At 74.8% G+C, this 55,569-nt stretch carries 58 protein-coding genes (1 of these 58 only partly in view); 26 read left to right on the plus strand and 32 right to left on the minus strand.

Annotation, left to right across the window (positions count from 1 at the left end):
• Nucleotides 1-142 precede the first annotated feature (142 nt).
• The 5 genes from PH191_RS28045 to PH191_RS28065 form a co-directional block, all read right to left on the minus strand.
• Nucleotides 143-2,626 (minus strand): winged helix-turn-helix domain-containing protein, encoded by a 2,484-nt coding sequence (locus PH191_RS28045; protein ID WP_274197926.1) that lies wholly within the window; start codon nucleotides 2,624-2,626, stop codon nucleotides 143-145.
• Between the two features lie 48 nt (nucleotides 2,627-2,674).
• Nucleotides 2,675-2,992, minus strand: coding sequence for an SHOCT domain-containing protein (locus PH191_RS28050; protein ID WP_274197927.1), 318 nt, complete (start codon nucleotides 2,990-2,992; stop codon nucleotides 2,675-2,677).
• A gap of 34 nt (nucleotides 2,993-3,026) precedes the next feature.
• Nucleotides 3,027-3,467, minus strand: coding sequence for a DUF6325 family protein (locus PH191_RS28055; protein ID WP_274197928.1), 441 nt, complete (start codon nucleotides 3,465-3,467; stop codon nucleotides 3,027-3,029).
• A 78-nt stretch (nucleotides 3,468-3,545) separates the two neighbouring features.
• Nucleotides 3,546-6,212, minus strand: a complete 2,667-nt coding sequence (locus tag PH191_RS28060; protein WP_274197929.1) for a helix-turn-helix transcriptional regulator — start codon at nucleotides 6,210-6,212, stop codon at nucleotides 3,546-3,548.
• 138 nt (nucleotides 6,213-6,350) lie between these two features.
• Entirely contained in the window at nucleotides 6,351-8,999 is a 2,649-nt protein-coding gene (locus PH191_RS28065) for a helix-turn-helix transcriptional regulator (protein ID WP_274197930.1), read from the minus strand.
• A 265-nt stretch (nucleotides 9,000-9,264) separates the two neighbouring features.
• Here PH191_RS28065 and PH191_RS28070 point away from each other — a divergent pair, with 265 nt between their 5' ends.
• Both PH191_RS28070 and PH191_RS28075 read left to right on the plus strand, forming a co-directional pair.
• Entirely contained in the window at nucleotides 9,265-9,936 is a 672-nt protein-coding gene (locus PH191_RS28070; RefSeq protein WP_274197931.1) for a GAP family protein, read from the plus strand.
• Between the two features lie 30 nt (nucleotides 9,937-9,966).
• Nucleotides 9,967-10,653 carry a potassium channel family protein gene (locus PH191_RS28075; protein ID WP_274197932.1) on the plus strand — a complete coding sequence of 229 codons (687 nt, stop codon included), beginning with the start codon at nucleotides 9,967-9,969 and terminating at the stop codon, nucleotides 10,651-10,653.
• A 6-nt stretch (nucleotides 10,654-10,659) separates the two neighbouring features.
• Here PH191_RS28075 and PH191_RS28080 read toward each other — a convergent pair whose 3' ends face one another.
• The 3 genes from PH191_RS28080 to PH191_RS28090 form a co-directional block, all read right to left on the minus strand.
• Nucleotides 10,660-10,866, minus strand: a complete 207-nt coding sequence (locus PH191_RS28080) for a hypothetical protein (protein WP_274197933.1) — start codon at nucleotides 10,864-10,866, stop codon at nucleotides 10,660-10,662.
• 1 nt (nucleotide 10,867) lies between these two features.
• Nucleotides 10,868-11,158, minus strand: a complete 291-nt coding sequence (locus PH191_RS28085; protein ID WP_274197934.1) for a lipopolysaccharide assembly protein LapA domain-containing protein — start codon at nucleotides 11,156-11,158, stop codon at nucleotides 10,868-10,870.
• 112 nt (nucleotides 11,159-11,270) lie between these two features.
• Nucleotides 11,271-11,546 (minus strand): hypothetical protein, encoded by a 276-nt coding sequence (locus tag PH191_RS28090; protein WP_274197935.1) that lies wholly within the window; start codon nucleotides 11,544-11,546, stop codon nucleotides 11,271-11,273.
• Between the two features lie 144 nt (nucleotides 11,547-11,690).
• On the opposite strand from PH191_RS28090, the gene PH191_RS28095 reads away from it, so the two are divergent.
• Nucleotides 11,691-11,930, plus strand: coding sequence for a hypothetical protein (locus PH191_RS28095; protein WP_274197936.1), 240 nt, complete (start codon nucleotides 11,691-11,693; stop codon nucleotides 11,928-11,930).
• A 52-nt stretch (nucleotides 11,931-11,982) separates the two neighbouring features.
• Nucleotides 11,983-17,697: an ATP-binding protein gene (locus PH191_RS28100; protein WP_274197937.1), complete on the plus strand. Its 5,715-nt coding sequence runs from the start codon at nucleotides 11,983-11,985 to the stop codon at nucleotides 17,695-17,697.
• Between the two features lie 141 nt (nucleotides 17,698-17,838).
• Here PH191_RS28100 and PH191_RS28105 read toward each other — a convergent pair whose 3' ends face one another.
• On the minus strand, nucleotides 17,839-18,093 hold the full coding sequence (locus PH191_RS28105; protein ID WP_274197938.1) for a hypothetical protein: 255 nt from the start codon (nucleotides 18,091-18,093) through the stop codon (nucleotides 17,839-17,841).
• 203 nt (nucleotides 18,094-18,296) lie between these two features.
• On the opposite strand from PH191_RS28105, the gene PH191_RS28110 reads away from it, so the two are divergent.
• Nucleotides 18,297-19,163 carry an enoyl-CoA hydratase-related protein gene (locus PH191_RS28110; RefSeq protein WP_274197939.1) on the plus strand — a complete coding sequence of 289 codons (867 nt, stop codon included), beginning with the start codon at nucleotides 18,297-18,299 and terminating at the stop codon, nucleotides 19,161-19,163.
• Nucleotides 19,164-19,176: 13 nt separating this feature from the next.
• Here the strand turns inward: PH191_RS28110 and PH191_RS28115 are convergent, their stop codons facing one another.
• The 7 genes from PH191_RS28115 to PH191_RS28145 form a co-directional block, all read right to left on the minus strand.
• Entirely contained in the window at nucleotides 19,177-19,848 is a 672-nt protein-coding gene (locus PH191_RS28115) for a winged helix-turn-helix transcriptional regulator (RefSeq protein ID WP_274197940.1), read from the minus strand.
• 292 nt (nucleotides 19,849-20,140) lie between these two features.
• Complete coding sequence (locus PH191_RS28120; protein ID WP_274197941.1) at nucleotides 20,141-20,542, minus strand: VOC family protein; 402 nt, start codon at nucleotides 20,540-20,542, stop codon at nucleotides 20,141-20,143.
• A 93-nt stretch (nucleotides 20,543-20,635) separates the two neighbouring features.
• The gene (locus tag PH191_RS28125) at nucleotides 20,636-21,448 is read right to left on the minus strand and encodes an enoyl-CoA hydratase (protein ID WP_274197942.1); all 813 of its coding nucleotides are present in this window, start codon (nucleotides 21,446-21,448) and stop codon (nucleotides 20,636-20,638) included.
• A 92-nt stretch (nucleotides 21,449-21,540) separates the two neighbouring features.
• On the minus strand, nucleotides 21,541-22,275 hold the full coding sequence (locus PH191_RS28130) for a DUF4383 domain-containing protein (RefSeq protein WP_274197943.1): 735 nt from the start codon (nucleotides 22,273-22,275) through the stop codon (nucleotides 21,541-21,543).
• Nucleotides 22,272-22,565: a hypothetical protein gene (locus PH191_RS28135; protein ID WP_274197944.1), complete on the minus strand. Its 294-nt coding sequence runs from the start codon at nucleotides 22,563-22,565 to the stop codon at nucleotides 22,272-22,274. The genes PH191_RS28130 and PH191_RS28135 overlap by 4 nt, the downstream gene beginning before the upstream one ends.
• Before the next feature lie 111 nt (nucleotides 22,566-22,676).
• Nucleotides 22,677-23,426 (minus strand): histidine phosphatase family protein, encoded by a 750-nt coding sequence (locus tag PH191_RS28140; RefSeq protein ID WP_274197945.1) that lies wholly within the window; start codon nucleotides 23,424-23,426, stop codon nucleotides 22,677-22,679.
• Nucleotides 23,427-23,445: 19 nt separating this feature from the next.
• A complete protein-coding gene (locus PH191_RS28145) occupies nucleotides 23,446-24,738 on the minus strand; it encodes an alpha-hydroxy-acid oxidizing protein (protein ID WP_274197946.1) in 1,293 nt (430 codons plus the stop codon).
• Between the two features lie 93 nt (nucleotides 24,739-24,831).
• Here PH191_RS28145 and PH191_RS28150 point away from each other — a divergent pair, with 93 nt between their 5' ends.
• A complete protein-coding gene (locus tag PH191_RS28150; protein WP_274197947.1) occupies nucleotides 24,832-25,293 on the plus strand; it encodes a nuclear transport factor 2 family protein in 462 nt (153 codons plus the stop codon).
• Nucleotides 25,294-25,351: 58 nt separating this feature from the next.
• Here PH191_RS28150 and PH191_RS28155 read toward each other — a convergent pair whose 3' ends face one another.
• The 10 genes from PH191_RS28155 to PH191_RS28200 all read right to left on the minus strand — a co-directional run bounded on the left by PH191_RS28155 (nucleotide 25,352) and on the right by PH191_RS28200 (nucleotide 32,785).
• Complete coding sequence (locus tag PH191_RS28155; protein ID WP_274197948.1) at nucleotides 25,352-26,020, minus strand: alpha/beta hydrolase family protein; 669 nt, start codon at nucleotides 26,018-26,020, stop codon at nucleotides 25,352-25,354.
• A gap of 4 nt (nucleotides 26,021-26,024) precedes the next feature.
• Nucleotides 26,025-26,471 carry a RidA family protein gene (locus PH191_RS28160; protein WP_274197949.1) on the minus strand — a complete coding sequence of 149 codons (447 nt, stop codon included), beginning with the start codon at nucleotides 26,469-26,471 and terminating at the stop codon, nucleotides 26,025-26,027.
• Nucleotides 26,468-27,178 (minus strand): HAD-IA family hydrolase, encoded by a 711-nt coding sequence (locus PH191_RS28165; protein WP_274197950.1) that lies wholly within the window; start codon nucleotides 27,176-27,178, stop codon nucleotides 26,468-26,470. The genes PH191_RS28160 and PH191_RS28165 overlap by 4 nt, the downstream gene beginning before the upstream one ends.
• On the minus strand, nucleotides 27,175-28,998 hold the full coding sequence (locus tag PH191_RS28170) for a PEP-utilizing enzyme (RefSeq protein WP_274197951.1): 1,824 nt from the start codon (nucleotides 28,996-28,998) through the stop codon (nucleotides 27,175-27,177). Before PH191_RS28170 ends, PH191_RS28165 begins: the two co-directional genes overlap by 4 nt.
• Nucleotides 28,988-30,061: a PEP/pyruvate-binding domain-containing protein gene (locus PH191_RS28175; protein WP_274197952.1), complete on the minus strand. Its 1,074-nt coding sequence runs from the start codon at nucleotides 30,059-30,061 to the stop codon at nucleotides 28,988-28,990. Before PH191_RS28175 ends, PH191_RS28170 begins: the two co-directional genes overlap by 11 nt.
• Nucleotides 30,062-30,128: 67 nt before the next feature.
• Complete coding sequence (locus PH191_RS28180) at nucleotides 30,129-30,374, minus strand: EutN/CcmL family microcompartment protein (protein ID WP_274197953.1); 246 nt, start codon at nucleotides 30,372-30,374, stop codon at nucleotides 30,129-30,131.
• Nucleotides 30,371-30,691 (minus strand): BMC domain-containing protein, encoded by a 321-nt coding sequence (locus PH191_RS28185; protein WP_274187106.1) that lies wholly within the window; start codon nucleotides 30,689-30,691, stop codon nucleotides 30,371-30,373. Before PH191_RS28185 ends, PH191_RS28180 begins: the two co-directional genes overlap by 4 nt.
• 2 nt (nucleotides 30,692-30,693) lie before the next feature.
• Complete coding sequence (locus PH191_RS28190; RefSeq protein WP_274187107.1) at nucleotides 30,694-30,984, minus strand: BMC domain-containing protein; 291 nt, start codon at nucleotides 30,982-30,984, stop codon at nucleotides 30,694-30,696.
• The gene (locus tag PH191_RS28195) at nucleotides 30,984-31,808 is read right to left on the minus strand and encodes a DODA-type extradiol aromatic ring-opening family dioxygenase (RefSeq protein ID WP_274197954.1); all 825 of its coding nucleotides are present in this window, start codon (nucleotides 31,806-31,808) and stop codon (nucleotides 30,984-30,986) included. The genes PH191_RS28190 and PH191_RS28195 overlap by 1 nt, the downstream gene beginning before the upstream one ends.
• Nucleotides 31,805-32,785, minus strand: coding sequence for a DODA-type extradiol aromatic ring-opening family dioxygenase (locus tag PH191_RS28200; RefSeq protein ID WP_274197955.1), 981 nt, complete (start codon nucleotides 32,783-32,785; stop codon nucleotides 31,805-31,807). The genes PH191_RS28195 and PH191_RS28200 overlap by 4 nt, the downstream gene beginning before the upstream one ends.
• A 108-nt stretch (nucleotides 32,786-32,893) precedes the next feature.
• On the opposite strand from PH191_RS28200, the gene PH191_RS28205 reads away from it, so the two are divergent.
• The 9 genes from PH191_RS28205 (at nucleotide 32,894) to PH191_RS28245 (ending at nucleotide 41,100) form a co-directional block, all read left to right on the plus strand.
• Nucleotides 32,894-33,727 (plus strand): IclR family transcriptional regulator, encoded by an 834-nt coding sequence (locus tag PH191_RS28205; protein ID WP_274197956.1) that lies wholly within the window; start codon nucleotides 32,894-32,896, stop codon nucleotides 33,725-33,727.
• Between the two features lie 31 nt (nucleotides 33,728-33,758).
• Nucleotides 33,759-34,667 carry an acetaldehyde dehydrogenase (acetylating) gene (locus tag PH191_RS28210; RefSeq protein ID WP_274197957.1) on the plus strand — a complete coding sequence of 303 codons (909 nt, stop codon included), beginning with the start codon at nucleotides 33,759-33,761 and terminating at the stop codon, nucleotides 34,665-34,667.
• A complete protein-coding gene (gene dmpG, locus PH191_RS28215; protein WP_274197958.1) occupies nucleotides 34,664-35,713 on the plus strand; it encodes a 4-hydroxy-2-oxovalerate aldolase in 1,050 nt (349 codons plus the stop codon). Before PH191_RS28210 ends, dmpG begins: the two co-directional genes overlap by 4 nt.
• Nucleotides 35,714-35,715: 2 nt before the next feature.
• Complete coding sequence (locus PH191_RS28220; RefSeq protein WP_274197959.1) at nucleotides 35,716-36,117, plus strand: tautomerase family protein; 402 nt, start codon at nucleotides 35,716-35,718, stop codon at nucleotides 36,115-36,117.
• Nucleotides 36,114-37,787 (plus strand): LuxR family transcriptional regulator, encoded by a 1,674-nt coding sequence (locus PH191_RS28225; RefSeq protein ID WP_274197960.1) that lies wholly within the window; start codon nucleotides 36,114-36,116, stop codon nucleotides 37,785-37,787. Before PH191_RS28220 ends, PH191_RS28225 begins: the two co-directional genes overlap by 4 nt.
• 122 nt (nucleotides 37,788-37,909) lie before the next feature.
• A complete protein-coding gene (locus PH191_RS28230) occupies nucleotides 37,910-39,337 on the plus strand; it encodes an FAD-binding oxidoreductase (protein ID WP_274197961.1) in 1,428 nt (475 codons plus the stop codon).
• A 47-nt stretch (nucleotides 39,338-39,384) separates the two neighbouring features.
• Nucleotides 39,385-39,735, plus strand: a complete 351-nt coding sequence (locus tag PH191_RS28235; RefSeq protein ID WP_274197962.1) for an ArsR/SmtB family transcription factor — start codon at nucleotides 39,385-39,387, stop codon at nucleotides 39,733-39,735.
• Nucleotides 39,732-40,244 (plus strand): SRPBCC domain-containing protein, encoded by a 513-nt coding sequence (locus tag PH191_RS28240; RefSeq protein ID WP_274197963.1) that lies wholly within the window; start codon nucleotides 39,732-39,734, stop codon nucleotides 40,242-40,244. The genes PH191_RS28235 and PH191_RS28240 overlap by 4 nt, the downstream gene beginning before the upstream one ends.
• A 130-nt stretch (nucleotides 40,245-40,374) precedes the next feature.
• Complete coding sequence (locus tag PH191_RS28245) at nucleotides 40,375-41,100, plus strand: pentapeptide repeat-containing protein (protein WP_274197964.1); 726 nt, start codon at nucleotides 40,375-40,377, stop codon at nucleotides 41,098-41,100.
• Between the two features lie 4 nt (nucleotides 41,101-41,104).
• On the opposite strand, the gene PH191_RS28250 is transcribed toward PH191_RS28245, so the two are convergent.
• A complete protein-coding gene (locus tag PH191_RS28250) occupies nucleotides 41,105-42,010 on the minus strand; it encodes a methionyl-tRNA formyltransferase (protein WP_274197965.1) in 906 nt (301 codons plus the stop codon).
• Nucleotides 42,011-42,101: 91 nt separating this feature from the next.
• Here PH191_RS28250 and PH191_RS28255 point away from each other — a divergent pair, with 91 nt between their 5' ends.
• The gene (locus PH191_RS28255; protein ID WP_274197966.1) at nucleotides 42,102-42,920 is read left to right on the plus strand and encodes an alpha/beta hydrolase; all 819 of its coding nucleotides are present in this window, start codon (nucleotides 42,102-42,104) and stop codon (nucleotides 42,918-42,920) included.
• Nucleotides 42,921-42,945: 25 nt separating this feature from the next.
• Here PH191_RS28255 and PH191_RS28260 read toward each other — a convergent pair whose 3' ends face one another.
• Nucleotides 42,946-43,707: an SDR family oxidoreductase gene (locus PH191_RS28260; RefSeq protein ID WP_274197967.1), complete on the minus strand. Its 762-nt coding sequence runs from the start codon at nucleotides 43,705-43,707 to the stop codon at nucleotides 42,946-42,948.
• 107 nt (nucleotides 43,708-43,814) lie between these two features.
• Here PH191_RS28260 and PH191_RS28265 point away from each other — a divergent pair, with 107 nt between their 5' ends.
• The 3 genes from PH191_RS28265 (at nucleotide 43,815) to PH191_RS28275 (ending at nucleotide 48,118) form a co-directional block, all read left to right on the plus strand.
• Nucleotides 43,815-45,635 (plus strand): PEP-utilizing enzyme, encoded by a 1,821-nt coding sequence (locus PH191_RS28265; RefSeq protein ID WP_274197968.1) that lies wholly within the window; start codon nucleotides 43,815-43,817, stop codon nucleotides 45,633-45,635.
• A gap of 20 nt (nucleotides 45,636-45,655) precedes the next feature.
• The gene (locus tag PH191_RS28270; protein ID WP_274197969.1) at nucleotides 45,656-46,789 is read left to right on the plus strand and encodes a PEP/pyruvate-binding domain-containing protein; all 1,134 of its coding nucleotides are present in this window, start codon (nucleotides 45,656-45,658) and stop codon (nucleotides 46,787-46,789) included.
• 111 nt (nucleotides 46,790-46,900) lie between these two features.
• Entirely contained in the window at nucleotides 46,901-48,118 is a 1,218-nt protein-coding gene (locus PH191_RS28275) for an MFS transporter (protein ID WP_274198012.1), read from the plus strand.
• Here the strand turns inward: PH191_RS28275 and PH191_RS28280 are convergent.
• The 3 genes from PH191_RS28280 to PH191_RS28290 are packed head-to-tail and all read right to left on the minus strand — an operon-like array spanning nucleotide 48,084 to nucleotide 50,683.
• Nucleotides 48,084-48,857, minus strand: a complete 774-nt coding sequence (locus PH191_RS28280; protein ID WP_274197970.1) for an IclR family transcriptional regulator — start codon at nucleotides 48,855-48,857, stop codon at nucleotides 48,084-48,086. The two genes, PH191_RS28275 and PH191_RS28280, sit on opposite strands and share 35 nt — an antisense overlap.
• Nucleotides 48,858-48,866: 9 nt before the next feature.
• Nucleotides 48,867-49,484: a carboxymuconolactone decarboxylase family protein gene (locus PH191_RS28285; protein WP_274197971.1), complete on the minus strand. Its 618-nt coding sequence runs from the start codon at nucleotides 49,482-49,484 to the stop codon at nucleotides 48,867-48,869.
• Nucleotides 49,481-50,683, minus strand: coding sequence for an MFS transporter (locus tag PH191_RS28290; RefSeq protein WP_274198013.1), 1,203 nt, complete (start codon nucleotides 50,681-50,683; stop codon nucleotides 49,481-49,483). Before PH191_RS28290 ends, PH191_RS28285 begins: the two co-directional genes overlap by 4 nt.
• A gap of 168 nt (nucleotides 50,684-50,851) precedes the next feature.
• On the opposite strand from PH191_RS28290, the gene PH191_RS28295 reads away from it, so the two are divergent.
• The 3 genes from PH191_RS28295 to PH191_RS28305 all read left to right on the plus strand — a co-directional run bounded on the left by PH191_RS28295 (nucleotide 50,852) and on the right by PH191_RS28305 (nucleotide 52,849).
• The gene (locus PH191_RS28295) at nucleotides 50,852-51,823 is read left to right on the plus strand and encodes a GlxA family transcriptional regulator (RefSeq protein WP_274197972.1); all 972 of its coding nucleotides are present in this window, start codon (nucleotides 50,852-50,854) and stop codon (nucleotides 51,821-51,823) included.
• Between the two features lie 97 nt (nucleotides 51,824-51,920).
• The gene (locus PH191_RS28300; protein ID WP_274197973.1) at nucleotides 51,921-52,481 is read left to right on the plus strand and encodes a TetR/AcrR family transcriptional regulator; all 561 of its coding nucleotides are present in this window, start codon (nucleotides 51,921-51,923) and stop codon (nucleotides 52,479-52,481) included.
• On the plus strand, nucleotides 52,478-52,849 hold the full coding sequence (locus PH191_RS28305) for a DUF6463 family protein (protein WP_274197974.1): 372 nt from the start codon (nucleotides 52,478-52,480) through the stop codon (nucleotides 52,847-52,849). Before PH191_RS28300 ends, PH191_RS28305 begins: the two co-directional genes overlap by 4 nt.
• On the opposite strand, the gene PH191_RS28310 is transcribed toward PH191_RS28305, so the two are convergent.
• Nucleotides 52,820-53,317 (minus strand): MarR family winged helix-turn-helix transcriptional regulator, encoded by a 498-nt coding sequence (locus tag PH191_RS28310; protein WP_274197975.1) that lies wholly within the window; start codon nucleotides 53,315-53,317, stop codon nucleotides 52,820-52,822. The two genes, PH191_RS28305 and PH191_RS28310, sit on opposite strands and share 30 nt — an antisense overlap.
• A gap of 108 nt (nucleotides 53,318-53,425) precedes the next feature.
• Here PH191_RS28310 and PH191_RS28315 point away from each other — a divergent pair, with 108 nt between their 5' ends.
• The 4 genes from PH191_RS28315 to PH191_RS28330 all read left to right on the plus strand — a co-directional run.
• Nucleotides 53,426-54,370 (plus strand): NADP-dependent oxidoreductase, encoded by a 945-nt coding sequence (locus PH191_RS28315; protein ID WP_274197976.1) that lies wholly within the window; start codon nucleotides 53,426-53,428, stop codon nucleotides 54,368-54,370.
• A gap of 236 nt (nucleotides 54,371-54,606) precedes the next feature.
• The gene (locus PH191_RS30165; RefSeq protein ID WP_420791860.1) at nucleotides 54,607-55,017 is read left to right on the plus strand and encodes a hypothetical protein; all 411 of its coding nucleotides are present in this window, start codon (nucleotides 54,607-54,609) and stop codon (nucleotides 55,015-55,017) included.
• Nucleotides 55,007-55,447, plus strand: a complete 441-nt coding sequence (locus tag PH191_RS28325; RefSeq protein WP_274197977.1) for an alpha/beta hydrolase — start codon at nucleotides 55,007-55,009, stop codon at nucleotides 55,445-55,447. The genes PH191_RS30165 and PH191_RS28325 overlap by 11 nt, the downstream gene beginning before the upstream one ends.
• A gap of 40 nt (nucleotides 55,448-55,487) precedes the next feature.
• Nucleotides 55,488-55,569: the 5' portion of an amidase gene (locus PH191_RS28330; RefSeq protein ID WP_274197978.1), read on the plus strand. 1,421 nt of this gene lie beyond the right edge of the window; the window shows 82 of its 1,503 coding nt (coding positions 1-82); its start codon is at nucleotides 55,488-55,490; the stop codon falls past the right edge of the window.

Raw genomic sequence — 55,569 nt, forward strand, 5'->3', positions numbered from 1 at the left:
CTCGGCAATCGCCTCGTGGGCATCCTGCACGGCTGCCTCAAGACCCGAACCCCCTACGACGAAACCACCGCCTGGGCCCACCGGCACGCCGCCGCCGCTTGACCCCCCAGCCCATGGGATGTCTGAGCGGGACCGCACGCGGTCAGAGGAGGCCCCGGGCCTGGGCCGTCTGCACCGCCGACCGCCGGCTCTGCACCCCGAGCTTGGTGTAGATCGTCTGCACGTGGGTCTTGACGGTGCTGCGGGACACGCTCAGCGCCGCCGCGATGTCGTCCGACGACATCAGGGACGGGAGGAGCTCGAGCACGGCGAGCTCACGGTCGGTCAGGCGCGCGTTCGCGAGGGGTTCGCCGGCAGTGCGGTGGGCGGCGCGGACACGCGCGGCGAAGGGCTCGTCCCCCTCCTGGTGCTCCGCCAGCAGCGCCCCCACCTCCTCGCCCGCCTGGACGAAGGGCCGGAGCAGGTCGAGTGGTCCCGCGGTGGCCAGCGCGGTCCGGAGGCAGCGGCGGGCGGCGGCGACGTCCGCCGCCCGGGCGTCGACCGTCGCCTGCACCAGCTGCGCCTCGACGACGACGTGGGGCAGGAGCGGCACCTGGGTGCCCGCCACGATCCCGGCGACACGGGCCGAGGCCGCGCCGGTGCGGTCACGGTCGAGCTCGGTCCAGGCGGCGAGGAGGGCGACCTCGGCCGACGTGTCGTCCCGCGCGGCGAGACCGCTCGCCCCGTCCAGGGTGCCCGCCGGGTGCCCGAGGCGCAGGGCCGCCCGGTGCTCGAGCAGGGCGGCGAGCGCCTCCAGGCGCGCCGGGAGCGGGTGTCCGGCGAGCTCGGTGCGCGCACGCCGGATCTCCGCCAGCCCGTCCGCGGGCTCGCCCGCGTCCGCCCGCGCCGCCCCGCCCAGCACCCGCAGGGCGAACCGCAGCGTCGGCGGCACGGTCTCGTCCGGGCGGCTCAGCGCGGCCTCCGTCGCCGACCGGGCGGTCTCCGGATCGGCCTGCTGGAGCGCGGCGTAGGCGTGCAGGACGTGGGCGAGGGTCACCCACGCCGACGGTTCCCACGGTGGCCGGGGAGCCGGCGCCACGGCGTCCTCCCCCAGCGCCTCGCCGCTGTGCGTCCGCGCCGCGACGTGGTCGCCCTGCACCGCGGCGACGTAGGCGAGCAGCGTCCGGCACTGCACGGCCGCGAAGTCGAAGCCGTGGCGGTCGGCGATCGCCCGTGCCTCCTCCAGCACGTCGCGGGCGCCGTCGAGATCGTCCGTCAGGAGGTCGCCGAGCCCCCGGCCGAGCGCGTCCAGCACGGCGAGGACCGGGGCGTCGGGGGAGCCCGCCGTGAGCACGTCCGCGACGGCCGCACCCAGCGCCCGGAGGTCCTCGGCGTCGAGGACGAGGGCGGCGCCCAGGGCGGTGGCCGCGCTCGTCGGCGTGCCCCCCGGCGGGCCGTCGCCCGGCGTCGACGCCAGGGCCCGGCGCAGCGGGGGGTGGTTCCCGGTCAGGGCGAGGCGCAGCGCGAAGCGGTCCAGCAGCTCGGCGAGCAGGGCGGGGTCGCTCCCGCGGCCGGCGTGCCCCAGGGCGGCGACGGGGACGTCCCGGCCGGCCCACCACCGCGCGGCGCGGCCGTGCAGCTCCGCGGCCAGGACGGGTCGGCGGCGGTGGAGCTCGGCGTCCAGGTAGGTCCGGAGCAGCTCCAGGATGCGGTGCTCGTGCTGGTCCCCGGCGAGCTCCTCCACGAGCGACGTCTCGCGCTCGAGCCGCTCGAGGACCTCGACCGCGTCCTCGCGACCCGTGAGCTCCACGGCCAGCGCCCCGGGCAGCGGGTCGGTGATGCTCGCGACGGTGAGGAACTCGCGGGTGGGCGCCGGGAGGGTGTCGAGCACCTCGCCCACCAGGTAGTCGGCGACCGAGCGGTCGTCGCCCGAGAACGCCGCCAGGAAGGCCTCCGGCGACTCGGCGTTCCGCATCGCCTGCACCGCGAGCCGGAGGCCGGCGGCCCACCCGCCCGTCCGCCTCTGCAGGCGCCGGGTCTCGTCGGCGGACAGGGTCAGGCCGGCGCGCTCGGTGAGGACGGCGGTCTCGGCGGGCGAGAAGGCGAGGCGATCCGCCCGCAGGTCCCACAGCCGGCCCTCGAGCCGCAGGCGCGGGAGCGACAGCGGAGGGTCGAATCGGCTCGACAGCAGGAGCCGCAGACCTCGGGGCCGGTACAGGACGAGCGACCGCAGCTCGCCCATCGCCGCCGCGTCACCGACCTCGTGGACGTCGTCGAGGACGAGGGTGATCGGCGGATCCGGGACGTCGAGCGCAGCGCAGAACCGGGCGAGGAAGTCCCGGTCGTCCGCTCCCCGCGGCGGAGCGAGCTCGCGCACCTCGGCGCCGGCCCCCGCGTCCCGGACCAGCGCCGCCAGGATCGCCGACCAGAGCAGGTGGGCATCGTCGTGACGGTCCAGCGACACCCAGGCGGTCGGGGCGTGGCCGGCGGCCCACCCGGCGAGCGCGAGGGTCTTCCCGTATCCGGCGGGCGCGCTCACGAGCCCGACGCCCGGCGCCCCCGCTGCGTCGAAGCCCGCGAAGAGCTCCGGGCGCGCCACGACGTCGGGGGGTACGCCCGGCACGGTCGTCTTGCCCCGAGGGATCACGCCGCCCGCTCCCCTCGTCCGCCTGGGACGAGGCTAGAGGGCGGGCGGTCACCCGCCCAGGATGCGGCGCTTCTGGGTCTCGAACTCCGCCTCGCTGAGCACACCCTGGGCCTTGAGGTCGCCGAGGTCCTTGAGCTGCGCGAGCACCTGGTCGTAGCCGCCACCGGCCGGCGGCGGGGCCTGCGGCGGCTGCTGGTACTCCTGCGGGGCGTACTGCTGCTGGTACTCCTGCGGGGGGTACTGCTGCTGCGGGTAGTCCTGCGCCGCCCACCGACCCGCCTGGCGTCGCGAGACGCGGTTGGAGACGGCGGTCGCGGTGCCCGCGACCATCGCGGTGCGGGCGAGGCCGCGGAGAAGACCGGGCATGGTGAGGGTCCTTTCGCTGGTGGGGTGGTGGCGGTCAGGCGACGTACTCGGTCGCGTCCAGGGCACCGACGAGCGCGTCGACCGTGATGCGACCACCCGCGACGACCTCGGCCCCGCTGCGGCGCAGGGCACCGACCAGCGGTGCGGCCCACGAGTTCTCGTAGACCACGAGGACGGCGACCCGCCCGTCCGCGAGGACCTGGCCGGCCTCGTCGATGTCGTCCTGGTCGACCAGCCCCGACCACGCGCCCTCGAACACCGTGAGGTCGAGGCCCTCCTCCGCGTCGATCTCGGCGATCGTCAGGGTGCTGACGACGCCGCCGGTCTTGCGGACGAAGACGAGGTCGAGGATGCGGATGATCCCGCGGTCGACCAGGTCGACCAGCAGCGGCAGGCTCTCGCCGGTCAGCCGGTCGCCGTCGAACTCCATCACCAGGAAGTCGATCGGGCCCATCTCGCTGGGTTCGTCGGTCATCGTGGTCCTCCCGGAGGCCGTGGGGCCCGCTGTGTGCGTGGTACCGGGAACGATCCACGGGATGCGTGCCGCGCAGCATCACCCGGACCGGAGGAGGTCGGTCCGGCCCGGACCCTCGATCTCGGAGAGCAGGCCGGCGTCGTAGGCCGCGACGACGGCGGCGCGCCGGTCGTTCACCCCGAGCTTGCTGTAGATCGCCCCGACCTGGGTCTTGATCGTGTTCGGTGAGACGCGCAGGTCCTCGGCGATCTCGGTGGTGGTCGACAACGAGGGCAGCAGCCGCAGGATCGTCCACTCCCGGTCGCTGAGGGTGGACGCGCCGGCCGACCGGCCCCGCACACCGGCGGCCAGCGCCCTGCGGGCGAACCCGTCGGCGGCGCCGAAGCTCCCGACCTGGTGCGCCAGGAGCCCCCGCACCGTCCCGGAGGCGTGCGTGAACGGGCGCACCAGCTCGAGCGGAGCGGCACGGTCGAGGGCGTCGATCAGGAGGCGACGGGCGCGGGCACGGTCCTGCGCCAGCTCCGCCTCACCGGCGGCGAGGAGCAGCGCCTCGACGGCCGCCTCGGGGAGCAGGGTCGGCACGGCACCGTCGAGCACCGGACGGAGCCCACGATCCGAGGACACGGTTCCCCGTTCCGCGACGACCTCGCGGGCGGCCATGAGGGCCACCTCGCCGGTGGGGCCGAGGCGCGCGGCGAGCCAACGCCGCACGGCCCGGGCGTGCGCGGGGCGCTCCAGCACGACCGCGGTCTCGTGCTCGAGGATCGCCGCCATGGCGGCCTGCGGGTCCGCCAGCTCCCGGTCCGCGAACGCCGTACGCGCCCCCTGCATCTCCTCGAGGCCGAGGGCGAACCGTCCCTCGTCCACGTCGGCGGCGCCGTGGACGACGTGCATGAGCAGCGTCTCGGCCGGGTGCAGGCCGTCGCCGGCCCGGGCGAGGAGATCGGCCGCGTGGTGGCGGGCCTCGTCCGGCCGTCCGCGCAGGAGCGAGCCGTAGGCCAGCGAGGACAGGGCGGAGACCGACCAGACCGAGCCGTCCCGTCCGCACGGGTCGCTCGCCGCGAGGGCGGCGGTGGTCGCCGGCGTCGCCGCGATCGCCCTCCTGCCGTGCCGGACCATCCCGGACGCGTCGCCGTCCAGGACGGCCGCTGTCGCGAGCAGAGCGGCGCACTGCTGGGCGAGACGGTGGTGCCCGAGCTCGGCGGCCCGCGCCGACGCCGCCACCAGCGTGGCGACCGCCCCGCGGTCGTCCCGGAGGACGAAGAGCCGGGTCGCGCCGTCGAGCGCCTCGGCCAGCGCCCCCTGCGCGGCGGCACGGGCGCGTCGTGCCCGCTCGTCGCCGGGTGTCCGCGCTCCCGACGGGTCCGCGGGCTCGGAGGTGGCCGCCGCGAGGTCGGCGACGGCGCGGAGCGCACGGAGCTCGGCCGCGTCCTCCGTCGGGGAGCCGCGCAGTGCCACCGCGGTCGCCTCCCCCACGCCGCCGTCCAGGGCCGGCAGCACGAGGCGCAGCCCCGGGTCGGCGTCCACGGCGGCAGGCGTCAGCGCCGCGCAGGCACGGCGCAGCGGCTCGCGGTCGCCGGTGAGGACGAGCGGGACGGCCCAGCCGCGGACCAGCCGGGCCAGGAGCGCATCGTCGCCGGCCGCCCGGGCGTGCTCGAGGGCCTCCACGGGGAGATCGTTCGCCGCGGACCACTCGGCCGCCCGGACATGGAGCCGGGCCCGGTGGGCCGGCCGCCGGTCGAGCTCGCCGTGGAGCCACGCACGCAGCAGCGTCGGCATCGCGTGGTGGCCGTCCCGGGGGTCGACGGTGACGAGCGAGGTCTCGCGCTCGAGCCGCTCGAGGGTCGGGAGGGCGTCGTCGCGGCCGCTGAGCTCGGCGGCGAGCGACGGCGCGACGCCCGTCGCCACGCTGAGGTCCTCGAGGAACGTCCGGTCGTCGTCGGGGAGCCCGGCCAGGACCTCGTCACGCAGGTAGGCCGCGGTGGCGCGCTCGCCCCGCGGGAACGCGGCGAGGAGGCCGGTCACCTCGACGGACCGTCGGGCGGCGGCCGCGACGAGGCCGAGCCCGGCGGCCCACCCGCCGGTCAGGACGTGCGCCCTCTCCACCTGGCTCGACGACATCCGCGCCCCGCCCCGCGACAGGAGCGACGCCGCCTCCGGGACGGAGAGGTGCAACCGCTCGCCGGGCAGGTCGACGACGCCGCCCACCAGCCGCAGGCGGGCCAGGGAGACCGGCGGCGGAGTCCGCCCGGACAGGACCAGGCGGAGGTGGGCCGGCCGGTAGCGGATCATCGTCTCGAGCTCGTCGAGCACCGCCGGGTCGGTGAGCACCTGGACGTCGTCGAGGACGAGCCGGACCTCGACCGGGAGCGTGTCGAGCACGCCGAGCAGATGCCCGGTGGTCAGCGGGTCGACGGGGCCGTCCGGTGAGGGATCGACCAGGGCGCCGGCGAGAGCGGGCACGCAGGCGGCGACGGCGTGGGCCACCGCGGCGGGGAGGCGCCCCGGCCGGTCGTCGGTCGGGTCGAGGGACACCCACGCCGTCGCGACGGGGGACGTCCGGGCCCAGTCGGCGAGGAGCAGCGTCTTGCCGGCGCCGGCGTGGGCGCGCAGCGTGGTCACCGGCGCCGCCGCGGCCGCCGCCTCCACCAGGGCGCTCAGGTGGTCCCGGGGGACGAACCCGGTCGGCAGCGCCGGTGGACCGACCTTCGCCGCGGGGACGCCCCGACCGGCGTCGGAGACCATGCCGACCTCCACACCCGTTCCGCGAGCTCTCTCCCGGGGGTGGAAGAGACGTCTGTCAGAGTCCGGTGCGCAGGGTGAGACGGGCTCATTCTCGGAGCATGAAATGAGATCGGGAATGACCGGTCGATCAGGGGTGGATCAGAGGAGCCGGAGCTCCCTCGCGCGGCGTACGGCCTCGCGCCGGCCGCCGACACCGAGCTTTCGGTAGACCGTCTGCTGGTGCGTCTTCACCGTATTGATGGAGACACTCAATTCCGCCGCGATTTCCGAGTTGCCGAGCGTGCTCGAGAGGTAACGCAGGATGACGGTTTCCCGCGGGGTGAGCGCGGCAGGGGGCGGGGCTGCGGGCTCCCGCCCCGGGTCGAGCTGATGGCTCAGGCGTGTCATCAGTTCGACGGCGAAGGCGGCGGCGCCCGTGCCGCGCTCGATCCGCCGGCTCAGCAGCCGGCGCAGACCGTCGGCGCGGAGCGTGAAGGGCCGGCGCAGGCGGTGGGGTGCGGCGGCGCGCAGCGCACGGTCGAGGGCACGCAGAGCCGGCTCGTCGTCGCCGCGGGCCACCGCCGTGAGGGCCCACAGCAGGTCGGTGGTGACCTGGATACGCACGCTCGACGGCTCGCCGTCGAGCGCCGCGAGGTGCTGCTCGGCGCCGTCGGGATCGCCCTCGAGCAGGAGGATGCCGACGGTGGCGGTGACGGCCTCCGGGGAGGTGGGCACGTGCAGTCCCGCCAGCGCGGCCCTCCCCCGCACCGGGTCGTGGAGCTGTTCCGCGAGCTCGGCCTGGGCGAGCAGGCTGCGGTCGCGGAGTCGCGCCGGCGCGACGGAGGCGGCGAGCGCCCGGGTCCGGGTCTGCAGCGCGAGCAGCGCGGCCTCCGGGTCGGCCTCGGCCCGCCGCCGCGCCCGCAGGACGGCCGCGGTGAGCTGCACGTGCGGCTCGGGCGCCGCGGCCTCGACCTCGTCGGCGCTCCGCAGCCACGGGTCCGCCTCCGGGAGCTCCCCGCTGTCGATGTGGGCCCACGCCAGGGCGAGGTAGGCCGACACCATCTGCGCGGTCGACGTCGAGCCGGTCGCGGTGGCGCGGGCCACGACCTCGCGGGCCTCGGTCCGTGCCGCCGTCAGGTGCCCGCGTTCGCACTCCAGCAGGGCCAGCTGGGCCTGGGCGTTCAGCCGAGGGAGCAGGACGCCCGCCGCGGGCTCCGCGTCCATCGCGGTCCGCAGGTGGACCTCGGCGGCGGCGAGCTCGCCCAGCCACAGCTCCGCCGTGCCCTGGTTGCTGAGGGTCAGGACGCGGACGAGGTCCCAGCCGGCCAGACCCAGCTCCGCGAGCTCGGCGGGGTCGAGGGGGATGCGCCGGCACGCCGCCGCGAGTCCGTCCAGGTCACCGCGCAGACGCGCATCGGCGAGGGCGATCAGGTCCAGCACCAGGCGGACCCGGCGCGCGCGGAGGGCCGGGAGCGCACCGAGCCGTGCCTCGCCCGCGGCGATCAGGTCCGCGAGCTCCTCGTCGTGTCCGTGCACCATCCGGGCGGCCGCCAGCCCCACGGCGAGCTCGGGGTGGGTGAGCAACCCGTCGCGGGGCACCGCGGAGAGCAGCGTGTCGAGCTCGCGCCCCCGGCCCCGCAGCACGAGCCCGATGACGTGGACGCCGACGAGCTCGGCGGCCAGCGGCAGCAGGCCACCGGCGAGTGCGAGCCGGATGGCCGCATCGGGCAGCGACCGGCGCCGGTACCACTCCGCGGCCCGTCGGTGCAGGTCACGACGCGCTCGCGGCTCGACCATCCGGCTGCGCAGGACGTCGGACACGAACCCCGGGAGGCGGAACCACCGTCCGCCCTCCCCCACGGACTGCAGGAACAGGTTCGACGACGACAGCTCGGCCAGCATCGCGGCGCCGTCCTGGTCGCCGGTCACCGCGTCGGCCAGCTCGGCGCAGACCAGGTCGAGGACGCAGATCTTCTCGAGGAACCGCAGCACGCGCTCCGGCTGCGGTGCGAGGACCTCGCTCTGCAGGTAGGCCGTCACCGTGCGGTCGTCACCGGAGAAGGACGCGAGGAAGCCCGCGACGTCCGCGCCGGGGGCCCGGAGCGGCAACGCGGCCAGCCGCAGACCGGCCGCCCAGCCGTCGGTCCGGGCCACCAGGAGGTCGAGCTGGTCGGGCGTGAGCTCCACGCCGACGAGGGCGAACAGCTCCCGGGCCTCGGGCGGCACGAACGCGAGGTCGGCGGCGCGCACCTCGGCGAGCAGTCCGGCGAGCCGCAGCCGGTGCAGCGGCCAGGGCGGGTCGCGGCGGGTGAGCACCACCAGGCGCAGCCCCCCGGGCGGTGCCGTGACCAGTCGTTGCAGCCCGGCCCACACCCGGGGCGAGGTGACCCGGTGGACGTCGTCGAGCACGAGGACGGCCGGCCCGACGACGTGGCGCACGGCGTCGGCCACACGGTCGGCCGGGTCCGGGCCCGACCCCCGGTCGTCGGCGACGCGGCGCAGGAGGGCGTCCGCCGGCGCGCCCACGACCGCCGCCAGGGACGTCGCGACGGCCCGCCAGAACGTGTCGGGGGTGTCGTCCCCGGGGCCGACCGTCAGCCAGGCGGGACGCTCCACCGCCCGCGCGGTGAGCCAGGAGCCGACGAGCACCGTCTTGCCCCACCCCGCGGAGGCGGACAGGAGCGTGACGGGTGATTCCCCGGCGATGTCGAGGAGGTCGTACAGACGAGGGCGGTCGACGACGTGCAACGCGACGGGAACGGCGTACTTCACGTCGTCGTGGGCGTCACCATGGTCCGCGGCGGGCATTGCCACCCCCGGCCTCGGAACGCCTCTCATCCTCGGGGCGAGAGTATCATTCTCCCGGGGTGAGCCGGGAAAACCGGAATGTCGTACATCATTGAACAGGTTTTCCCGGATCCTCGGGTGCCACGGTTCGGCGCAGAAATGCGCGCGGGACACCGCGACGATTCCGGAGGGTGCCCGGACGATTCCTGTCGGTGGCCCGGGCGGGTCGGCGCGCCACCCTCCCGGGGTGATGCCGTGGGGCGCGGGTGGTGCGAGGGTCCGCCCCGTGAGCGCCGACGTCCTCGTCCTGGGCCTCGCGAGCGTGGTCCGCCCGACGTCCGTGGCCGCGGTGTACGCGTTCCTCGCGGCCCGGTCCCCGACGCCCCTGCTGCTGGCCTACATCCTCGCGGGCCTCGCGCTGAGCCTGACGGTCGGCGTCGCCGCGGTGACGATCGTCCACGTCAGCCCCCCGCCGCCGTCGGTGACCAGCACGGGCCGCGCCCTCGCCTACCTCGTGCTCGGGGCGGCGTCGGTGGGGATGGCGCTGTACTACGCGTTCCGGGATCCGCCCGACCGCCCGGCGGCGCAGCGGCCGGCCCGCCCGCCGGGCGCGTTGCGGAGACGCCTCGCCCAGCCGACCGTCACGAACGCCGCGGTGGCCGGGGTGGCCACCCACCTGCCGGGCGTGTTCTACCTCGGGGCGCTCGCCGCGATCGTGGCCGACCGGCCCGGCCTCGTCAGCGGCCTGCTCCAGGTCGGTGTCTACAACCTGCTCTGGTACGCGGTGCCGCTGGCCGCCCTGGCGTCCTGGACCTGGCACCCGGAGACCACCCGCGACAGCGCGGCGCGCCTCACCGCCTGGGTCCAGACCCACAAGAAGCACCTGATCGTCACGGTGTTCGTCCTCGTCGGGGTGTACCTCGTGGTCGTCGGCGTCGTCGACCTGGCCACCGGGTGAGAGGGTGCCCCTCGTGCGTGGGGGGATCGGGTGACCGGGGACGTCCAGGAGCCGGCTGCGGCCGGCGGGGGCCACTACGGGCTCGTCCTCGCCCTGCTCGTGGCCGGGTACCTGGTGGGCGCGCTGGCGACCGACACCTGGGTGAGCCTCCTGACGGTGCTGCTCTACCTCGGCGCCCTGGTCCTGGCCATCCGGGCGGCGCGGCTGGGCCGGCCCCTGGTGTGGGGGCTGCGGGTCGGGGCGACGCTCGGCTCGGTAGGGGCGCTGGCCGTGCTGCTCTCGAACCCCGGGGACGGGTTCCGCGGGGCGGCCGCGCTGTGGCTCGCCCTGATCCTCGGCGCCACCGTGGTGCTCGTCGTCCGGCACATCCTGCGGCACCGCGTCGTGACGCTCCAGACGATCGCGGGGGCGCTGAGCGCCTACCTGCTCATCGGGCTGATGTTCGCCGAGATCTACACGGGGATGTCGCGGCTCGGGGCGGCGCCGTTCTTCGCGAACGGCCAGGCCCCCGACACCGCCACGGTGCAGTACTTCAGCTTCACGACCCTCACCACGCTCGGGTACGGCGACTTCACCGCCGCCCGCGACGCCGGACGGGCCGTCGCCGTGCTCGAGGCCCTGCTCGGCCAGGTCTTCCTGGTCACCCTCGTCGCCCGTCTCGTGTCCAACTTCGGCAACGCGACGGCCCGCGCGAGCCGGACGCCCGAGGACGACTGAGGGGTCCTACGGCACCACGCGGTGGAACGACGTCACCTCGAGCCCGAGGGAGCGGCACAGCGCGAGGAGCCCGTGCAGCCCGGACTCGTCGACCTCGTCGGTGGAGATGACGGTCTCGGCGGGCACGACGTCGATGGTCGTGTCGGGGAACGCGTCACGCGCCCGCTCCGAGAGTCGTCCCGCGACCCTCAGCTCGTACCGGTGCCCGCTCACCTCAGTCCCGCCGCTCGGCCCGGCGGTCGGTGCGGCGCCGGTGACGGCGCATCACACCGAGCCCGAACCAGATCAGCGCCCCGACGAGCGCCGTCACCACCGTGAACAGCCACAGCGGCCAGGTGAAGCTCCAGAACAGGAACGTCAGCGTGATGCGGTCGGTGTTCTGGATCATGAAGATGGCGAGCAGGACCACCCCGACGAGCGAGGCGATCGCGCCGGCGCCGAGCCGGACTCCCCCTCCCCCGGCTCCCGCGGAACCGCCCGCGGCTCCGGAACGCTGCTGGACCATGGGACGTCCTCCGGGCCGGCCGTGACGATGGGGTCCCCCGGAGCGTGGCGCGGTCACCGGGGCCCTGGCATCACCCCACCGGGATGACGTCGGCGCATTCCCGCCCACGCCCTCACGCCATGGCCCGGCGTCGCCGGTAGGCGCCGCCGCCGGCGTAGCTCGAGAGGTCGACGGCCAGCGCCAGCGCCAGGAACAGGAAGTCGAGGCCGACGACACCGCCGGAGGCCACGAGGAAGTAGGTCAGCGTCGTCCAGGGCAGGAAGAGGAAGCCGAGGACCGGCACCAGGAAGGAGCCGAAGACGGCACTCCACTGCAGCGGCGAGACCAATGCCCACACGAGGATGACCGCTCGCGGCCCGATGAGCAGCAGGATGATGAACAGGCACATGCCGTCTTCGTAGACAGTCGCGCCGCGTGCGTCCCCACCCCCCGGGGATGAGATGTGCAGGACGACTCCCCCGGGTGAACGCACCCGCCCGATCGTGGGCGAGCCGGGACCGCTCGACCCGGTGCGCCACTAGCGTCGCCCGCGATGGACACCCCGATCTTCGCCGAGGTCGCCCGCCGCGGGACGGACACCGGGCCGGGCGCCGCGACGGGCGCCGTCACGAGAGCTCGGGGCGCGCACGAGGCGGGCCGTGACGGAGGTACCTCGGTGACCGATCTCCTGCGCCGCCAGGCCGACAACGCCCGGACGGACGCAGGGCGGTCGGCCGTCGCGGTGTACGTCGGCCACGTCCCGGGCCTGATGAGTTTCCGCCTGCCGGCCTAGAGGCCGTCGCGAGGGCCGCACAGCACCCCCGGTCGCGGTTAGGGTCCGGACCGTGAGCGCGCCACCTCGTCCGTTCCAACGCCTCGCGATCGTCAATCGTGGCGAGCCCGCGATGCGATTGATCAACGCGGTCCGGGAGTGGAACGCCGAGCACGACGGCGACCTGCCCCCGATCCGGACGATCGCCGTCCACACGGCCGTGGATCGCCACGCGATGGCGGTGCGCGAGGCCGACGAGGCCGTGCTCATCGGCCCCGACGACCCCGACGACATGGGCCCCGTGCCCTACCTCGACCTCGCCGAGCTCGAGCGCGTGCTGGTCGCCCGCCGGGCCGACGCCGTGTGGCCCGGCTGGGGCTTCGTCTCGGAGCGCGCCGAGTTCGCCGCCCTCTGCGAGCGCCTCGGGATCACGTTCGTGGGCCCGGGCTCCGAGACGATGCAGCGGCTCGGGGACAAGATCGAGTCCAAGCGGATCGCCGAGAGCGTGGGCGTCCCGATGGCGCCCTGGAGCGGCGGGCCCGTCCCCGACGCCGAGGCCGCGAAGGAGGCCGCCGAGAAGATCGGCTTCCCGCTCATGGTCAAGGCCACCGCCGGCGGCGGGGGCCGCGGCATCCGGTACGTGGCCCGCGCCGAGGACCTCGAGGACTCCTTCGCGCGCGCCTCCGCCGAGGGCGAGCGCACCGCCGGGGACGGCACCGTCTTCCTCGAGGGCGCGGTGAGCGGCGGGCGCCACGTCGAGGTGCAGGTCGTCGCCGACGCGCACGGCGGCGTCGTCACGCTCGGGGTCCGCGACTGCAGCGTGCAGCGGCGCAACCAGAAGGTCCTCGAGGAGTCCTCCTCCACCGCGCTCGACGCCGAGCAGGACCGGCTGCTGCGCCGCAGCGCCGCCGACCTCGCGCGCGCCGCGGGCTACGTCAACGCGGGCACCGTGGAGTTCCTCTACGACCCCGCGCAGGACGTCCTGTCGTTCATGGAGGTCAACACCCGGCTCCAGGTCGAGCACCCCGTCACCGAGGCCGTCACCGGCGTCGACGTCGTCAAGCTCCAGCTGCACGTGGCCATGGGCGGGGCGCTCGGCGACGTGCTCGGCGACGAGGTCATGGCGGACCCGATCAACCCGCCCGCCTCGGGCCACGCCATCGAGGCCCGCCTCACCGCCGAGGACCCCGAGCACGGCTTCGCCCCGGCGCCCGGCGCCATCCGCCACCTCGTGCTGCCTGCGGGGCCCGGCATCCGCGTCGACACGGGCGTGGCCACCGGCGACGTCATCCCGCCGCAGTACGACTCCATGATCGCGAAGGTCATCTCGTGGGGACGCACCCGCGACGAGGCCCGGGCCCGGCTGGCGCGCGCGATCCGCCAGACCGCCGTGGTCGTCGAGGGCGGCACCACCAACAAGGCGTTCCTGCTCGACCTGCTCTCGCGCCCGGAGGTCACGCAGGGCACCGCGGACACCACGTGGCTCGACAGGATGATGGCCGAGGGCTACACGCCGCCGCGCCGCGTCGACATCGCGCTGTTGGCCGCCGCGGTCGAGGCGCACGGCGCCCACGAGTTCCGCCAGCAGGGCCGGCTGTTCCTCTCCGCCGAGCGCGGGCGCCCCGAGGTCGGCCACGAGGTGTGGCACCAGGTCGACGTGCGCGTCGTCGGTGAGTCCTACCGGCTGCGAGTGGCCCGCACACGCCCGTCGCACTACCGCGTGGTGCTCGACGGCGACGGCCCCGAGGGGGTCGACGTGGTCGTCGAGCGCTCCGGGCGCTTCGAGCGCCGCCTCACCGTCGGCGGCCGGACCTTCGGCGTCCTCTCGGTCACCCAGGGCTCGGACTACCTCGTCGAGGTCGACGGCGCCGTCCACCGCATCGCCGGCGGCGAGGCCGGGCTCGTGCGCGCGCCCGCCCCGGCCATGGTGGTGTCGATCCCCGTCTCCCCCGGCGACACGGTCGCCGAGGGCGACACCGTCGCCGTCGTCGAGAGCATGAAGCTCGAGACCGCGCTGCGGGCGCCGGTCTCCGGCCGGGTCGCCGAGGTCATCGTCGACGCCAACACCCAGGTCGAGGGCGGCACCCGGCTCGTCCGGCTCGAGCCCGACGCCGACGACACCGGCGGCGGCTCCGGCGCGGACCGCGTGAGCCTCGCCGCGCTCGCCCCGCCCGTCGCCGACGCCGACCGGGCCGACGCCCGCACGCGGGCCCACGACGCGCTGGACGCCCTCCACGCCCTCGTCCTCGGGTACGACGTCGACGAGCGCGAGGCCCGCCCGCTGCTCGCCGCCCTCGACCGCGCCCGCGACGAGCTCCCCGCGGACGACCCCGACGTGCTGCACGACGAGATCGACATCCTGCGCACCGTCGCCGACCTCTCGGCCCTCTCGCGCAACCGTCGCCTCGAGGGCGGCGGCGAGGTCGACGACACCGCCGTCGACGAGGAGTCCACCCGCAACCCGCAGGAGTACCTGTACGCCTACCTGCGCTCCCGCGACCCGGACGCCGAGGTGCTGCCCGAGTCGTTCCGCCTCAAGCTGCGGCGCGCCCTCGCGCACTACGGCGTCACCGACCTCGACAGCGCCCCGGAGCTGCTCGGCCCGGCGCTGTACCGCATGTTCCTGGCGCACCGCCGCGCCGGCGCCCTCCAGCCGGTGGTCGCGGCGCTGCTCGGGGCCCGGCTGCGGCACCCCGAGTCGGCGGCCCGCGAGGGCGAGGCCTACCGCACGGTGCTCGACCACCTGGTGGCCGCCACCCAGGTGCGGCACCCGCAGATCGGCGACCTCGCCCGCCAGGTGCGGTTCCGCTGCTTCGACGCCCCGCTGATCGAGTCCGAGCGTGCCCGCGTCCAGGCCCGGGTGCGCAGCGAGCTCGACGCGCTGTCCGACGACCCCGACGAGCGCGCCACCCAGATCGACGACATCGTCGCCTCCGGGGAGCCGATCCTCGGGGTGTTCGCCGAGCGCCACCACGCCGTGATGCTCGAGGTGATGACCCGGCGGTACTACGGGCTGATCCGCGACGTCGGCGACGTCCGCGTCGTCGAGCACGGCGGCCGCCCGGTGCTGACGGCCCGCTACACCCACGAGGGGCACTCCTACGTCGTCGTCGCCACCGTCGCGACCGTCGACGAGCCCGAGGGCGCCACCGCCCCGGCGACGGTGTCGACCGACCTGCACCAGCTCGTCGAGGCCCTGCCGGCCGGCGACCGGGTGCTCATCGACCTCTACGTCGCCTCCCCGCGGGGGCCGGAGGCCAGCGACGGTCCCGACGACCGCGCCGCCCGGATCCAGGACAAGATCGCGACGGTTCCCGCGTCGGTCGCCCGGGTGACGGTCGGGGTCCGGGGCACCGACGGCCAGGGCGACGGCGCGACGAGCTGGTTCACGTTCCGCCCCGACACCGCCGAGGGCGCCGGTCCCGGCAGCCAGCTCACGCCCGTCGAGGACCGGACCCTGCGCGGCCTGCACCCCATGGTCGCCGAGCGGCTCGGGCTGTGGCGGCTGCGCGACTTCACGCTCACGCGCCTGCCGTCGGCCACCGACGTCCACCTGTTCCACGCGCAGGGCCGCAACGTGCCCGAGGACCGGCGGCTGATCGTCACCGGCGACGTCCGCGACCTGACGGTGCTGCGCGACGACGACGGGAACGTGCGGGCGCTGCCGCAGGTGGAGGCCGTGCTCGACGCGGCGCTCGACAGCCTGCGCTCGGTCCGCGCCGCCGACTCCGACCTCGCCGGCCTGCGCTGGAACCGCGTCCTGCTCTACGTCTGGCCCGTCGTCGAGGTGCCCCTCACCGAGCTCGACGGCATCGTGCGCACGCTCGCCCCGCGCACCGACGCGCTCGGGATCGAGCAGGTCATGGTGCGGTTCCGGTCCCGCGACGGCGCCCCGGAGGACCCGTCGGCGCCGACGCACGACTACGTGCTGCGGATGACCCGCCCGCCGGGCGCCGGCCTGACGCTGCGGGTGACCGAGCCGCCGTCGCACCCGATGGGCGAGCTCGACGCCTACACGCAGAAGGTGATCAAGGCCGAGCGGCGCGGCGCGCTCTACCCCTACGAGCTCGTCCCGCTGGTCACGCGCAACCCCGACCTCGACGGACCGCCCGGCACGTTCACCGAGTACGACATCGATCCCGAGACCCTGCGCCCGGTGCCGGTCGACCGTCCCTACGGGGCGAACACCGCCAACATCGTGCTCGGCATGGTCACCACACCGACGCGGCGCCAGCCCGAGGGCCTGACCCGCGTGCTGCTGCTCGGCGACCCGACACGCGCGCTCGGGGCCATCGCCGAGCCGGAGTGCCGGCGCGTCCTCGCCGCGATCGACCTCGCCCGCGAGCACGGCGTGCCCGTCGAGTGGTACGCCGTCTCGGCCGGCGCCAAGATCGCGATGGACTCCGGCACCGAGAACATGGACTGGATCTCCCGGGTGCTCCGGGCGATCATCACGTTCACCCAGGACGGCGGCGAGATCAACGTCGTCGTCACGGGCATCAACGTCGGCGCCCAGCCGTACTGGAACGCCGAGGCGACGATGCTCATGCACACCCGCGGCATCCTGGTCATGACGCCGGACTCCGCGATGGTGCTCACCGGCAAGCAGTCGCTGGACTACTCCGGCGGCGTCTCGGCCGAGGACAACTACGGCATCGGCGGCTACGACCGCATCATGGGGCCGAACGGGCAGGCCCAGTACTGGGCGCCGGACCTCTCCGGCGCGGTGGAGGTGCTGCTGCGGCACTACGCGCACACCTACGTCGTGCCCGGCGAGCGCTTCCCGCGCACGGCGCCGAGCCGGGACCCGGTCGACCGCGACGTCCGCAGCGCGTCCCACCACGGCGACGGGTTCGCGACGCTCGGCGAGATCTTCGACCCCGCGAGCAACGCCGAGCGCAAGAAGCCGTTCGACATCCGCTCGCTGATGAAGGGCGTCGCGGACACCGACCACGCCACGCTCGAGCGCTGGGCCGACATGCACGCCGCGGAGTCCGTCGTCGTGCTCGACGCCCACCTCGGCGGCAACCCGGTGGAGCTCATCGGCATCGAGTCCAAGCCGCTCCCCCGCCGGGGTCCGCCGCCGGTCGACGGGCCGGGCCAGTGGACGGCGGGCACGCTGTTCCCCCGCTCGTCGAAGAAGACGGCGCGGGCGATCAACGCCGCCAGCGGCAACCGTCCGGTGGTCGTGCTGGCCAACCTCTCGGGCTTCGACGGCTCGCCGGAGTCACTGCGCGGCCTGCAGCTGGAGTACGGCGCGGAGATCGGCCGGGCGGTGGTCAACTTCGACGGCCCGATCGTGTTCTGCGTGGTCTCGCGCTACCACGGCGGCGCCTTCGTCGTGTTCTCCGGGACGCTCAACGACCAGATGGAGATCGCCGCGGTCGAGGGCTCGTACGCCTCGGTGATCGGCGGTGCCCCGGCGGCCGCGGTGGTCTTCGCGGGCGACGTGGCCAAGCGCGTCGCCGCCGACCCGCGCGTCGCCGAGCTCGAGGCCCGGATCAGCGAGCGGCTGGAGCGCGGCGAGGACGTCGCCGAGCTGCGCACGGAGCTGAACGCGATCCGCCCGGTCGTGCGCTCGGAGAAGCTCGGCGAGGTGGCCGACGAGTTCGACACCAAGCACTCGGTGGCCCGCGCCCAGGAGATGGGCTCGGTGCACCGGATCGTCGAGCCCGAGCGCCTGCGCCCCTACCTCGTCGACGCGGTGCGGCGCGGGATGGCGCGCACGCTGGAGTCCGGGTCGTCGTCGGGGTCCGGGTCGGAGGACTCGGTGGTCTCACAGACCTGAGCCTCGGCGGGCTCCCGCTGCCCGGGCAGCGGGAGCTGGTCGTCCCCGGCGCGCTGGGGCCGTCGGTAGTGGCTGACCACCCACCCCGACTCCCGCGCGTGACCCCGGACGAACGCCATGCGTCCAGGAAAGCACGTGTGGCTACCGCACGACGAGGACGAGGCCCTTGCTCTCGGCGCTCTCGCGGGCGCAGGTGAGCACGCGGGCGACGTCCGGGTCGGCGGCCCGGTCGCCCGCCTCGACCACGAGGGTCAGCGACGCCCCGGGGCCGGCGCCCGCGATGACGCCGTGGAGACGGCAGCTCAGGACCGCGGCGGCGCGGGGGCCGGCGGGTACGGCGAGCACGATCTCGCCGGTGTCGGGGGTCGTCGGGCGCTCGGGCATCACGGTCGTCACGGGTCCTCCTCGGGCGCCTGTGGCGCCGACGCGGGGATCGGGTGACCGCCACGCCGACCCGGCCTTCCCCGACTGTGGTACCCCGTCCGTGGCGCGTCCACGCTCTGCGACACGCGGGACCCGGTCGTCGCGTCGTGATCGCTCGTCCGGACCAGTACCGGTCATCGTTGACCGTTACCGCGACCTCCGAGAGGCTGCGGGGCGTGGAGTTCACCGAGATCGACTATTCGGTCGCCGCCGGGATCGCGACGATCGTGCTCGACCGCGAGGCGCGCATGAACGCGTTCACCGGCCGGATGTGCGACGAGCTGGTGGGTGCCTGCGACGCGATCGACGCCGACGACGCCGTGCGGGCGCTGGTGATCACCGGGCGGGGCCGCGCCTTCTGCGCGGGTGCCGATCTCGGCGGGGGCGGCAGCACGTTCGACGCCCGGGGCCGCGAGAAGGCCGAGCGCTACGGCGAGGTCGACGGCGTGGGCCGCGACCGCGGCGGCGTGGTGGCCCTGCGCTTCGCCGCCCTGACGGTGCCGGTGATCGCCGCGATCAACGGGCCCGCGGTCGGGGTCGGGGCGACGATGACGCTGCCCATGGACGTCCGCATCGCCGGGGCGTCGGCGCGCTTCGGGTTCGTCTTCGCGCGCCGGGGCATCGTGCCCGAGGCCGCGTCGAGCTGGTTCCTCCCGCGCGTCGTCGGCATCTCGCAGGCGATGGAGTGGGCGATGACGGGCCGGGTGTTCGGCGCCCGCGAGGCCCTCGAGGGCCGCCTCGTCTCGAAGGTCGTGCCCGACGAGGATCTCCTCGACACCGCCTACGCCCTGGCGCGCGAGGTCGCCGAGAACACCTCGGCGGTGTCGGTGGCGGTCACCCGGCAGATGATGTGGTCGATGCTCTCCGCGTCGTCGCCCTGGGAGGCGCACGCCCTGGACTCGCGGGCGATCGTCGAGCTCGGCCGCGACGGTGACGCCGCCGAGGGCGTCACGGCGTTCCTCGAGAAGCGGGCGCCGCAGTTCCCGCTGCGGCGCACGCGCGACCACACCGACCTCGTGCCGCGGTGGCCTCAGCGGCCCTGAACCGGGTCCTCGGTCAGGCGGGCTGGGACTCGGCGGGCAGGGGCTCGGGCATCCGGACGGCGCCGACGAGGCGCGCGATCACCGACGCGTCGCCGGTGTAGGACAGCGAGCCGTCGTCCTGCGCGTCCTGGAGCGGGCGGCCGCCGTAGACGATGCCGGCGAGCGTGATGGGCGCGCAGCGCACGGTGACGTCGGCGCCGGGCAGCTCGCCGCGCTCGATCTCGAGGGCGCCCCGGCCGAGGTGCACCCGGAACGGCTGCTCGTCGAGCACGAGCTGCATCGTCACCACGTCGTCCCCGGCCTGGTCGGGGGCGAACATGGTGCGCAGCGAGAGGATGAACGAGTCGACCTTGATGCTGTCGGACTCCGGGAGCGAGCGCGCGGCCCAGCGACCGAGCGACTGCAGCACCGGCTCGAGCTCCTGGCCCCACTCGGTGAGCTCGTAGACGGCGGACGCGGCGGGCGGGGGCAGGCGCCGCCTGCGGAGCACCCGGGCGTCCTCGAGCTCGCGCAGGCGCTGCGAGAGGACGTTGGGGCTGGCGTGCGGGAGGCCGACGCGCAGGTCGGTGAAACGCTTGGGCCCGAGCATCAGCTCGCGCACCACCAGCAACGCCCACCGCTCCCCCACCAGGTCGAGCGCGTGGGCGGCGCCGCAGCCGTCGAAGTAGTCCCGTCGTGCAGCCATACGGCCACCCTATCACCGGATACGTCTACCGACCTGCGCAGTTGCTTTGTAGGACCATCACGATCCGTGCTCGGCCGCCACCACTCCGTGCTCCCAGGCCCACGCGACGAGCCGCGGCGTCCGCTGATCGAGTGCCGCCTCGGCCCGCGTCCGCCGCGAGGAGCTCGCCGCCGCCTGGCCCTCGCCGCCCCTCGATGGAACGAACGCGCCGTTCGCTGCCTCTATCGCAGCGAACGTCCGGCTGAGCACGCCGATAGGGCGTTCGTGTCGTTCCGGGGTGCGCGAGCGCCGATCAGGTGCCGGGCGCGATGAAGAACTCGAGGGCGATGTTGTCGGGGTCGCGGAACGAGACGCCCGAGCCGTAGTGCGCCTTCTTGATCCCGCCGTGCTGGATCCCCAGCTCGTCGAGGCGGTCGCGCCACTTCTCGAGCTCGGAGGTGCCCGACAGGCCGAAGCTGATGTGGTCGAGGCCGGTGCGGCGCTCGTCGGCGCGGTCCTTGGCCTCCCGACCCATGTGCGTGTGCAGGCCGAAGAGCAGGCCGCCGTCGAGGGCGTAGACGACGTGGTGGAACTCGCCGCCCTCCTCGTCCTCGTCGAGCACCGGGTCCGCGCCGAAGAGCCGGGTGTACCACTGGGTGCTGGCGTCGAGGTCGGAGACGGTGATCGCGACGTGCTGCAGGCCGGGGAAGGCCATGGGATGAAGCTCCTTTGCTTCGCGGGTGTGGTGCCTCGCCGGAGTGGGACCGGCGGAGTGGGGCGGGCCGGGTGGACGGGCCGGGCGGAACGGTCAGTCGTGGTGCTGCCAGACCGGGTCCCGCTTCGCCAGGAAGGCGGACATGCCCTCCTGCGCGTCGCAGGTCATGGCGTTGGTCGCCATCGTCTCGCGCATCTGCTCGTAGGCGGCGTCCTCGGGCAGGTCGACCTGCCGGTAGAACGCCTCCTTCCCGATGCGCAGGGTGACCGCGCTGGCGTCGGCGACCTTCGCCGCCATCCGGGCGACCGCCCCGTCGAGTTCGTCGGGGGCGACGACCTGGTTCACCAGCCCCCACTCGGCGGCCGTGGCGGCGTCGATGACCTCGCCGGTGAGCAGCAGCTGCATCGCCCGCTTGCGTCCGATCGCGCGGGTGACCGCGACCATCGGCGTCGAGCAGAACAGCCCGATCTTGACCCCGGGGGTGCCGAAGACGGCGTTGTCGGCGGCGACGGCGAGGTCGCACGAGGCCACGAGCTGGCACCCGGCGGCCACCGCCACGCCCTGCACGGCGGCGATCACGGGCTGGGGCACGGCGTGCACCGCGCTCATGAGGTCGGTGCAGACGGAGAAGACCTCGCGCTCCTCCTCGAGCGTCCGGTCGATCATCTCGGAGAGGTCGTGACCGGCGGAGAACGCCGGTCCCTCGGCGCGCAGGACGATGACGCGCACACCGTCGCGACCGGAGACGTCGGTGATCGCGGCGAGCAGCTCGCGCATGGTCGCGACCGACAGGGCGTTGCGGCGACGCGGGTTGTCGAGCGTCAGCACGGCCGTCGGCCCGTCCACCTCGATCCGCACGGCGGAGTCGGCCGTCGTGGCCTCGGCCCGGGACGCAGTCACGCTCATGCGTCCACGTCTATCAGTCTCGCGGCCTGCGGACCAGGTCGGAGCAGGCCGATCGGCCCCCTCCGACAGGAGGGGCGACCTCAGGCCCGACCTCAGGCCATGGCGCGGCCGTGGGACGTCGTGTCCCCGCCGCCCGAGGAGTCGAAGCGCATCCAGATCGCGCGACGGTCCTCGTGGGAGCGGGCCTCGTCCAGCGCGGCGAGGCGCCGCCGCTGCTCGTCGTCGGCGGTGCCCTGCGCCAGGGCACGGGCGGCCTCGGCCATCGCGGCGTCCGCGTCGGCCTCGGCCGGTGACGACGGATAGGACTGCCGGTGGGCGTCCTCGGGCTCGTCGTCGTCCTCCCCGCGCTCCTGGCGGTACGGGTTGTCCGGCGGCAGCTTCGAGGAGATGCGCCCGTAGGAGCCCAGGAAGAGCAGCACGAGGCCCGCGCCGATCGAGAAGAAGACGTTGGGCAGCCGGAACGCCAGCAGGTTGTACGGGGTGCCCATGACCGCGAGGTTGCCGAACGCCGAGACGAGGAAGAGCGTGCCGATCACGATCATGACCGTCGACGCGAGCTTGCCGCCGCGGATGGCGGCGGCGAGCAGGATCGCCGCCGTGACCACCGAGATGGTGGACAGCGCCCCGTTGGTCGACAGCCCACCGAACGTCGTCGCGCCCTGGGTGTCGAAGAAGCCGAGCCCGCCGATGAAGCCGAGCACGCCGATCGTCGCGATCACGAGCGCGACGACGACCGCCGCGACGCGGTGGATCCAGAGGACGGTGTGGCGCGGGCGTACGGCGTTGCCGACCCGTGAGCGGCCCCCGTCGCTCTCCCGGGCGGTCATCGTCGGCCCTTCTCGGCCTCGTGGCGGGCCTCGGCACCGGTCTCGCCGGCGTAGCCGAGGTCGCGGCCCGCGGCGCGCCCGACGAACTCGTCGGTCTCGCCGGTGCCCGTGACCGCGCCCTGGTCGCCCTCGTTCTCGGGATGCTCGCCCCCGGTCACACGGGAGGCGGCCGTGCGCGGGTCGTGACCGGCGTCGGACTCCGAGGGGTCGGACACCGGGGACGGCCCGACGGGACCGTGCTCCCCGGTCAGGCGCGCACGCCAGCGGGCGAGGGTGTCGGCGACGGACATGACGGTTGCTCCCGGGGCCGGGCGGTACGGACCCTGAGGCATAGGCACCGCGCGGGGGGCCGAAACGTCACGCTCCGGTCGCGGGCCGCACCCCGGGCACCGACCCGACGATCACCAGCGGTGCGCGGCGCGCTCCCCCCGGTCGAGATACGCCGGGTCCAGCCACGGCGGCACCTCGGCCGGGACGTCGACCTCGGCCTGCTCGTCGCGATAGGTGACGGTCGCGCGGTCCCCGTGGATCTCGACGTCGACGTGCTCGAGGTTGGCCGGCTCGCCGACGTCGTGGCCCAGGGCCGCGCTGGCGAAGGCCCGCAGGAGCGCCGAGTGCGAGCTGGCCAGCGCCACGGTGCCCGGTTCCTGCGCCCGGATCCCCGCCCAGGCGCGGTAGGCGATCACCTGGGGTGGCTCGAAGTGCAGGTCGGTCGACACCATCCAGCGGTCGATCGGCCCGCCGAGCTTGGAGCCCGCGCCGAAGTCGGTGTCGAAGCGGTCGAAGGCGCGCGCCCAGTCGGGGAGCTCGCCCTCGAGCCCGAGCCGGTGCTTCGCGACCCCGGACGACTCCCGCGCCTCGCCCCCGTAGAGGAACTGGAGGCTGTCGAAGCGCGCGTCGGGCGCCAGCTCGCCGACGGAGACGTCGGAGTCCGGGCCGAGCTCGGCGAGCAGCACCTCGCGCAGCGTCACCGCCGTCGCCGTGCCGCGTGCGGTCGGCGCGTGCGGCATCGTCACCCGCGCCCCGGCGGGCAGGACGGCGGCGAGCTCCTTGCCCTTGGCCCGCGCCTGCGCCTCGCCGTGGTCGGTGAGCCCGACGTCGTCGAAGTAGCCGTGGGTCTCGCCGTGGCGGATCAGCAGCACCCGACTCATGGGCTCCACCCTGTCGCGATCACCTCGACGTCGGCACCCCGGGTTCCGTGGTGGCGAACGGGGCGAGCTCGAGATCGGCCGGGGTCCGCGCGCCGGCGAGCGCGAGCGTGAGGTCGAGCTCGGCGAGCACGTCGCGGGTCACCTGCGCGACCCCGGCGGCCCCGGCCACCGCGAGGCCGTAGGCGAACGGGCGCCCGAGGCACGCCGCCGTCGCGCCGAGGGCGAGCGCGCGGGCGACGTCGGACCCGCTGCGCACCCCCGAGTCGAGCAGCACCGGCGCACGCCCGTCGACGGCCTCGACGACGCCGGGCAGGGCGTCGAGGCTGGCCACCGACCCGTCGACCTGGCGCCCGCCGTGATTGCTCACGAGCACCCCGTCGACGCCGGCGTCGAGCGCGCGCCGGGCGTCGTCGGGGTGCAGGACGCCCTTGAGCACGATCGGCAGCCGCGTGCGGGAGCGCAGCGTCGCGATGTCGTCCCAGCTCAGCGTCGGTCGCGAGTAGACCCGCAGGAACGTCTCCACCGCGGCGCGCGGCAGGGGCGAGCGCAGGTTGTCGGCGAAGCGCCCGGGATGGTTGCGGCTGATCTCCACCAGCGTGCGCACCGCGGCCGGGGTGGGGGGCGGGGTCGGGCGGCGCGGACCCGCGGCGGTCTCGCGGGTGAGGCTCGCGAACACCGGGTCCGACGTGTACTGCGCGATGCCCAGGCCGCGGGCGAACGGCAGGTGACCGAGGTCGAGGTCGCGGGGGCGCCAGCCGAGCACCGTCGTGTCGAGGGTGACGACGACCGCGCCCGCCCCGGCGGCCTCGGCGCGGGCGAGGAAGCTGTCGACGAGGTCGTCGGACGTCGACCAGTAGAGCTGGAACCACCAGCCCGCCCCGGCCCGGGCGCGCGGCCCGATCTCCTCCATCGGGAAGCCCGCCTGGTTCGAGACGATCATCGGGACGCCCGCGTTCGCGGCCCCCTCGGCGACGGCGAGGTCGGCCCGGCGGTGCACGAGGTCGAGCGCCCCGATCGGCGCGAGCAGCAGCGGGTGCGCGAGGCGCTGCCCGAACAGCTCCACGGAGGTGTCGCGCTCCCCCACCCCGCGCAGCATCCGCGGCACGACGCGCAGGCGCTCGAACGCGGCGCGGTTGGCGCGGACCGTCTCCTCGCTGCCGGCCCCGCCCGCGACGTAGGCGTACGCGCGGCGCGACATCGACCACCGCGCCCGCCGCTCCAGCGCCGGGAACGCGGTCGGCACCGCAGGCCGCCGCCCCGCGATCCCGCCCCGGTAGACCTCGTCCTGCCGCACCCGCCCGCTCGCCGCCACGCGGGCATCCTGGTGCAAGCCCTGCGTCCACGCTTGCACTCAACGACAGGAAATCCGCATCCTCGCCCCACACGGGTCCACGGAAGGAGCGCGGTGAGCGCAGCAGCAGGTTCGGTCGGCGACACCACGGCGGCAGCGCTGGAGGCGACGGTGCGGGGCTACATGGACGCCTGCACGGCCGGCGACGCCGACGGGATCGCCGGCTTCCTCTCGGGCAACGCGCGCCACTACTTCCCGCCGGACATGTACGACGGGCCGTGGAAGGGCGCCCGCGTGATCGCGCAGCGCTGGGCCACCGCGGTGCGGGAGCGGGGGTCGTCGTGGACCGTCGACGCGATCGTCGTCGACGAGCCCCGCCGTCAGGCGGTCTGCGAGTGGACCCACCACAAGGGCTCGCTCGGCGTGATCCTGCGCGGTGCCGAGTGGTACGAGTTCGACGACGACGGCCTCATCACCGAGATCCGCGCCTACTACGCCTCGCCCCAGGCGCCCGACCACACCCGCCTCGAGCTCGGCGGCTTCGACTACGCGGGCCGGGGCTATCCCCACGCGTAGTTCATGATCGACGCGGATTTCCTGGTGTTGAGTGCCAGCGAGGACGCAGGGCTTGCACTCAGCCCAGGAGATCGGTGATCTGCCCGAGCACGACGGGCCAGGTCGGGTGGGTCGGGTCGACGACGGTGAAGTGGTCGCCCGGCACCTCCACGAACACCGCGTCGTCGCCGGCCGCGCGGGCGGCGGCGACGTAGCGGCGGCTGACGGCGATCGGCACGCGGTCGTCGTCGGGGGCGTGCACGGCGCGCACGGGCACACCGAGCGGCAGGTGCGCGACGGGGTCGGCCTCGGCGTAGCGCTCGGGCACCGCGTCGGGCATCCCGCCCACGAGGTCGGGCACGGCCGTGCCGCCGACGCCGTCGCGCGCGGCGTCGGCCAGCGTCAGCACCCCCGCCAGCGACACCACGCCCGCCACCGGCACCCGGGACGCCACCCACGTCGCCAGGTGCCCGCCCGCGGAGTGGCCGACCACCACGTACGGCGCCTCGACCAGGCCCACCGCCGCCGCGACGTCGTCCAGCGTGGCGGGCCACCCGGCCTGCCCGACGCGCCGGTACTCGACGTTCCACACCGTGTGCCCGCGGGCGTGCAGGTCCGCCGCGACCGGCGCGATGTGGTCGAGCCCGACCCGGGCGCGCCAGAACCCGCCGTGCAGCAGCACCACGGTCCCGGCACCCGAGCCCCGGCTGACCTCCACGAACTGCGACGGGTCGTCCCCGTACGTCACGCGCTCAGCGGACACGGACCATCGCGTCCAGCTCGACCGCGAACCCCCGCGGCAGCGCCCGCACCCCGATGGCGGTGCGCGCGTGCTCCCCGCGCGCCCCGAACACCTCGGCGAGCAGGTCCGACGCCCCGTCGACGACGCCCGGCTGGTCGGTGAAGTCGTCGGTGCACGTGACGTACCCGCGCAGGACGAGCACCTGGGCGACGCGGTCGAGCGAGCCCAGCGCGTCGCGGGCCTGGGCCAGCAGGTTCAGCGCGCACCCCCGGGCCGCGGCGTAGCCCTCGGCGACCCCGAGATCCGCGCCCAGGCGCCCGACGTGCCCGTCGGCGCCCTGGCCGGCGAGGTGCAGCGTGTCCCCGGCCATCGTCCAGCCGCGGTAGCGCCCCGCCGGGCGGCGCAGGGGCGGCAGCTCCAGCCCCAGCTCGCCCAACCTCTCCTCCGGACTGCTCACGGCGACCACACCCTCCGACGCGCCGGCTCGTCCGCCGGCAGCCCGAGCGCCCGCGCGACCCGGGCCGTCGATCCTGCCGGGTCGGTCACCTCGAACAGCTCGGCGGCCATCCCGGCCCGGCGGGCGCCGTCGAGGTTGGCGGCGAGGTCGTCGACGAACAGGCAGCGGCGCGGGTCCTCGCCGAGGGCCGAGGCCGCCGCGAGGAAGGCGTCCGGCGAGGGCTTGAGCACCCCGAGCTTCGCCGCCTCGAGCACACCGTCGAACTCGGCGACCGCGGGGAACCGCCGTGGCCAGTCGTCGCCGAACCAGTGCGCCATGTCGTTGGTGAACGCGACGACCCGCACGCGCCCGGCCACCCGCGCGATCAGCCGCAGCACCTCGGCCCGCACGTAGGAGCAGTCGCGCCACAGCGACCCGATGTCGATGTCCGGGCGGCGCGCGGTGAGCTTGGCCCAGTAGTCACGCTCCTGGAGCTCACCCCGCTCGACCGCGCGATACTCGGCGTCGACGCCGATCGGGCCGGCCGGGAACCCGGGCACCGCCGTCGACTCGAACAGCGTCGGGATGACGACGCCGCCCATGTCCAGCAGCAGGGTGCCGCTCGCCCCGCGCGTGCGCCGCAGTGCCTGGCGACGGCGCGACCGGACCGCGTCGACGGGCGGCGCCGGGCCCGGCCGGTCGCCCGGCGGTGGCGCACAGGACGTCACGCCGGCTCCAGCACCGTCACCACTCCGGCGCTCCCGTCCACCCGCACCCGCTGCCCCGTGCGCAGGGTCGAGACGGCGTTGCCGGTGCCGACGACGGCCGGCAGCCCGTACTCGCGGCAGACGATCGCGGTGTGGCTCATGATCCCGCCGACGTCGGAGACCGTGGCCGCGACGCGACCGAACACCGGCGCCCACGACGGCGACGTCGCGGGGCAGACGAGGATGTCGCCGGGCTCGATCGACGGCAGCTCCGAGGGATGGGTGACGACGCGGACCGGGCCCTCGACGACGCCGGGCGAGCCCGCGGTCCCCCGCAGCACGCCCTCCTCGGAGTCCGAGCGCAGCCACTCGGCCACCGTCGACGTCGTGATCCCCCAGAGCATCACCGTGAACGGCTCGTCGATGGTCGTCGGCGGCGGGCCGAGCGCCGGCGGCGGCTCCCACGCCCGCAGGGCCGTGTAGATCTCGCGGCGCCGGGCGATGATCGGACGCCAGTAGTCCGCGCCGCGCGGCCGCGAGCCCACCGACCAGCCGGCGACGCAGTCGTAGATCGCCTCGGCGACCTCGTAGCGGCGCAGGAAGAACATGTCCTCGGGCTCGTCGAACTCGCCCATCGCGGCCAGCGCCCGCGAGAGCTCGTGGGACTTCGCCCAGAACGTCGCCCACATCCAGTGCTCGATGTAGAGCACGTGCTCCTCGATGTAGACGAACACCTGGCGGGCGAGCGCGAGGGTGTCGTCGAAGGTCGCGCGCTCGGCCTCGGGGAGCAGCTCGCGGTAGCCCGCGGTGATCCGGTCGCGCTCGGAGAGGACCTCCTCGGTCGGCCGGTCGATCGTGGTCCCGTCGGCGAGCCGGCGCAGGTACTCGCGCACCGAGGCCAGCGGGATGTTCGGGTCGTCGGCCCAGGTCGGGTACGTGTGGTACCCGCCGGGGTGGCCCGGGTCGGTGTTGATGAGGAACCACGGGTCGGCCGTGCGCTCCCAGTCGGCCACCCACTCGGTGCCCGCCGCGTCGGAGCGCAGGTCGGCGAACAGCGACGCCGCGTCCTCCGTGGCGTTGATGCGCTCGGCCAGCCCGAGGCGCACCGCCTCCTTCGCGAGCCGTTTGAGCTCGTCGTCGGGCCGGTAGAGGTCCACCCGCAGGCCGCCGACCATCCGCGAGATCGACTGGTCGGAGATGTCGGGGAACGCCGCCCGGCACATCCCGAAGAACGTCAGGTAGGCCGCGTAGCCGATGTTGAGCAGCTCGAAGTGGAACTGGTAGGTCTCGTACATCGTGAGCACGAGACGGTCGAAGTCCCGGATCATGCGGAACCCCGCGGAGTGCCCCGTGTGCTGGTAGACGGTCTCCTCGGGCTCGAGGTCGGGCAGCGGGTCGAAGCGCAGCGCGCGGATCTCCTCCAGCTTCGCCATGACCTTGGTGCGCCACTCGTCGTAGATCGCGTCCCAGCGCTCGTAGTAGTGCCCCGCGCGCTTCCCGAACTCCTCGGCGCGCGCCGCGATGTCCTCCGGCGGCGCCGGCACCGGGGTGACGTAGAGGCGCCCGTTGACGATCCGCTGGTCGACGCCGAACGCCGGCGGCATCGCGAAGACGCGCGTGTTGAACGCGCCGAGCGCCTGCCACCAGCACTCGCACTGGATCTCGTCGTAGGGGTGCAGGACGTCGGGGTGGTGCAGGCGGTCGGCGAACCAGAACCGCTGCTCGTCGAGCTCGCGGCGCTCCGGACCGAACAGGTGGTACCAGTCGTACATCGACTCCCAGCCCTCGGCGCCGTCCGGCGTCGGGACCTCGAACGGGCTGGGGAAACGGTCAGCCGCCATGGTCGGAGCCTTCCTGCCGGGTGGTGCGGGTGAGGGTGGCGAGGACGGCGGACAGCGCCGATCCGGCGCCCGTCCCGCCGGTCGCCGAGCGGGGCGCGCGGGTGCTCCACACCGTCTCGGGTCGGGTCTGGAGCAGGTGGATGTGCGACGGTCCGCCCGGGTCGGCGACGGCGAACTCGCCGTCCTGGGGCGTCCCGGCGTCGCGTTCGACGCGTCGAGCGACGGCGAGCAGCTCGGCGAGCTCGGCGTCGTCGAGGCAGGGACGGTCGCGGTCCTCGGGCGGGACGTCGACGACGACCGTGCCCGGCCGGCCGTCGGTGCGCGTCATCCGCGTCGGCTTGACGGCGATCTCCCGGCGCAGGATCTCCCCGCTGATCTTGTCCAGGACGAAGCGGTCCGGGGTCACCTCGCCGGAGACCAGCGGCTCACCGAGACCCCAGACGGCCTCGCAGACGACGGTCGACCGGTCGCCGTTGGCGGGGTTGAGCGTCATGAACACGCCGGCCGCCCGCGCCGTGACCATCTCCTGGACGACGACGGCCATGGCGCCCGCGTCCCCGCCCGCCCGCTGGCGGTAGGAGACCGCCCGGGCGGTGTAGAGGCTCGCCCAGCAGCGCGCCACCGCGTCGGCGACGGCGTCGGGGCCCCGGATCTCCAGGTAGGTGTCGTGCTCGCCGGCGAACGACGCACCCGCGGCGTCCTCGCCGACGGCCGAGGACCGCACCGCGACGCGCGTGTCCGGGCCGACGAGCGCGGTGTACGCCTCCCGCACGGCCTCGAGGACGAGACCGGACCGCGAGGCGTCGAGCAGGGCCGCCCGCGCTCGACCGGCGGCCTGCTCGAGGACGTCGACCGGGGTGTCGGGACCCACGTCGCGCAGCGAGGCCTCGAGGTCGTCGGCACCGTCGGTCGCCGCGGCGAACGCGGAGGTCGAGACGACGAAGCCCGTCGGCACGCGCGCGTCCAGGGCCACCAGGCGACGCAGCCCGGCGCCCTTCCCGCCGACGAGGGCGGCGTCCGCGGCGGCGGGGTCGTCGAGTCCGACGATCCACGGCGTGCTCATGGCCACCACCGCCGACGGCGACGCGGTGCGACGGAGGAGCACCCGCGGGGGCGGTCGTTGCGGGGGCTCATGGCTGATCCCACCCGGCGACGAGCGCGATCACGGCCGCGTCCACGCAGCTGCGCCCCGTCACGGCCGCGGCGGCCTCGTCGGTGGCGACCAGCACCGTCGAGCCCGTCCCGGCGTCGAGCAGGTCGACCGCGACCCGCCGCTCCCCGGACTCCGGCTCGCGCACCAGCACCATGCGCACACCACCGAGCCCGTCCACCGCGCGCTCGGACCAGACCCGTCCGACGACCTCCCCGAGGATCATGAGGACTCGATCGCGCGCGTGAGCCGGTCGGCGCTCCCGTTCTCGAGCAGCCCGACCGACACCCCGTGGGGCTTCGGGTACACCTGGGCCGCGCGCAGCTCGCCGTACTGCTCGACGGCGGCGGACCCGGCGTTCACGGCCTGGCGCACCGCGGCGAGCGAGCCGCGGACGGCGACCGCGAGGTAGCCGCTCGACACCCGGTCGACGGTCACGGTCTCGACGTCGGCGGTCTTCATCATCGCCTCGATCCCCGCCGCGAGCGCCACGACGCCGCGCGTCTCGAGGATCCCGATGGCACCACTTCCCCGTTCGGCCACGATCAGCTCCCCACCATCGCCATGTCACCCGCGAGCGCCTGCACCGGCAGGCACGGGCTCGCGAACACGATCGACTTCACGGCGCGCCCGGAGACCGCGCGGGCGACCTCCTCGCCGACCTCGACGGCCTCCTCGACCGTTGCGAGGTCGCCGGTGACGGCCACGGCCACCAGCCCGCCGCCGAGGCGCACGGCCCCGCGGACCTCGACCTCGGTCGCCTTGACCATGGCGTCGACGGCGTCGAACACCGGCACGAACCCCTCGGCCTCGATGAACCCCACTGCCCGTGCCATCAGGACTCCTTGTCGGTTGACTCGCCCCACCACACGACCGCCGCCCCCGTGCCCCACACCGGGCCGTAGGCCAGGACCTCGCCCGGGCCGTCGACCACCCCGGCACCGTCGAGGAACGCGAACGCGCGGAACTGGCTGTCGGCCTGCGCCGCCGCGGCGTACTGCGGGCTCATGGCGAGGACCTCGTCGCGGTCGCCGGCCCGGATCGCGTCCAGGACCTTGCGGTTCCAGCGGTCGTGGGCGTCCTCGACGCGGTCCTCCGCGGGGGTGATCCAGCGCCCCGTGAGCCCGGAGGACAGCCCGCTGACGGCGACGACGCCGAGCGTCCGGCCCAGGTCGCGCGCGGCCCGCACCCCGGCCGCCGCGACCTCCGCCATCGCCGAGGGCTCGGCGTAGAGGTTGCACGAGACCAGCGCCCAGCGGCCCTGCCCGTGCGGGTCGAGCAGCCGCGAGGCGACGATCGTGCCGGTGTCGACGGGGAAGCCCTCGTAGAGCGTGCGGCGGGCCTGCATGCCGGCGGCGTCGATCGCGTCGGCCCAGCGGTGGGCGAGGTCGGTGTCGATCGCCAGGTCGTGGTCGAGGTGCCCGTAGTCGTAGCGGTACCAGTTCTCGTCGGTCCGCCGTCCCCGCAGCCGGGCGTCGCACTGCACCTGGTGCCCGAGCACCGTGAACCACTGCGTCGAGAGCAGCAGGACGGTGTCGACGCCGGCGGCGCGCAGGCGGTCGCCGACGGTGCGGGTGGCGCGCGCCAGCTCGGCCCAGCTCGGGGCCGGGTCGCCGGCCAGCAGGTGGGGCATGGCGGGGACGAGCGCGGCGGGGGTCACGGGACCCACTCCACGACGGCGTTGCCGGTCGCGATCACGGTGCCGTAGGCCAGGACGTCGCCGGCGATGTCGGGCCAGCCCATGGCGGCGAGCAGCCACGTGAGGCTGCCGGCCTTGGTCTCCGACGACGTCGCCTCGATGTGCTTCGGGACGGCGTCCTTGAGCCGCGACGTCGGGCCCTCGCGGATGGTCTGCAGCAGCTCCATGTCGCCCGCGTACTGCGCATGGTTGAACGGGCGCTCGGCGCTCATGTCCTCGGGGAGCTCCGGCTCGGTGTCCCAGTGCAGGTGCGACAGCGAGTTCGACCCCAGCAGCACCGCGCGACGGCCGGTGCGCTCGATCGCGCGGCGGGTGGCGGCGCCGAGGGTCTCCATCTCGGCGAGGGAGGCGTCGGAGTAGTAGTACGGGTTGTTGTTGGCCGAGAGCGACACGACCGGCAGGTCCCACTCGGGGTTCGCCAGGTGCAGCGCGCCGATCGTCGCGTAGTCGACGCGGACGCCGTCCTCGCGCAGCGCGCTGGTCACGAGGCCGGCGCGGTCGCCCTCCTCGACGATCGCCTCGGCGAGCTCCACGTCGGTGCGGAAGTCGTAGTGGTACCGGAACAGGTGCGGGAAGATCGGCTCGACGGAGATCCCGCGCGGGTTCGGGACGCAGTTGACGTGGTGACCGACCATCGTGATCCAGTGCGGCGCGTGCACCACGAGCACGTCGGGGCGGTGGGCGCGCAGCCGCCGGCGCAGCTCCTCGTAGCCCCAGCGCAGGACCTCCCAGCCGCCCGTCGAGCGGGGCTCGTTCTGCGGCGGGTTCTCCGCGTACACGAGGTGCGGAGGGTGGGGCGCGAGGTAGCCCGCGACGATGCCGGCCTTCTGCTCGCCCGACGCAGGGGCCGGCGCGGGAGCCGGGACGGCCGGCGTCCCCGCCGCGCGCCGCGCACCGGACCGGCTGCTGCCGGCCGGGACCTGGAAGACGCGGGCCATGCCGGCGGACGCTAGGGCGGGCGGGCGACCCGGACCCAGCGTCGTGTCCCGCAGGGCTGGACACGGCGAGGACTGGACATGGCTGCCTGTGCTGCGGAAACTCGGCCGATGGTGTCCGCGGTCGGCAAGGCGGCCGCCCTGTTGCGCGCCTTCGACCCGGGCGTGGACGTGCTGTCCACCCGCGCGCTGGCCGCCCGCACCGGCATCCCCCGCTCGACGGTGCACGTGCTCGCCACGACGCTCGCGACCGAGGGGCTGCTCGAGACCGTGCCCGGCCGCGGCTGGCGGCTGGGCCCGCTGCTCGTGGGCCTGGCCGGCCAGATCATCGAGCGCACCGGGCTCGTCGCCGCCGTCGAGGGCGCCCTGGGCGGGCTGCTGCGCCATGCAGGCCAGGAGGTCCACGTCGGGCAGCTCGTCGGCGGCTGGGTCGTCTACCTGCACCGCGAGGCCGGGCCGGACTCGATGGGCCGGGCGACGATGGACAACCGCGTCGGCCTGCGCGCGCCGGCATGGCGGGGCGGCTGCGGCAAGGCGGCGCTGGCTCGGCTCGCGCCCGCGGAGGTCGACGAGCGGATCGCGCGGCTGTGCCGCGACGAGGGCCTGGACCCGCCCGACCCGACGCTGCTCGCCGACGAGCTCGCCGCCGCCCGGGAGGCCGGCTACCTGGTCTCGTCGTCGTTCCAGGCGGGCCGGACGTCGGTGGCCGCCGCGGTCGTCGACGGCGACGCCCGCCCGCTCGGTGGGCTCTCGGTGGCCGGCCCGACGCGTCTGTTCACGCGGGCCGTGCTGGGCCGCACCGTGGAGGACGTGGTCGCCGCCGCGGGCCGGGCCCGGCTCACGGTGTGCACACCGGGGGCGAGGTCGGTCGCGGTGCCCGCACCGCGGCGGAGTCCGATCACCAGTCCCACAGAGCGGAACGCGGTGGTTCCACCCCGGCGCTGAGCGGTGCCAGAGTGCTGGCATGAGCTCTGGCATGAGTGCGCCCGCGAAGGTCCCCGCCGCGATCGTCGGCCCGGGCAACATCGGCACCGACCTCCTGGCCAAGCTCGCGCGCAGCGCGCGCATCGAGGTCACCGCGATGGTCGGCGTCGTCGAGTCCGAGGGGCTGGAGCGGGCCCGGGCGATGGGCGTGGCCGCCTCGTCCGAGGGCGTCGACTGGCTCCTGCGCCTGGACCCGTTGCCCCGCATCGTCTTCGAGGCCACCTCGGCGAAGGCGCACGCGGCGAACGCGCCCCGCTACGCCGAGGCCGGCATCCGCGCGATCGACCTGACGCCCGCGCACCTCGGACCGATGGTGTGTCCGGCGGTGAACATGCCCGACCACCTCGACGCCCCGAACGTCAACATGATCACCTGCGGCGGCCAGGCGACGATCCCGATCGTCGCGGCGGTCTCGCAGGTGGCGACGGTGGACTACGCCGAGATCGTCGCGTCGGCGGCGTCGCGCTCGGCGGGTCCGGGCACGCGCGCCAACATCGACGAGTTCACCGAGACCACGGCGAAGGCCGTCGAGGAGGTCGGGGGTGCGGCGAAGGGCAAGGCGATCATCATCCTGAACCCCGTCGAGCCGCCGATGATCATGCGCGACACGGTGTTCTGCTCGCTGCCGCCCGACGCCGACACCGACGCGGTGGCCGCCTCGGTGCACGCGATGGTCGCCCGCGTCCAGCAGTACGTCCCGGGCTACGCGATGCGCGCCGAGCCGCAGTTCGACCCACCCACCGACAAATGGGGTGGGCGCGGGCGCGTGGCGGTGTTCCTCGAGGTCAAGGGCAACGGCGACTTCCTGCCGGAGTACGCAGGCAACCTCGACATCATGACGGCCGCCGCGGCGCAGGTCGGCGAGCTGGTGGCGGCGGAGATGACGGAGGCAGCGGCATGAGCGAGCGCGCGGGAGCACGACCCGGAATCCGGCACGACGTCCGGATCACCGACACGACGCTGCGCGACGGCAGCCACGCCCAGGCCCACCAGTTCACCGAGGAGCAGGTACGCGACACCGTCCGCGCCCTGGACCGGGCCGGGGTCGAGGTCATCGAGGTGACCCACGGCGACGGGCTGGGCGGGTCGAGCTTCAACTACGGCTTCTCGCACACCGACGAGCTCAAGCTCATCGCGGCGGCCCGCGAGGAGGCCACCCAGGCCCGGATCGCGGTGCTGCTCGTGCCCGGCATCGGCACCGTCGACGATCTGCGCCGCGCCCACGACGCCGGCGCCGAGATCGTGCGCGTCGCCACCCACTGCACCGAGGCCGACGTCAGCCCGCAGCACTTCGGGGTGGCCCGCGACCTCGGCATGGAGACCGTCGGGTTCCTCATGATGGCCCACCGCACGTCGCCGGAGGACCTCGCCAAGCAGGCCCGGATCATGGTCGACGCCGGCTGCCAGTGCCCGTACGTCACCGACTCCGCCGGCGCGCTGCTCATGCACGACGCCCGCGCACGTTTCGAGGCCCTGCTCGCCGAGGTCGGCGACGAGGCCTGGGTCGGCTACCACGGCCACCAGAACCTCTCCCTCGGCGTCGCGAACTCCGTGATCGCCGCCGAGGTCGGGGTCAAGGAGATCGACGGCTCGCTGTGCGCCCTGGGTGCCGGGTCGGGGAACTCGCCCACCGAGGTGATCGCCGCGGTGTTCGACCGGATGGGCATCGAGACCGGGCTCGACGTCACCGCGCTGCTCGACGCCGCCGAGGACGTCGTCCGCCCCTACCTGCACCGCTGGCCCAAGATGGACCGCAACGCCATCACCCAGGGCTGGGCGGGCGTCTACTCGAGCTTCCTGCTCCACGCCGAGCACGCCGGCGAGCGCTACAAGGTCCCCGTCCCCGACATCCTGCGCCGCTGCGGCGAGCTCGGCCTCGTCGGCGGACAGGAAGACATGATCATCGACATCGCCCTCGAGCTGGCGCGCGAGCGGGAGCAGGGCTGAGCGTGCCGGTCCTGGAGGTCCATCTCGTCGAGGGCGACCACGCCCCTGCGGCGATCGCCCGCCTGCTGGAGGCCGCGAGCCGTCGCTACGCCGAGGTGCTGGAGTCGCCGCTCGAGCGCATCCGGGCCTACGCGACGCTGCACCCGCGCGAGCACTGGGCGGTCGGCGGCGCGACGGGTGGCGCGCCGGCGCCGTACTTCACCGCGATCGTCCTCGAGGGCCGGCCGGTCGAGCAGCGTCACCGTCTCCTCGCCGACCTGACCGACCTGCTCGTCGACGTCCTCGGCGCGACCCGGTCGCGGGTGCGGGGGCGGATCATCCAGGTCCCGCCCGACGACTGGGCCATCGGGGGCGTACCCGCCTCCGGGGCGCGGCGGGACGAGATCGCCGCACGAGGGAGATGACCGGCCGCGAGCGCGGCGCCGCACCCCGGCGCGCGCTCGACAGCGGTCGCGAGTCCTTCCGCCGGCGGCGGTGGCAGGAGGCCTACGCCGAGCTGTCGCGCGCCGACGACGAGGCCGGACTCGGGACCGCGGATCTCGAACGGCTCGCCACGGCCGCCTACCTCACCGGCCGGGACGGGGTGTGCGACGCACTCCGGGAGCGTGGTCATCGGGAGTGCCTGGGCCGCGGCGAGGAGGTCGCGGCCGCCCGGTGCGCGTTCTGGCTCGGCTTCGGTCTGCTGCTCCGCGGCGAGGAGATCCGGGCCGGCGGGTGGCTGGGTCGCGCGCACCGGGTGCTGGACGCGGGCCGGTACGACTGCCCCGAACAGGGCTATCTGCTCGTGCCGGTCGCGATCGCGCAGCTGGGCGCGGGTGATCCCGCGGCGGCGACTGCCACGTATGAACGGGTCGGCGGGCTCGGCGAGCGCTTCGGCGACCCGGACCTGTGCGCCTTCGGACGACTCGGGCGGGGCGAGGCGCAGGCCGCGGCGGGCAGGTTCCCCGAGGCCGCGGCGTTGTTCGATGAGGTGATGGTCGCCGCCACGGCGGACGAGCTGTCGCCCGTCGTCGCCGGCATCGCCTACTGCGCGGTGATCCAGGCCTGCCAGGAGATCCTCGACCTCCGGCGGGCCCGGGCGTGGACCTCGGCGCTGACGCAGTGGTGCGCCGCCCAGCCCGACCTGGTCCCCTTCCGGGGCCAGTGCCTGGTCCACCGGGCCGAGATCCTGGTGCTCCAGGGGGCCTGGTCGGAGGCCGCCGCGGCGGCCGGTCAGGCCTGCGAGCGCCTCGCCGCCCCCTCGGATCGCCACGAGGCCGAGCCGTCCGGGCACCCGGCGGCGGGCGGGGCGTTCTACCAGGTCGCCGAGCTGCACCGGTTGCACGGGCGTGTCACCGAGGCGGAAGCGGCCTATCGCGAGTGCGCCCGGTGGGGCCGTCAGCCCCAGCCCGGGCTGGCGCTCTTGCGACTCGCCCAGGGCCGGGGCGACGTGGCGGGCGCGGCGCTGCGGCGTGCGCTCGCGGAGGCCCCCGCCCCCGACCGGCCCGCGCTGCTGGCCGCGCACGTCGAGGTCCTCCTGGCGGCCGGCGTCACCCCGTCGGCCCGCGCCGCGGCGGACGAGCTGGCCGTGCTCGCCGGACGGTCGGACGTCGAGCTGCTGCGGGCGATGGCGGCCCAGGCGGCGGGAGCCGTCCTGCGCGCGGAGGGCCGGCCGGTGGACGCGCTGGCCACCCTGCGCGCGGCCTGGCGTGAGTGGCAGCAGCTCGACGTCCCCTACCACGCGGCCCGGGTCCGGGTGCTCCTCGCGATGACCTGCCGGGACCTCGGTGACGACGACGCTGCGGAGATGGAGCTCGACGCCGCCCGGCGTGTCTTCGCTGCGCTCGGTGCCGCGCCCGACCTCGCCCGGGTGGCCGTGCTGACCCGCGCGGTGGACCCGGTGGGCGGCCTGACCGACCGCGAGGTGCAGGTCCTCCGCCTCGTGGCGACCGGCCGGACCAACCGCGTCATCGCCGCGGACCTGGTCCTCAGTGAGAAGACCGTCGCCCGGCACCTCGCCAACATCTTCGCCAAGGTCGGCGTGTCCTCCCGCGCAGCGGCGACGGCCTACGCCTACGAGCACGGGCTCGTGTAGCCGCTGCACAGAACGGCCCACGCCACCCCCGCACGGCCTGCACATCCCGCCCGATGCGGCGGCGTGCCCGTCGTTCCTACCGTCGCGGAGTCCCCGGTCGCCCGCGTCGAGGTGAGGCATCGATGTCACCACCCACACCCACTGCCCTGAGCACGACCCCGCTCGACGAGGTCGTGGAGCGGCTCCGCGCACAGCTGCGCGGCGCGCTGCTCCGTCCGGGAGACGACGGCTTCGGGGACGCGACCGTGCTCTGGAACGGGATGATCGCCAAGACGCCGGCCCTGGTCGTGCGCCCGACCGGGACCGCCGACGTCGTCGCCGCGGTCGACGCCGCCCGCGAGCACGGGCTCGCGCTCTCGGTCCGGGGCGGGGGCCACCACATCGCCGGCACGGCGCTCGTCGACGGCGGGCTGACCCTCGACATGTCGGCCCTGCGCGGGATCGACGTCGACCCGGTGGCCCGCACAGCGACGGTGCAGCCCGGATGCGTGCTCGGCGAGGTCGACCGCGAGACCCAGCTGCACGGACTCGCGACCCCGCTCGGCTTCATCTCGGAGGTGGGAGTGGCGGGGCTGACGCTCGGCGGCGGCATGGGCTACCTGAGCCGGCGGTTCGGGTGGACGGTGGACAACCTCCTCGAGGTCGAGATCGTCACGGCCGACGGCCGGGTCCGGCGCGCGAGCCGGGACGAGTCTCCCGACCTGTTCTGGGCGGTCCGCGGGGCCGGTGCCAACCTCGGCGTCGTCACCTCGTTCACCTTCCGGCTGCATCAGGTCGGGCCGATCGTCCACGGCGGGCTCATCCTGTGGCCGTTCGACCGGGCCGACGACGTCCTCCGCGCGTACCGCACGATCGCCGCCGAGGCTCCCCGGGAGCTCAGCGTCTGGATGCTGATGCTGCACGCCCCGCCGGCCCCGTTCGTCCCCGAGCCGTGGCACGGCCGGAAGGTCTGCGCCATGGTCGTCTGCTTCAGCGGCGCCCCCGAGGACGCGGACGCGGCGCTCGCACCCCTCCGGGCGGTGCCCGACCCGGTCGTCGACCTGGTCGGGCCGATGCCCTACACCGAGGTGCAGTCCTACCTCGACGACGGCGAGCCCAAGGGCCACCACTACTACTGGAAGAACGAGTTCGTGGCCGAGCTGTCCGACGACCTGCTCAGGGCGACACGGGACCTGTTCGCGGAGTGTCCGATCCCGGAGGCCGAGATCGGTTTCCTCCACCTCGGCGGAGCCATCGGCGACCACGCGGGAGACGACGGCGCGGTCGGCAACCGCGATGCCCGCTTCGTCTTCGCGATCACGGGCATGTGGGAGCCGGGCCACCCGGGCGCGGAGGGGTTCCCCGGCTGGGTGCGGACCGGGTGGGAGCGCGTCCGACCGTTCTCGACCGGTGGGAACTACGTGAACTTCCAGACCGCCGACGAGGGCGACGACAGGGTGCGGGCGACCTACGGTCCCCGGTACGACCGGCTGGCCCGCATCAAGGAGACCTACGACCGGGACAACGTGTTCCGGTCCAACCGCAACGTCGCTCCCCGTCGACCGAACTGAGCTTCATACCTTGTGCGGCATATGCCCTACGAGGCATGCTCGGCGCCGTGACCACCGAGCCGGACACCGGGACGTGGGCGGCGCTCGCCGACCCGCACCGGCGGGCGATGCTGGGCCTGCTGCGCGAGCGGCCCCGGGCGGTCGGCGAGCTCGTCGACGCCCTGGCCCTCAGCCAGCCCAGCACGTCGAAGCACCTGCGGGTGCTGCGCGAGGCGGGGCTGGTGCGCGCGCGTGCCGACGCCCAGCGCCGGGTCTACGAGATCGACCCGGCGCCGCTGGCCGCGCTCGACGTCTGGCTCGCGCCCTACCGGCGGATGTGGTCCGACAGCCTCGACGCCCTCGGGCGGCGCCTCGACGAGACCTCCCCCCTGCCCGGCGTCTGGAAGGACACCCCGTGAACCCCACCGGCAGCTACCTCGAGATCGACGGACGGCCCGCCCTGCGCTTCGTCCGCGAGTACCAGCACCCCGCCGAGCGGGTGTTCGTGCTGCTCACCGACCCCGACGAGCTCGCGCACTGGTTCCCGGCGAAGGTCGCGGCGCCGACCTGGTCGGCGGGCGCGACGGTGACGTTCACCTTCGAGGCCGACGGCGACGGCGGGACCGGCACGGTCCTCGCCCACGAGCCGCCGCACCGGGTCGCGTTCTCGTGGGAGGGCGAGGAGCTGTGGTTCACCCTCGAGACGCTGCGCGACGGCCGGTCGCGGCTGACGTTCACCCACCTCATGGACGAGCGGGACGCGGCGTCGCGCAACGCCGCCGGGTGGGACGTCTCCCTCGAGGCCCTCACCGCCGCGCTCGACGGGACGCCGGGCACGGCGCCGGGCGGGCGCAGCCCTGACTGGGAGGAACTCTACGAGGGCTACGTCGCCGCCGGCGTGCCCTCGGGTGCACCGATCCCCGGCTGACGGCTCGCGACGACGGGCACGTTCCGCAGGCGGACGCACGAGTCGATCATGCCGAACGTGCCCCTCGTCGGCGGCGGCCCCGACGGGCGGGGACCCGCGCCGTCGGCCCCGGCGGGCAGACTCGGCCACCGTGACCGATCCCCTCGACGCCCTGGACGCCGGCCCCGAGGTGACGGACGCCGACCTCACCGGCGCCGACCCCGAGCGCGTCCGCGACCGGCTCGAGCGCGGGCACGGCACGCCGTGGGTGCTGCGGCGCTGCGTCCTCGACGAGCTCGACCTCTCCGGGGTCGACCTCACCGGCGCGACGCTCGACCGCGTCCGGGCCACCGGGGTGCGGTTGCGCGGCGCGGTGCTCGACGGGGTGCGGGTGGACGGCGGGTCGCTGGCCGCCGCCCAGATGCTCGACGCCGACCTCACCGACGCCGTCCTCACCGGCGTCGACCTCTCCCGCGCCCAGCTGGTCGGCGCCCACCTCACCGACACGACGTTCCGCGACTGCCGGATGGTCGGCGTCGACCTCTCGGGCCTGCGCGACCTCGCGGTCAGCTTCACCGTCGACGGCTGCTCGCTCGCCCTGGCCCGCCTCGCCGACTCCCACCTGCGCGGGTGGCGCCTCGACCGCGTCGACCTCTCCGATGCCGACCTCTCGGGCGCCGACCTGCGCGACGTCGTCCTCACCGACTCGAAGCTGCGTGGCACCGACCTGACCCACGCCCGGCTCACCGGGGCCGACCTGCGCGGCGCCGACCTCGGCGAGATCACCCCGGAGACGCCCGCGGTCCTGCGCGGCGCGATCGTGTCGACCGAGCAGGCCGCCGACGTCTGTCGCGCCCTGGGCCTCCAGGTGGTCTGAATCCTCAGGTGCTCGGGGTCGTCAGGCGGTCCCCGCGCCGCAGGACGGCTCCCTCGGCGAGACGCCGGGGCCGGACCCACTCGTCCGCGGTGGCGACGAGCGGGCCCTCGTCGTCCTCGGCCACCTCGCCGGGGGGACGACCCGCGCACGACCGTCCGGTCGCCGCCACGCGGACCACCCCGATCTCCTCGGCACCGTCGCGCAGCGTGCGCGGCACGCCCCACGGGGAGGGGTAGGGCCCGTAGTCGCAGGCCCGGACGAAGTCGACGACCTCGCGGGCCGGGGCCGTCCAGGGCACCCAGCCGTCGTGCGGCACACCGCGTCCGAAGTAGCGGCGGGCCGTGTGGTCCTGGGGGTGCCGGGGCACGACGCCGTCCTCGAGGTGACCGAGGAGCCGGTCGACGAGCTCCTGCCCGTGCGCCACGCAGCGCACCGCGACGGTGAGCGCCGTGTCGTCCGGGGTGATCGGGAAGCGCACCTCGTCCACGACGTCACCGGTGTCGATGCCGGGCTCCATCCAGTGCAGCGTCACGCCGTGCTGCTCGTGCCCCCGTGCCACGGCCCAGCTGGGGGCGTTGAGCCCGGCGACCTCGGGCAGCGGCCCGGGGTGCAGGTTGAACGCGCCGACGCGGGGTGCGTCGAGGACCTCGGGGCGCACGAGGTGCAGCGAGTGGACGTTGAGCAGGACGTCGACGCCCCGCTCGCGGAGGTCGTCGGCCAGCTCCGGGTCGCGGACGCGCTCGGCGGGCAGCGTCGGCACCCCGAGCTCGGCGGCGGCCGACGCCACGGACACGCCGGGCGCGGTCGCGTCGCTCGCCGTCAGCACGACGCGCAGACGGTGATCGCTGCGCGCGATGCGCTGCAGCGTGCGGACCCCTGCCGCCTCCTCGGCCACGAGTGCGACCTCCATGAGCACCACCCTTTCGTGGTGGCTATCCCTACCAGAAAGGGACATATCGGCACGAAAGACCCAGGACGACGGGCTGCGGCACACTGCGCGGGTGATCCGCCGCGTCGCCGTCGCCGTCGGCGTGGTCCTGACCGTCGTCGTGCTGCTGGTCGGGAGCCTCTGGCTCTTCCAGCGCGAGCTGGTCTACGTCCCCTCCCCCGGTCCGGTGCCGCCGGCGGCGACGGCCGTGGCCCGCGGGCAGGACGTCGTGCTGACCACGGACGACGACGTGCGGCTCGGCGCGTGGTTCATCCCCGCGAGCGGCCCGCGGCGGGACGTGACGGTGCTGGTGGCGAACGGCAACGCCGGCGACCGCTCGATGCGGGCGCCCCTGGCGGCGGCCCTGAGCGCCCGGGGCCTCGACGTGCTGCTCTTCGACTACCGCGGCTTCGGCGGCAACCCGGGGAGCCCGAGCGAAGAGGGCCTGTACGCCGACGCCCGCGCCGCGCGCGACCACCTCGCCCGCGACCGCGGCGTCCCGCCGCAGCGGATGCTCTACCTCGGCGAGAGCCTGGGCTCGGCGGTCGTCGCCCGCCTCGCGACCGAGTCGCCGGTCGGCGGCATGGTCCTGCGCTCGCCGTCGGTCGACCTCCCCGCCGTCGGCGAGCGGATCTACCCCTACCTCCCGGTGCGCGCCCTGCTGACCGACCGCTTCCCGGTCGCCGAGCCGGTCGCCCGGGCCGGGGTGCCGACGACGGTCGTGCTCGGCGAGGCCGACAGCCTCGTCCCGCCCGCCCAGAGCCGGGCGGTGGCCGACGCCGCCGGTGCGCCGGTCGTCGCCGTCCCGGGTGCCGACCACAACGACGCGGCGCTGAGCCACGGCCCGGCGGTCGTCGACGCCGTCGTCGACCGCGCGACGGCGTTGGGCTGAGGTGCCGGCCAGGACGCGACGAGATCTACAGGCCGCGCCGAGCCCCCATGTCCAGGGCCAGGGTCGAGCCCGTCAGCGCCGAGGCCTCGGGGTCGAGGAGGGTCGCGACGGCCCAGCCGACCTGCTCGGGCGTGACCAGCGCGCCCAGGGGCGACTCGGCGCAGCGCTCGGCGAGGATGTCCTCCACGTCGACACCGCGCGCCGCGGCCCGGTCGGCGGAGAGCCGGCGCAGGCGGTCGGTGTCGGCCGGGCCGGGGGCGACGAGGTGCGCGGTGATCCCCCGCGGCCCGTAGGCGTCGGCGAGCTGGCGCACGAGGTTCGCCAGCGCGGCGTTCGTGACGCCCGCGCCCGGGACGTGCGGCGACGGCTCGGCGCCGTAGTGCCCGCCGAGCGCCACGAGCCGCGAGCCCTCCGCCAGCCACGGGTCGGCGGCGCGGACGAGGCGCAGCATCCCGCCGACCTTGAGCGCCACCGCCGCCCCGAGCGCCGCGGGCTCGACGACGTCCAGGCCGCCCACCGCCGGCAGGCCGGCCGCCTGCACGACCATCCCGACGGGCGCGTCCCACACGGTCAGGCCGTCGGCGATCGCCTGTTGGGCGCCGTCATCGCCGATGTCCGCCGCGCACCCCACGACGCCCGAGTCGTCGGCGCTCAGGGCGTCGAGCGACCCCGCCGAGCGGGCCACGGCCAGCACCGGGACGCCGCGGGAGCGCAGGCGGCGCACGATCGCACCCCCGAGGGCGCCGGTCGCGCCGACGACGACGGCCAGGGGTTCGCTCGTCTCCACGGGCCGCGACCCTAGGCGTCACCCGGGGAGACCACCCAGGCGCCCGTTCGGCGGCGGGCAACGTTCCCAGGGGTGGAACGTGTTGCTTGCCTCACACTGCCGCTGGGATGAACGGTGACGTGGCGCTCATCGTCGAGGAGGAACAGATGGCCAACGTGGTGCCGGTGGACGACTTCGCCACGGGTGAGTGGTACCCGGGGTACAAGCCGGAACACTTCGACATGCCCTGGATCGTGGACCCGGCGAGCCCGTTCAAGCCGGGTGACGAGCAGGGCTTCTGGTTCCTCGACTTCCACTGGTCGCGAGGCCTCACCCCCCTCGCCGCCACACTGTGGAGCGGCGACGGCTACTGCTGGGGCACCCAGCACGCGGCCGAGTCCCTGCCGCTGCCCCCCGGGCGCGGCGTCTCGGCGCGCTTCGCCGGCACCCACCTCTACGGCTCGGCGCTGCCCGAGACCGACCCCAACGAGATCGGCGCGCGGGCCAACCGCATCGCGACGAACCTCCCCCACTTCCTGCAGAACTACCGCAGCATCTGGGAGGGCGGCCGCGACGAGCTCGAGAGCACCTGGCAGTACTTCCGCGGCGTCGACTTCGCCGGCACGCCCGACCTGACCGACCTGCTCACCAAGGGCCGCCGCTACCACAAGCGGGCCATGGAGATCCACTTCGGCGTCATGTACCCGATGCTGGCCAACTTCCTGGGCTTCTACGGCGCATGCGCCGACATGGGGATCAACCCCAACGAGATCGGCAAGTTCCTCCAGGGCGAGGACACCAAGATCATGGAGACCGACCGCGAGGTGTACCGGCTCGCCATGCGGGCCCGGGCGGCCGGTCTGTCGCACGTCTTCGACACCCACGAGCCGCACGAGCTGCGCGCCGCCCTCGGCCGCGAGCCCGGCGCCGGCCCCTGGCTCACCGAGTTCGACGACTTCCTGCAGGTCTACGGCTGGCGCGCCGAGGCCACGTGCGACGTCGGGGTGCCGAGCTGGATCGAGGACAACACGATCCCCCTCGGGCTGATCAAGACCTTCCTCAAGAAGGACGACGAGCACGACTTCGAGGCCGCGGCCCGCAACGCGATGGCCGAGCGGGAGGAGGCCATCGAGAACGCGCGCACCGGCCTGACCCGCGAGGAGCAGGCCGTCTTCGACGCGGGCCTGCAGTCCAACCAGGAGGCGAACTTCCCCTGGTGGCAGGACGACCACAACTACTACATCGACCTCAAGGTCATGCTGCCCCTGCGGTGGGGGTGCCAGGAGCTGGCGCGGCGCGAGAACGCCGACCACAAGGACGACATGCTCTACCTGTTCTGGCCGGAGCTCATGGACGTCGTCAGCGGTCGCAAGCCCTACCAGGGCGAGCTGAAGAGCCTGGTCGGCGAGCGCCGCCAGTACTTCGACCACTGGCACGCCCGGCGCAGCGAGATGCCGAAGGTGCTGGGGACGATCCCCGAGGCCGTCGAGGACCCGATCCTCATCGAGATCTTCGGGCTGAACCCGGGCTCGATCAAGGCCGTGCAGAACCCCGACGCCGCCAAGCAGACGGTGATGAAGGGCGTGCCCGCGGCCAAGGGCACCGCGCGCGGCATCGCCCGCGTCCTGCAGTCCTCCGACGAGATGCACCGCCTCGAGCCCGGCTCGATCCTGGTCTGCGAGTCGACGTCGCCGAGCTGGACGCCGGTCTTCGGCAAGATCGCCGGTGCGGCCTGCGACGGCGGCGGCATGCTCTCGCACGCCGCGATCGTCGGCCGCGAGTACGGCGTCCCCACCGTCACGGCGCTGGGCGTCGCCACGATCTCGATCGCGGACGGCGACGAGATCGAGGTGGACGGCACCACCGGGACGGTCACCATCCTGAACAAGGCAGCCACCACCACATCCGCGGACACCACCGCCGACGCCCCCGCGGGAGTCGCCGGGTGACCGCCGCCCCGGAGGTACCCATGACCGCGGCCGACGTCAGCGAGCCCGACGGCACCGGCAAGGCCACCACCCACAGCTGCGACGCCGTCGTCTGGATCGATGAGGTGGACCCGCAGCAGGCGATCGCGGCCGGCGGCTCGAAGATGGGCAGGCTCGCCGAGCTGATGCAGTCCGGCGTGCAGGTCCCCCAGGGCTTCGCCGTCACCGTCGACGCCTACTCCCGGCACTGCCGGGAGTCGGGTCTCGACGAGCGCATCGACGCGGTGATCGACCGGCTCGGGTCGTCGCCGACCGACGCCGAGGTGGAGTCGGCGTCGGCGGAGATCCGCCAGATGTTCCGCGAGACCCCGGTGGGGGCTGACCTGACGGGTCGGCTCACCGAGGCCTACGAGGAGCTGTGCCTGCGCTGCGTCGACGTCAACGTGCCGGTCGCGGTGCGCTCGTCGGCGACGGGCGAGGACGCCGCCGACGCCTCGTTCGCGGGGATCTTCGACACCTATCTCGGGGTCTCGGGCATCGAGCGGGTGCTCGACGCGGTCCGCAACTGCTGGGGCTCGCTGTTCACCGGGCGCGCGCTCGCCTACCGGCTGCGCAAGGGCATCAGCCACCACGCGATGCCGATCGCCGTCGGGGTCATCGAGCTCATCCACGCCCGCGCGTCGGGGGTGGCGTTCTCGGTGCACCCCGTGACCGGCAAGACCGACCGCATCGTCGTCGAGACCAGCTGGGGCTGGGGCGAGGCGATCGTGCAGGGCCTCGTGGACCCCGACCACGTCGAGATCGGCAAGGCCGACGGTCGGGTGCTCAAGTACGACGTCGCGCACAAGCGGATCGTCTCGGCGTTCGACTTCGCGGTCGGCGCGGTCACCGAGATCGACATGCCGGCCAAGCTCGCCGACCGCCGGGTGCTCGACGAGGAGCAGGTCACGGCGATCGCCTCGGCGGTGCGCTCGATCGAGGAGCACTACGGCTACCCCGTCGACGTCGAGTGGGTGATCGGGCGCCACCGTCGCGCGGGCGATCCGGTGTGCATCGTCCAGACCCGGCCGGTGACCGTGACCGCGGCGCCGGAGGAGGCCACCCCGGCCACCTACGACCCGGTGGCGCTGGCGCAGAAGTACCTCTTCTCCGGGAAGCCGATCCCAGGGCGGTAGCCACGTGAGTGATCCGGGTCGCCCTGGCGACCGGGATCGCTCACGTGCGCGTGCGCCTCCCGTGGCCGGGGAACACGCCTTCCGTCGTGCACGACCGGACGGAGGATCGCCATCAGCTCGTCGGCCGAGACCACCACCCGCGCCGCGCGAGGGCTCCGCGGACCGACCGCGGCCGCCGTCGTCGCCCTCGCCTTCCTCATCACGATGCTCGGCGCCACCCTGCCGACGCCGCTCTACCCGATCTACGAACAGGAGCTCGGGTTCGGCGGGGTGATGGTGACGCTGGTCTTCGCGGCGTACGCGGTCGGCGTGATCGCGGCACTGCTGCTCTTCGGGCGGCTCTCCGACCAGGTCGGCCGGCGCGCGGTCCTGCTCCCGGGTCTCGCGCTCGCCGCAGCCTCCAGCGCCGTCTTCCTCATCCCCGACAACATCCCGACGCTGTTCGTCGGCCGGGTGCTGTCCGGCCTCTCGGCCGGCATCTTCACGGGGACGGCGACCGCGGCGCTGGTCGACCTGGCCCCGGAGGGCCGCCAGGCCCGCTACAGCCTGCTCGCGGCCTGCGTGAACATGCTCGGCCTGGGACTCGGCCCGGTGGTCGCGGGCGCCCTCGCCGAGTACGCCCCGGCGCCCCTGTACCTGCCCTACGTGGTGCACATCGTGATGGTGCTGCTCGTGGGCGCGGTGACCTGGTTCGTGGCCGAGCCGATCGAGACCTCCGAGGGCCCGGTCAGCTGGCGCCCGCAGAAGGTCTCGGTGCCGCCCGAGGTCCGCGGCGTGTTCGTCCGGGCGGCGATCGCCGGCTTCGCGGGGTTCGCCGTCCTCGGCCTGTTCACGGCCGTCTCGCCCTCCTTCCTGACCCAGGTCCTGCGCATCGAGAACCACCTCGTCGACGGCCTGGTCGTCTTCACGCTGCTCGGGGCCTCGACGGTCGGGCAGATCGCGTCGTCCCGGCTGCGCCTGCGCCCGGCGCTGCTCCTCGGCTGCGCGGCGCTCGTGGTCGGCGTCCTCGGGGTCGGCGCCGCCATCGCACTGGCGTCGCTGCCATTGCTCGTCGCCGGTGCCGCCGTCGCGGGCGTCGGCCAGGGCATGAGCTTCCGGGCCGGGCTCGGCGCGGTGAACGCCGGCACCCCGCCGGAACGCCGCAGCGAGGTGGCGTCCAGCTTCTTCCTCGTCCTCTACGTCGGGATCTCGCTGCCGGTGATCGGCGAGGGCCTCGCGTCGGCGGCGTTCGGGCTCGTGGTGTCCGGCGTGGTCTTCGCGGGCCTCGTCGCGCTGCTGGGCGTCGTCGCCTTCGTCAGCCTCCTGCGGCAGCAGCCAGTCGACGCGTGATCACGTCGGCGGTGTCGGTCACGAGCGTGGTGTAGCGGCGCATCGTCGCCGCCGCCGCGCGGTCCACGGGGACGGCGACGCTGACCGCCGCGACCCCCTCGCCGGCCCCGTCGCGGATCACCGCACCCACCGAGACGACGCCGAGCCGGCTCTCCTCGCGGTTGTCCGCCCAGCCGCGCTCGGCGATCTCGCGCAGGCGCCGGCGCAGGGTCGCCGGGTCGGTGATCGAGTGCGGCGTCGGGCGCTCCGGGGTCCACCCGGCGAGGCGGGCCTCGAGCTCGTCGTCGGGGAGGGCGGCGAGCAGCACCTTGCCCGTGCTCGTCGTCGTCGCCGGCAACCGCGTGCCGACCCGCGCGAAGATCCGGACCGTGTACGGGCTCTCGAGGCGCTCGACGTACACCGAGTCCATGCCGTCGAGCACCGCGAGCTGCACGGTCTCCCCCGTCGCGTGGCGCAGCCCGGCCATCGCGGGCATCGCCGCCTCGTGCAGCCCCACGTGCGGGGCGACGCTCGCGCCGAGCTCGTGCACGGCCAGCCCGAGGCGGTAGGTCCCCTCCGGGCTGCGCTCGAGCAGGCGCTCGTCGGCCAGCGTCGCGAGCAGCCGGTGCACGGTGCTGGTGCCGAGCCCCAGCCGCCGGGCGAGCTCGGCGACCCCCAGCTCGCGGTCGGCGACCGAGAACTCCTTGAGCAGCCGCGCGGCGTTGCGCACCGAGCTCAGCTCCCAGCTCGGGCGTCCCACAGTGGCACGCTAGCCGGGGATCGGCGGCGCCGGGACCTCGAAGGCGTTGAGCAGCGCCGAGGTCGCGAGGTACATGCCGGTCAGGTGGACCATGTCGAGCACCCCGTCGCGACCGAAGGCCTCCTCGGCGGCCGCGTAGGTCGCGTCGGACACCCGGTGGGTGCGGACGAGCTCGTCGGTGAAGCGGTGGGCGGCGAGCTCGTCGGGGGAGAACCCCTCGGTATCCCCCGAGCGCAGGCCGGCGATCACCGTCTCCGAGAGCCCGACGGTCCGGGCCACGGCGACGTGGGCGTAGATCTCGTAGTCGGCCTGCCACGCGACGCCGACGGTGAGGATGACGACCTCGCGGATGGTCGTCGAGAGCGACGATCCGCGCTGGTCGGTCTGCACCCACTGGTTGAACGCCCGGCCGGGTCCCGGCCGCAGGGTGAACGCGTTGAACGGCCCGATGAGCCCGCCCTGGTCGTCGGTCGGGGCGAACCCGGAGCGCTCGGCCCAGCGCGCGGAGCGCCCGACGATCTCGTCGCGGGCGGCGCGCTGGTCGTCGTCGAGGTCGATCGCCTCGTTGCGGGGCAGGCGCCCGCCCCAGTCCCGGTCGTCGGCGCCCGGGTGCACGGAGATCGTCATCTCGCCGACGCTAGTGCTCCCGTCCGGCGGACCGCGAGCGAGAGCCCGGCGGCCACCACGCAGAGCGCGCCGGCGCCCCACCACGCGCCGTCGTAGGCGCCGGTGACGTCGCGGACGAGGCCGGCGCCGACGGCGGCGATCGCGGAGCCGACCTGGTGGGCGGCGAACACCCACCCGAAGACGATCGGCGCCCGCGCCCCGAACCGCTCGCGGCACAGCGCCACGGTCGGCGGCACGGTGGCGACCCAGTCGAGGCCGTAGAAGATGATGAACGCCCAGAGCGGCGGGGCCGCGGACGGCGCGAGCAGGAACGGCAGGAACGCCAGGGACACGCCGCGCAGCACGTAGTAGACGGCGAGCAGCTTGCGCGGGTCGACGCGGTCGGTGAACCAGCCCGACGCGATCGTGCCCAGGACGTCGAACACGCCGACGACGGCGAGCAGGCCCGCGGCGGTGGTGGCGGGCATGCCGTGGTCGTGCGCGGCGGGCACGAAGTGGGTGTTGAGCAGGCCGACGGTGGTCGCCCCGCAGATCGCGAACCCGCCCGCGAGCAGCCAGAACGTGCCCGTCCGGGAGGTGTCGCGCAGCACGGTGAGGGTCCGGCGCACGGCGCCGCCGACGACGACCTCCTCGGGCTGCACGTCGCCGGGCTCGGCGCCGTAGGCGAGCGTCCCGACGTCCGAGGGCCGGTTGCGCAGGAACAGCAGCACCAGCGGCACGACGAGCAGCGCGCCCGCCGCGATCAGCAGCGACGCCCCCCGCCAGCCCACCGACCCGGCGAGCGACGCCATGAGCGGCAGGAACACGAGGCCACCGGCCGCCTGGGCCGCGGTGAGCACCCCGGACACCAGCCCGCGCCGGCGCACGAACCACCGCCCGGTGACGACGGCGACGAAGGCGAGCGCCATCGACCCGGTGCCCACCCCGACGAGCACGCCCCAGAGCAGGACGAGCTGCCAGACCTCCGACATGAACACCGTCAGCCCGCTGCCCGCAGCCACGAGCACGAGCGCGACGGAGACGACGCGGCGCATGCCGAAGCGCTCCATCAGCGCCGCCGCGAAGGGCGACATCACGCCGTAGAGCAGCAGGTTCAGCGACACCGCCGACGAGATCGTCGCCGTCGACCAGCCGAACTCGGCGTGCAGCGGCTCGATGAACACCCCGGGCGCCGACCGGAACCCCGACGCCCCGAGCAGGGTGACGAACGCCGTCGCCGCGACGGCCCAGGGCCAGGCCGAGGGACGGCCCGGTGGGTCGACGGCGGGCGGGGAGTCGGGCCGCGTCTCGGTCACGAGCAGAGAGCCTGCGCGAGGAACGATCGCCGAACCAGTGGCCCGAACGCCACAACGTGCAAGAATCCGGCCATGCCCGCTCCCGACGGACGTCACGTCGTCGCCGTCCTCGCCCTGCCCGAGGTCGTCGGCTTCGACCTGCAGATCCCGCCGCAGGTCTTCGGCTCCGCGCAGAGGGACGGCGCACCGCTCTACGACGTGCGGGTGTGCGGGCTCGAGCCCGGCCCCGTCCGGTCGACCGCGGGCTTCTCGCTGCTGCTCGACCACGGGCCGGAGGCCCTCGCCGCCGCGGACACCGTCATCGTCCCCGGCACCCACTACGTCCCGGCCCGCCGCGACGGCGTCCTGCCGCGGGAACTGCACGCCGCCCTCGACACGGTGCCCGACGGCGCCCGCTGGATGTCGATCTGCACCGGGGCGTTCGTGCTCGCCGCGTCCGGACGGCTCGACGGCCGGAAGGTCACGACGCACTGGGCCCGCGCCGACGACCTGCGCCGCCTGCACCCCCACCTCGACGTCGACGAATCGGTGCTCTTCCTCGACGACGGCGACGTCGCCACCTCCGCGGGCCTCGCCGCGGGCCTGGACCTCAGCCTGCACGTCCTGCGCCGCGACCACGGCGCCGAGGTGGCCAACGCCGTCGCCCGTCACCTCGTGATCGCGCCGTGGCGCGACGGTGGGCAGGCCCAGTTCATCGACCACCCCCTGCCGGCCGCCCCGGAGGGGGCGACGAGCGCGGTGCGGACGTGGGCGCTGCAGCACCTCGACGCCGACCTGGACGTCGCCGGGCTCGCGGCCCGCGCGTCGATGAGCGTCCGGACCTTCACCCGCCGTTTCCGCGCCGAGACCGGCACGTCGCCGCACGCCTGGCTCGTCGCGCAGCGGGTCGCGCGGGCACGCCGCCTGCTCGAGGGCAGCGACCTGCCGGTCGACCGCGTCGCCACCGCCGCCGGCCTGGGGACGGCCGCGTCCCTGCGGGCCCACCTCGCCGACGACGTCGGCCTGTCCCCGCTCGCCTACCGGCGGCGCTTCCGGCGGCCCTGATCCCCGTCCGTACACCCCTGTACGGTCACGCGTCCGTACAGTACTGTACGGACGCGTGATAGCGGAGAAACGGCAGCTCACGGCCCATGACTGGGCGGTGACCGCCCTCGCGGCGATGGGCCAGGGCGGCGCGGCGGCGGTGGCGATCGAGCCGCTGGCGAAGCGGCTGGGCGCCACGCGCGGCAGCTTCTACTGGCACTTCTCCTCGCGCGGCGACCTCGTCCGGGCCGCCCTCGTGCTCTGGGAGCGCCGCGAGACCGAGGACGTGATCGCGTGGGTCGAGGCGATGCCCGGACCCCGCGAGCGGCTGCGCGCCCTGCTGCTCGCCGCGCTCGAGAGCACCACCGGTCCTGCGGCCGACGTCGAGCTCGCGCTGCAGGCGAGCGTCGACGACCCGGACGTCGCCGAGGCCCTGGCGCGGGTGACGCAGCGACGGCTCGCGTACCTCGCCGACCAGTTCGCCGCCCTCGGCCACGACCCGGACGGCGCCCGTGAGCGCGCCGTCATGTCCTACAGCGCCTTCCTCGGGCACGCGCAGCTCGTGCACGCGACGCCGTCGCTCGCCCCCACGGGCTCCGCGCTGGCCGGCTACGCCGACCGCTGGATCGCCCTGCTCGCCGACGAGGCACTGGTCGCGACCCCGGAGAGTGCCCGGTGAGCGGCCCCGGTCGGTGGCTCCAGGTCGTGGGCCTGGGACACGGCGCGATCGGGCTCTGGACGTACCGCGACGTCCTCGCCGGGACCGCCCGGGAGGTCCGTGAGCGAGGGCCCGCCGGGATCGTCGGCGCCGTCCCCGACCGGGGCGACCGGGCGACCGCCTTCTGGTTCCTCGTCGCCGCGCCGGCGCTGTGGAGCGTCGGGCGCACGTTGCAACCCGGCGACCGCGCCGCGGGCGGCGTCCTCGCGGCCACCGGCGTCGTCGGCACCGTCCTGATGCCGACCAGCGGCTTCCCGGCCCTCGCCGCCCTCGGGGCCTGGGCGGCGCTCGGCCGGAGCTCACGTGCGGCGGCGCCGCGCCTCCGCTGAGCGCGGCGGGGCCGCGCGCATGTGGTCGCGCACCGGCTCCAGCAGGTCGGCGAGCCGCTGCGCGTCGGCCCGCGAGAGCGGCTCGAAGAGCATCTGACCGACGACCTCCTCGTGGCCCGGGAGCACCGTCGCGAGGAGCGCCCGGCCGGCCTCGGTGATGGTGAGGGTGACGCTGCGCTCGTCGTCCACCGACGGCGCGCGGGCGACCAGCCCGGCCTTCTCCAGGAGTCCGGCCTGGTAGGTCAGGCCGCTGCGGCTGTGGACGATGGCGTCGGCCAGGTCGGTCATGCGGTGGCTGCCGGTCGGGGACAGCCGCAGGCGCATGAGGATCTGGAAGCGCACGAAGGTCAGGCCGCCCGCCTCGCGCAGCTGCTGCTCGATCGCGTACCGCAGCAGGTCCGACACCTCGACCAGGGCGAAGTACGCGCCGAGCTGTACCGGGTCGACGGAGTGCGGCGGCTCGGGCACGCCGGGAGTCTACTTGCTTCGAGTTCGAAGCAGAGCTAGCGTCGGAAGCGCTTCGAGTTCGAAGCAACAGCGATCCCATGACGCGATCTTGCGAAGCGAGGCCCGGACGTGAAGGCAGTGCGTTTCCACGAGTACGGCGGCCCGGACGTGCTCCGGTACGAGGACGTCGAGCAGCCCGTCCCCGGGCCCGGGGAGGTGCGGGTGCGGGTCGCCGCCACGACCTTCAACCTCGTCGACGACGGCATCCGCGGCGGCTACCTGCAGGGCCCCTTCCCGGTGGCGCTGCCGCACACGCCCGGTATCGAGGTCTCCGGCACGGTCGACGCGCTCGGCGACGGCGTCGACGGGCTGTCCCCCGGCGAGGAGGTCGTAGGCTTCCTGCCGATGGTGGCGGACGGCGCCGCGGCCGAGTACGTCGTCGCGCCGGCCGAGGTCCTGACGCGCGCACCGTCCGGCGTCGAGCTCACCGACGCCGCCGCCCTGCCGATGGTGGGCCTCACCGCCTGGCAGGCGCTGGTCGACGACGCGAAGCTCACGGCCGGGCAGCGCGTGCTGATCAACGGCGCGGGCGGCGCCGTGGGCGGCTACGCCGTGCAGCTCGCGAAGCACGCCGGCGCCCACGTCGTCGCGGTCGGCAGCCCGCGCAGCAGTGCCGGGCTGCGCTCAGCAGGGGCCGACGAGGTCGTCGACCACACCACGACCGAGGTGACGGCCGCGGTGACCGAGCCGGTCGACGTCGTGCTCAACCTCGCCTCGATCGCCCCGGCGGAACTGAGTGCGCTGGTCGGCCTCGTGCGGGACGGCGGCGTCGTCGTGAACACCGTGCCAGGGACGCCGGCCCCCGCCGACGAGGCCCGTGGCGTCCGGGCGATCGACGTCTTCGTCCGCAACGACGCCGAGCAGCTGGCGCACCTGGTCGCCCTGGTGGAGGCCGGCGACCTGCGGATCGACGTCGCCCGCCACGTGCCGCTGGCGGAGCTCGCGGGCGTCCACGCCGAGGCGGACGCGGGCACCCTGCGCGGCAAGGTGGTCGTCGTGCCGACCCCGGCCTGAGTACCCCGGCCTGAGCGGTCAGAGATTGGTCGGCGAATCTGCCTGACTCCCCGGTCGGATTGATCAACCCTGGACGGGACGGCGCGAGACTCGAGGTATCCGTCCGACACCAGCGACGCCGGGCGACTTCCCGCCGTGGCAGACCGTCTACTGGTACGTCAACCAGTGGGAACAAGCCGAGATCACCGCGAACAGCTGCGTATGGCCGAGGGCCGGCTCGGCACCCGGTGCGGAGCGTGTTCGCCGACGTCGGCTTCGCCGGACGCCTGCTCGCCCGGGCCGCGACCGTTCCGAACACCACGCTGCACATCGGGCGCGAACCCGCCGGCCAGCGCGGCTTTGCGGTCAACCCGCGACGATGGGTGGTCGAGCGGACCTTCGCACGGCTCACCGCCCGAGGACGCCCCGCGATCCGACAGCAGCGCCGCCGATTCGCGGCCCTCCATGATGTTCACATCACGTTCTCGAGCGGACGGCTGCTGTGCGGTCGGACGTCCGGGTCACGGTCGAGTCCCTGGCCTGTTCATCACTCCCAGCACCCATCGGACACTGTGCCCTCCGGGGCACACTCAAGCCCGGCGGTGCGCCGGTTCCGCACCGAGCCGCAGATCGGGTTGACTGTGCTGCAGCGGCACGGTGTTGCGTGAGACTCGCCCCGACCGCCCCCACAACGGGAGAATCGATGACCAGCGCACGGCCACCCCGAGAGCCGCTGCCCGATCTGATCGACATCGAGGAGTTCGTCGGCGACCCGGAGCTCGCCGGCCCCTCCGTCTCTCCCGACGGCCCCCGGGACAGCTGCGCGGTCTGGTCCGCCGAGCCGGAGCCGACCTACCCTTCTCGGGCCCGGTCGAGGGACTGCCGCCGACGCTCGTCGTCTCGATCACCGGCGACTCGCCCACCCCGTACCCCGCCGGGATCCGGCTGGCCGAGGCCCTCGGGAGCAGCCTGCTGACCGTCGAGAGCGAGCAGCACACCGTCGTCGAGGCCGGCAGGAACGTCTGCGTCGCCGACTCGACGCCCGCCTACCTCGTCCACCTGCGGACGCCGCCGGCGGACGCCCGCCCCGCCCTCTGATCGACGAGCCGCCCGAACCCCGACGAAGGAGAACCCGCTGATGGACGGCGCCGGACTCACCCGGCTCGACGCGACCGCCCAGGCCGACCTGGTCCGCGCGGGCCAGGTCACCCCGACCGAGC

This window comes from Actinomycetospora callitridis, from assembly GCF_028737265.1.
Taxonomy (GTDB): Bacteria; Actinomycetota; Actinomycetes; order Mycobacteriales; family Pseudonocardiaceae; genus Actinomycetospora; species Actinomycetospora callitridis.

What these genes read in the sequence shown, in the direction of transcription:
- PH191_RS28125 (WP_274197942.1), bottom strand. Translation starts at nt 21,448, where the DNA reads ATGAGCGTGACTGCGTCCCGGGCCGAGGCCACGACGGCCGACTCCGCC.
- PH191_RS28230 (WP_274197961.1), top strand. Translation starts at nt 37,910, where the DNA reads ATGTCACCACCCACACCCACTGCCCTGAGCACGACCCCGCTCGACGAG.
- PH191_RS28055 (WP_274197928.1), bottom strand. Translation starts at nt 3,467, where the DNA reads ATGACCGACGAACCCAGCGAGATGGGCCCGATCGACTTCCTGGTGATG.
- PH191_RS28295 (WP_274197972.1), top strand. Translation starts at nt 50,852, where the DNA reads ATGCCCGCTCCCGACGGACGTCACGTCGTCGCCGTCCTCGCCCTGCCC.
- PH191_RS28170 (WP_274197951.1), bottom strand. Translation starts at nt 28,998, where the DNA reads ATGGCGGCTGACCGTTTCCCCAGCCCGTTCGAGGTCCCGACGCCGGAC.
- PH191_RS28205 (WP_274197956.1), top strand. Translation starts at nt 32,894, where the DNA reads ATGGTGTCCGCGGTCGGCAAGGCGGCCGCCCTGTTGCGCGCCTTCGAC.
- PH191_RS28180 (WP_274197953.1), bottom strand. Translation starts at nt 30,374, where the DNA reads ATGATCCTCGGGGAGGTCGTCGGACGGGTCTGGTCCGAGCGCGCGGTG.
- PH191_RS28250 (WP_274197965.1), bottom strand. Translation starts at nt 42,010, where the DNA reads ATGGAGGTCGCACTCGTGGCCGAGGAGGCGGCAGGGGTCCGCACGCTG.
- PH191_RS28130 (WP_274197943.1), bottom strand. Translation starts at nt 22,275, where the DNA reads ATGACCGCCCGGGAGAGCGACGGGGGCCGCTCACGGGTCGGCAACGCC.
- PH191_RS28140 (WP_274197945.1), bottom strand. Translation starts at nt 23,426, where the DNA reads ATGAGTCGGGTGCTGCTGATCCGCCACGGCGAGACCCACGGCTACTTC.
- PH191_RS28210 (WP_274197957.1), top strand. Translation starts at nt 33,759, where the DNA reads ATGAGTGCGCCCGCGAAGGTCCCCGCCGCGATCGTCGGCCCGGGCAAC.
- PH191_RS28065 (WP_274197930.1), bottom strand. Translation starts at nt 8,999, where the DNA reads ATGCCCGCCGCGGACCATGGTGACGCCCACGACGACGTGAAGTACGCC.
- PH191_RS28265 (WP_274197968.1), top strand. Translation starts at nt 43,815, where the DNA reads ATGAACGGTGACGTGGCGCTCATCGTCGAGGAGGAACAGATGGCCAAC.
- PH191_RS28285 (WP_274197971.1), bottom strand. Translation starts at nt 49,484, where the DNA reads ATGACGATCTCCGTGCACCCGGGCGCCGACGACCGGGACTGGGGCGGG.
- PH191_RS28050 (WP_274197927.1), bottom strand. Translation starts at nt 2,992, where the DNA reads ATGCCCGGTCTTCTCCGCGGCCTCGCCCGCACCGCGATGGTCGCGGGC.
- PH191_RS28190 (WP_274187107.1), bottom strand. Translation starts at nt 30,984, where the DNA reads ATGGCACGGGCAGTGGGGTTCATCGAGGCCGAGGGGTTCGTGCCGGTG.
- PH191_RS28060 (WP_274197929.1), bottom strand. Translation starts at nt 6,212, where the DNA reads ATGGTCTCCGACGCCGGTCGGGGCGTCCCCGCGGCGAAGGTCGGTCCA.
- PH191_RS28175 (WP_274197952.1), bottom strand. Translation starts at nt 30,061, where the DNA reads ATGAGCACGCCGTGGATCGTCGGACTCGACGACCCCGCCGCCGCGGAC.
- PH191_RS28270 (WP_274197969.1), top strand. Translation starts at nt 45,656, where the DNA reads ATGACCGCGGCCGACGTCAGCGAGCCCGACGGCACCGGCAAGGCCACC.
- PH191_RS28200 (WP_274197955.1), bottom strand. Translation starts at nt 32,785, where the DNA reads ATGGCCCGCGTCTTCCAGGTCCCGGCCGGCAGCAGCCGGTCCGGTGCG.
- PH191_RS28095 (WP_274197936.1), top strand. Translation starts at nt 11,691, where the DNA reads ATGGACACCCCGATCTTCGCCGAGGTCGCCCGCCGCGGGACGGACACC.
- PH191_RS28225 (WP_274197960.1), top strand. Translation starts at nt 36,114, where the DNA reads ATGACCGGCCGCGAGCGCGGCGCCGCACCCCGGCGCGCGCTCGACAGC.
- PH191_RS28135 (WP_274197944.1), bottom strand. Translation starts at nt 22,565, where the DNA reads ATGTCCGTCGCCGACACCCTCGCCCGCTGGCGTGCGCGCCTGACCGGG.
- PH191_RS28090 (WP_274197935.1), bottom strand. Translation starts at nt 11,546, where the DNA reads ATGTGCCTGTTCATCATCCTGCTGCTCATCGGGCCGCGAGCGGTCATC.
- dmpG (WP_274197958.1), top strand. Translation starts at nt 34,664, where the DNA reads ATGAGCGAGCGCGCGGGAGCACGACCCGGAATCCGGCACGACGTCCGG.
- PH191_RS28085 (WP_274197934.1), bottom strand. Translation starts at nt 11,158, where the DNA reads ATGGTCCAGCAGCGTTCCGGAGCCGCGGGCGGTTCCGCGGGAGCCGGG.
- PH191_RS28115 (WP_274197940.1), bottom strand. Translation starts at nt 19,848, where the DNA reads ATGGCTGCACGACGGGACTACTTCGACGGCTGCGGCGCCGCCCACGCG.
- PH191_RS28120 (WP_274197941.1), bottom strand. Translation starts at nt 20,542, where the DNA reads ATGGCCTTCCCCGGCCTGCAGCACGTCGCGATCACCGTCTCCGACCTC.